The organism is Herbaspirillum sp. YR522 (genome assembly GCF_000282575.1).
GTDB lineage: Bacteria > Pseudomonadota > Gammaproteobacteria > Burkholderiales > Burkholderiaceae_D > Herbaspirillum.
Genome location: NZ_AKJA01000010.1, coordinates 1 through 55995 on the forward strand (window position 1 = coordinate 1; position 55995 = coordinate 55995).

At 66.7% G+C, this 55995-nt stretch carries 49 protein-coding genes and 1 pseudogene (1 of these 50 only partly in view); 27 read left to right on the plus strand and 23 right to left on the minus strand.

The annotated features are described in order from the left end of the window. Nucleotides 1-120 precede the first annotated feature (120 nt). From cls to PMI40_RS00840, 4 genes are all read right to left on the minus strand, one after another. On the minus strand, nt 121-1506 hold the full coding sequence (cls, locus tag PMI40_RS00825; RefSeq protein WP_008111155.1) for a cardiolipin synthase: 1386 nt from the start codon (nt 1504-1506) through the stop codon (nt 121-123). A gap of 199 nt (nt 1507-1705) precedes the next feature. Next, the gene (locus PMI40_RS00830; RefSeq protein WP_008111156.1) at nt 1706-4318 is read right to left on the minus strand and encodes a sulfite reductase flavoprotein subunit alpha; all 2613 of its coding nucleotides are present in this window, start codon (nt 4316-4318) and stop codon (nt 1706-1708) included. A 146-nt stretch (nt 4319-4464) separates the two neighbouring features. Further along, a complete protein-coding gene (locus tag PMI40_RS00835; protein WP_040501489.1) occupies nt 4465-5325 on the minus strand; it encodes an alpha/beta hydrolase in 861 nt (286 codons plus the stop codon). 29 nt (nt 5326-5354) lie between these two features. Continuing rightward, nucleotides 5355-6263: a LysR substrate-binding domain-containing protein gene (locus PMI40_RS00840; RefSeq protein WP_008111160.1), complete on the minus strand. Its 909-nt coding sequence runs from the start codon at nt 6261-6263 to the stop codon at nt 5355-5357. 211 nt (nt 6264-6474) lie between these two features. Between PMI40_RS00840 and PMI40_RS00845 the strand changes: the two genes are divergently transcribed. Genes PMI40_RS00845 through maiA form a run of 4 tightly spaced genes read left to right on the plus strand, consistent with a single transcriptional unit; the run spans nt 6475 to nt 11144 of the window. Continuing rightward, nucleotides 6475-7803, plus strand: a complete 1329-nt coding sequence (locus PMI40_RS00845) for an MFS transporter (RefSeq protein ID WP_008111163.1) — start codon at nt 6475-6477, stop codon at nt 7801-7803. 13 nt (nt 7804-7816) lie between these two features. Further along, nucleotides 7817-9118: a homogentisate 1,2-dioxygenase gene (hmgA, locus tag PMI40_RS00850; protein WP_008111164.1), complete on the plus strand. Its 1302-nt coding sequence runs from the start codon at nt 7817-7819 to the stop codon at nt 9116-9118. Further along, nucleotides 9115-10452 (plus strand): fumarylacetoacetase, encoded by a 1338-nt coding sequence (gene fahA, locus PMI40_RS00855; RefSeq protein WP_008111165.1) that lies wholly within the window; start codon nt 9115-9117, stop codon nt 10450-10452. Before hmgA ends, fahA begins: the two co-directional genes overlap by 4 nt. Before the next feature lie 44 nt (nt 10453-10496). Then, nucleotides 10497-11144: a maleylacetoacetate isomerase gene (maiA, locus tag PMI40_RS00860; protein ID WP_008111166.1), complete on the plus strand. Its 648-nt coding sequence runs from the start codon at nt 10497-10499 to the stop codon at nt 11142-11144. Here maiA and PMI40_RS00865 read toward each other — a convergent pair whose 3' ends face one another. After that, entirely contained in the window at nt 11145-11600 is a 456-nt protein-coding gene (locus PMI40_RS00865; protein ID WP_008111167.1) for a MaoC family dehydratase, read from the minus strand. Nucleotides 11601-11702: 102 nt separating this feature from the next. Here PMI40_RS00865 and PMI40_RS00870 point away from each other — a divergent pair, with 102 nt between their 5' ends. After that, nucleotides 11703-12314 carry a helix-turn-helix domain-containing protein gene (locus PMI40_RS00870; protein WP_008111169.1) on the plus strand — a complete coding sequence of 204 codons (612 nt, stop codon included), beginning with the start codon at nt 11703-11705 and terminating at the stop codon, nt 12312-12314. A 9-nt stretch (nt 12315-12323) separates the two neighbouring features. On the opposite strand, the gene PMI40_RS00875 is transcribed toward PMI40_RS00870, so the two are convergent. Both PMI40_RS00875 and PMI40_RS00880 read right to left on the minus strand, forming a co-directional pair. Then, nucleotides 12324-13145 (minus strand): aldolase/citrate lyase family protein, encoded by an 822-nt coding sequence (locus PMI40_RS00875; protein ID WP_008111171.1) that lies wholly within the window; start codon nt 13143-13145, stop codon nt 12324-12326. A gap of 144 nt (nt 13146-13289) precedes the next feature. Beyond that, on the minus strand, nt 13290-16895 hold the full coding sequence (locus PMI40_RS00880; protein ID WP_008111173.1) for an indolepyruvate ferredoxin oxidoreductase family protein: 3606 nt from the start codon (nt 16893-16895) through the stop codon (nt 13290-13292). A gap of 148 nt (nt 16896-17043) precedes the next feature. Here PMI40_RS00880 and PMI40_RS00885 point away from each other — a divergent pair, with 148 nt between their 5' ends. From PMI40_RS00885 to PMI40_RS00895, 3 genes and pseudogenes are all read left to right on the plus strand, one after another. After that, on the plus strand, nt 17044-17511 hold the full coding sequence (locus PMI40_RS00885) for an Lrp/AsnC family transcriptional regulator (protein WP_008111175.1): 468 nt from the start codon (nt 17044-17046) through the stop codon (nt 17509-17511). A gap of 73 nt (nt 17512-17584) precedes the next feature. After that, nucleotides 17585-18025, plus strand: a pseudogene (locus tag PMI40_RS00890) (LrgB family protein); the annotation flags it as partial. A gap of 213 nt (nt 18026-18238) precedes the next feature. After that, a complete protein-coding gene (locus PMI40_RS00895) occupies nt 18239-19321 on the plus strand; it encodes a sensor histidine kinase KdpD (protein WP_051001732.1) in 1083 nt (360 codons plus the stop codon). On the opposite strand, the gene PMI40_RS00900 is transcribed toward PMI40_RS00895, so the two are convergent. Continuing rightward, a complete protein-coding gene (locus PMI40_RS00900; RefSeq protein WP_008111180.1) occupies nt 19302-20231 on the minus strand; it encodes a cupin-like domain-containing protein in 930 nt (309 codons plus the stop codon). The genes PMI40_RS00895 and PMI40_RS00900 overlap by 20 nt on opposite strands. 3 nt (nt 20232-20234) lie before the next feature. Further along, the gene (locus PMI40_RS00905) at nt 20235-21185 is read right to left on the minus strand and encodes a LysR family transcriptional regulator (protein ID WP_008111182.1); all 951 of its coding nucleotides are present in this window, start codon (nt 21183-21185) and stop codon (nt 20235-20237) included. 126 nt (nt 21186-21311) lie between these two features. Between PMI40_RS00905 and PMI40_RS00910 the strand changes: the two genes are divergently transcribed. After that, nucleotides 21312-22766: an MFS transporter gene (locus tag PMI40_RS00910; RefSeq protein WP_008111184.1), complete on the plus strand. Its 1455-nt coding sequence runs from the start codon at nt 21312-21314 to the stop codon at nt 22764-22766. Nucleotides 22767-22961: 195 nt separating this feature from the next. Here the strand turns inward: PMI40_RS00910 and PMI40_RS00915 are convergent, their stop codons facing one another. Next, nucleotides 22962-23147, minus strand: a complete 186-nt coding sequence (locus PMI40_RS00915) for a hypothetical protein (RefSeq protein ID WP_040501474.1) — start codon at nt 23145-23147, stop codon at nt 22962-22964. Here PMI40_RS00915 and PMI40_RS00920 point away from each other — a divergent pair. The 7 genes from PMI40_RS00920 to PMI40_RS00950 all read left to right on the plus strand — a co-directional run bounded on the left by PMI40_RS00920 (nt 23146) and on the right by PMI40_RS00950 (nt 30974). Beyond that, a complete protein-coding gene (locus PMI40_RS00920) occupies nt 23146-24726 on the plus strand; it encodes a methyl-accepting chemotaxis protein (RefSeq protein WP_008111186.1) in 1581 nt (526 codons plus the stop codon). The genes PMI40_RS00915 and PMI40_RS00920 overlap by 2 nt on opposite strands. Before the next feature lie 28 nt (nt 24727-24754). Next, a complete protein-coding gene (locus PMI40_RS00925; protein WP_369770629.1) occupies nt 24755-25186 on the plus strand; it encodes a VOC family protein in 432 nt (143 codons plus the stop codon). Between the two features lie 115 nt (nt 25187-25301). Then, a complete protein-coding gene (locus PMI40_RS00930) occupies nt 25302-26213 on the plus strand; it encodes a LysR family transcriptional regulator (protein ID WP_008111188.1) in 912 nt (303 codons plus the stop codon). A gap of 208 nt (nt 26214-26421) precedes the next feature. Then, on the plus strand, nt 26422-27957 hold the full coding sequence (locus tag PMI40_RS00935; RefSeq protein ID WP_008111189.1) for an MFS transporter: 1536 nt from the start codon (nt 26422-26424) through the stop codon (nt 27955-27957). A gap of 45 nt (nt 27958-28002) precedes the next feature. After that, a complete protein-coding gene (locus PMI40_RS00940; RefSeq protein ID WP_008111190.1) occupies nt 28003-29049 on the plus strand; it encodes an HlyD family secretion protein in 1047 nt (348 codons plus the stop codon). 3 nt (nt 29050-29052) lie between these two features. Further along, entirely contained in the window at nt 29053-30558 is a 1506-nt protein-coding gene (locus tag PMI40_RS00945; RefSeq protein ID WP_008111192.1) for an efflux transporter outer membrane subunit, read from the plus strand. Continuing rightward, nucleotides 30555-30974 carry a hypothetical protein gene (locus tag PMI40_RS00950; protein WP_008111194.1) on the plus strand — a complete coding sequence of 140 codons (420 nt, stop codon included), beginning with the start codon at nt 30555-30557 and terminating at the stop codon, nt 30972-30974. Before PMI40_RS00945 ends, PMI40_RS00950 begins: the two co-directional genes overlap by 4 nt. 51 nt (nt 30975-31025) lie before the next feature. On the opposite strand, the gene PMI40_RS00955 is transcribed toward PMI40_RS00950, so the two are convergent. The 11 genes from PMI40_RS00955 to PMI40_RS01005 all read right to left on the minus strand — a co-directional run bounded on the left by PMI40_RS00955 (nt 31026) and on the right by PMI40_RS01005 (nt 42029). Next, on the minus strand, nt 31026-31814 hold the full coding sequence (locus PMI40_RS00955; RefSeq protein WP_008111195.1) for an enoyl-CoA hydratase/isomerase family protein: 789 nt from the start codon (nt 31812-31814) through the stop codon (nt 31026-31028). An 18-nt stretch (nt 31815-31832) separates the two neighbouring features. Continuing rightward, complete coding sequence (locus PMI40_RS00960) at nt 31833-32732, minus strand: amidohydrolase (RefSeq protein WP_008111198.1); 900 nt, start codon at nt 32730-32732, stop codon at nt 31833-31835. Beyond that, nucleotides 32729-33361, minus strand: coding sequence for a carboxymuconolactone decarboxylase family protein (locus tag PMI40_RS00965; protein ID WP_008111200.1), 633 nt, complete (start codon nt 33359-33361; stop codon nt 32729-32731). The genes PMI40_RS00960 and PMI40_RS00965 overlap by 4 nt, the downstream gene beginning before the upstream one ends. A 22-nt stretch (nt 33362-33383) precedes the next feature. Next, nucleotides 33384-34604 carry a CaiB/BaiF CoA-transferase family protein gene (locus PMI40_RS00970; protein ID WP_008111202.1) on the minus strand — a complete coding sequence of 407 codons (1221 nt, stop codon included), beginning with the start codon at nt 34602-34604 and terminating at the stop codon, nt 33384-33386. A 52-nt stretch (nt 34605-34656) separates the two neighbouring features. Beyond that, nucleotides 34657-35277: a glutathione S-transferase family protein gene (locus PMI40_RS00975; RefSeq protein WP_008111203.1), complete on the minus strand. Its 621-nt coding sequence runs from the start codon at nt 35275-35277 to the stop codon at nt 34657-34659. 44 nt (nt 35278-35321) lie between these two features. Continuing rightward, on the minus strand, nt 35322-36101 hold the full coding sequence (locus tag PMI40_RS00980; RefSeq protein WP_008111205.1) for a GntR family transcriptional regulator: 780 nt from the start codon (nt 36099-36101) through the stop codon (nt 35322-35324). A 109-nt stretch (nt 36102-36210) separates the two neighbouring features. Beyond that, nucleotides 36211-37014 carry an enoyl-CoA hydratase-related protein gene (locus PMI40_RS00985; RefSeq protein ID WP_008111207.1) on the minus strand — a complete coding sequence of 268 codons (804 nt, stop codon included), beginning with the start codon at nt 37012-37014 and terminating at the stop codon, nt 36211-36213. Next, on the minus strand, nt 37011-38216 hold the full coding sequence (gene pcaF, locus PMI40_RS00990) for a 3-oxoadipyl-CoA thiolase (RefSeq protein WP_008111209.1): 1206 nt from the start codon (nt 38214-38216) through the stop codon (nt 37011-37013). The genes PMI40_RS00985 and pcaF overlap by 4 nt, the downstream gene beginning before the upstream one ends. Further along, nucleotides 38213-39751, minus strand: a complete 1539-nt coding sequence (locus PMI40_RS00995) for a 3-hydroxyacyl-CoA dehydrogenase (RefSeq protein WP_008111211.1) — start codon at nt 39749-39751, stop codon at nt 38213-38215. Before PMI40_RS00995 ends, pcaF begins: the two co-directional genes overlap by 4 nt. Nucleotides 39752-39801: 50 nt before the next feature. Continuing rightward, on the minus strand, nt 39802-41151 hold the full coding sequence (locus PMI40_RS01000; protein WP_008111213.1) for an MFS transporter: 1350 nt from the start codon (nt 41149-41151) through the stop codon (nt 39802-39804). A gap of 236 nt (nt 41152-41387) precedes the next feature. After that, on the minus strand, nt 41388-42029 hold the full coding sequence (locus PMI40_RS01005; RefSeq protein ID WP_008111214.1) for a TetR family transcriptional regulator: 642 nt from the start codon (nt 42027-42029) through the stop codon (nt 41388-41390). Between the two features lie 113 nt (nt 42030-42142). Here PMI40_RS01005 and PMI40_RS01010 point away from each other — a divergent pair, with 113 nt between their 5' ends. The 5 genes from PMI40_RS01010 to PMI40_RS01030 all read left to right on the plus strand — a co-directional run bounded on the left by PMI40_RS01010 (nt 42143) and on the right by PMI40_RS01030 (nt 47388). Further along, a complete protein-coding gene (locus tag PMI40_RS01010; RefSeq protein ID WP_008111216.1) occupies nt 42143-42808 on the plus strand; it encodes an O-methyltransferase in 666 nt (221 codons plus the stop codon). Nucleotides 42809-42835: 27 nt separating this feature from the next. Next, nucleotides 42836-44059 (plus strand): arabinose transporter, encoded by a 1224-nt coding sequence (locus PMI40_RS01015; RefSeq protein WP_008111218.1) that lies wholly within the window; start codon nt 42836-42838, stop codon nt 44057-44059. 244 nt (nt 44060-44303) lie between these two features. Further along, nucleotides 44304-44738, plus strand: a complete 435-nt coding sequence (locus tag PMI40_RS01020) for a MarR family winged helix-turn-helix transcriptional regulator (RefSeq protein WP_008111220.1) — start codon at nt 44304-44306, stop codon at nt 44736-44738. A gap of 76 nt (nt 44739-44814) precedes the next feature. Continuing rightward, nucleotides 44815-46107: an MFS transporter gene (locus PMI40_RS01025; protein ID WP_008111222.1), complete on the plus strand. Its 1293-nt coding sequence runs from the start codon at nt 44815-44817 to the stop codon at nt 46105-46107. A 99-nt stretch (nt 46108-46206) separates the two neighbouring features. Next, nucleotides 46207-47388, plus strand: coding sequence for an MFS transporter (locus PMI40_RS01030; protein ID WP_008111224.1), 1182 nt, complete (start codon nt 46207-46209; stop codon nt 47386-47388). A gap of 60 nt (nt 47389-47448) precedes the next feature. On the opposite strand, the gene dkgB is transcribed toward PMI40_RS01030, so the two are convergent. Next, entirely contained in the window at nt 47449-48258 is an 810-nt protein-coding gene (gene dkgB / locus PMI40_RS01035; protein ID WP_008111226.1) for a 2,5-didehydrogluconate reductase DkgB, read from the minus strand. Between the two features lie 153 nt (nt 48259-48411). Between dkgB and PMI40_RS01040 the strand changes: the two genes are divergently transcribed. The 5 genes from PMI40_RS01040 to PMI40_RS01060 all read left to right on the plus strand — a co-directional run bounded on the left by PMI40_RS01040 (nt 48412) and on the right by PMI40_RS01060 (nt 54759). Continuing rightward, nucleotides 48412-49482, plus strand: a complete 1071-nt coding sequence (locus tag PMI40_RS01040) for a LacI family DNA-binding transcriptional regulator (RefSeq protein ID WP_008111227.1) — start codon at nt 48412-48414, stop codon at nt 49480-49482. Nucleotides 49483-49562: 80 nt separating this feature from the next. Further along, nucleotides 49563-50684, plus strand: a complete 1122-nt coding sequence (locus PMI40_RS01045; RefSeq protein ID WP_008111229.1) for a sterol desaturase family protein — start codon at nt 49563-49565, stop codon at nt 50682-50684. A 146-nt stretch (nt 50685-50830) separates the two neighbouring features. Then, nucleotides 50831-52186 carry a glucarate dehydratase gene (gudD, locus tag PMI40_RS01050; RefSeq protein ID WP_008111231.1) on the plus strand — a complete coding sequence of 452 codons (1356 nt, stop codon included), beginning with the start codon at nt 50831-50833 and terminating at the stop codon, nt 52184-52186. A gap of 126 nt (nt 52187-52312) precedes the next feature. After that, a complete protein-coding gene (locus PMI40_RS01055) occupies nt 52313-53656 on the plus strand; it encodes an MFS transporter (protein ID WP_040501478.1) in 1344 nt (447 codons plus the stop codon). A gap of 179 nt (nt 53657-53835) precedes the next feature. Next, nucleotides 53836-54759, plus strand: a complete 924-nt coding sequence (locus tag PMI40_RS01060; protein ID WP_008111233.1) for a DedA family protein/thiosulfate sulfurtransferase GlpE — start codon at nt 53836-53838, stop codon at nt 54757-54759. Here PMI40_RS01060 and PMI40_RS01065 read toward each other — a convergent pair. Then, the gene (locus PMI40_RS01065; protein WP_008111235.1) at nt 54741-55127 is read right to left on the minus strand and encodes an OsmC family protein; all 387 of its coding nucleotides are present in this window, start codon (nt 55125-55127) and stop codon (nt 54741-54743) included. The genes PMI40_RS01060 and PMI40_RS01065 overlap by 19 nt on opposite strands. A 165-nt stretch (nt 55128-55292) precedes the next feature. Between PMI40_RS01065 and PMI40_RS01070 the strand changes: the two genes are divergently transcribed. Continuing rightward, a protein-coding gene (locus tag PMI40_RS01070; protein WP_008111237.1) for a class II aldolase/adducin family protein crosses the window boundary here: on the plus strand, nt 55293-55995 show its 5' portion. The gene runs 140 nt beyond the window's last position; 703 of the gene's 843 nt are visible here — the first part of the coding sequence; its start codon is at nt 55293-55295; its stop codon lies off the right edge, out of view.

Consider the following 55995-nt stretch of genomic DNA (forward strand, 5'->3'; position numbering starts at 1 on the left):
TCGGCGGCCGCAGCCGCCATCGACACGGCCAGGGCCAGGCACAGGAGTACGGTGTGCCACACCGTGCGCGAAACAGGTTGTCGTGAAAAATCCAAGCAAGCTCCTTTATCTGGTTAGGCGTTATAGCAGCCGCGACCACAGGCTGGCGCCGAATTCCTTGATGCGTTCACCGATGGGGCGGTCTTCCCATTGCTTCAGTGTGATCTCGTGGGAGGCGTCGAGATCCCGGTTGAACAACGTATTCATCTGGCCGCCGAATTGCGGACTGAGGATCACGGCATTGATTTCCTGGTTGTAGACGAAGCTGCGCCAGTCGAGGTTGGTCGAGCCGATGGTCGACCAGACGCCATCGATGACGGCGGTCTTGGCGTGCAGCAGCGCATCCTGGCGCTCGAAGATACGTACCCCCGCGCGCAGCAGCTCATCGTAGAACGAGCGCGACGCATACTGCACCAGCGCCGAGTCGCTCTTGGCCGGCAGCACCAGGCGCACGTCGACACCACGCTTGACTGCGTTCTTGAGCGCATCGCGCAGTTGCGGGTCGGGCACGAAATAGGCATTGGTCAGGTACACCGAGCTCTCGGCATGATTGAGCGCCGAAATGAAGGTGGCATAGATGACGCTGTACGGATCGTCGGGCGAACTGCCGATGGCGCGCACGATTTCACCACCCGCCGCGGCCGCCGGCGGGAAGTAGTTGGTGTCGCCCAGGTCGGGGCCATGCTGCTTGTTCCAGGTATCGATGAACAGCTTCTGGAACTCGAGCGCGATCGGGCCGTCCATGCGCACCTGGGTATCGCGCCAGGGCACATCCTGGCCTTGCTTGTTGACTTGCGGTTTCTTCCTGCGGGTGCTGAACGAACCGCTCGAATAGACGCTGCTGATGTTGATGCCGCCGACGAACGCGGTCTTGCCGTCGACCACCAGCAACTTGCGATGGTCGCGCTGGTTGACTTCCCAATCCTTGCGCGCCTGCGCCGGATTGAGCGGGTTGAATTCGAGTACCCGCACGCCGGCATCGATCATCGGCTGGAAGAACGGCCGCGGGGTGTTGATGGCGCCCACGCTGTCGTAGATCAGGTTGACCTGTACGCCTTTCTTCTGCATGGCGATGAGCAGGTCGGCAAACTGGCGGCCGACCTCGTCATCTTCCATGATGTAGGTTTCCATGTTGATGTGCTGGCGCGCCGACTGGATCGCCTGGATCATCGAGGCATAGGTGGCCGGGCCGTCGATCAGCAACGTGACCTTGTTGCCGGTCACCAGCGGAGCTCCAGTGACGGCGCCTTCGACCGCTACGTGGCGGTCCAGGATGGTGCTGTCGCCGTGCTGCTGCTTGAGGCGATCGAGCACCGCCTTGGATTGCTGCTCCGACAGCACACCGCGTCCACCTTTCATCTGGATCGTGCGCGCCGATTGCGTGTCCATGTCCGGCACGATGGTGGGCAGCGACGTACAGCCGGCCACCAGGGTGCCAGCCATCAGTAGCGACAGTGCGGTGCGCATGCCAATTCGGCGTGTGATTTTTATTGATGCGAACTTGTTCATGGCGGTCTCGAATAGCCCGAAGCGGGTTCGACGAGTATAGGCCGCCGTGCTGTCGCGCTCCAGAGGGCAGGGCGCGGTTTGCGCCGGAATCGGCACCGTCCTACAGGGGAAAGCGATCCCTGCCTACAGCCGGTGTTGCCAGGATGGCAGCTCCACCTCAGTACACGTCGCGACGATAGCGGTGCTGCGCGACCAGGTCATCGACGGTGTCCTGGCCGAGGATCGCGACCAGCGCCTCGTCGACCCCGGCGGCCATGCCGTGCAGGCTGCCGCACACGAAGATCACGGCGCCGTCGGCGATCCATTGACGCACCGCATCGGCCGCCTCGCGCAGCCGGTCCTGCACATACAGTCGCTGTTGCTGGTCGCGCGAGAAGGCCAGGTCCAGTCGTGCCAGGTGGCCAGCGGCCAGCCAGCCCTCGAGTTCGTCGCGGTACAGGAAGTCATGGGCCCGATTGCGCTCGCCCCACAGCAACCAGTTGCGCCCGGCACCGGCGGCGACCCGGGCCCGCAGGTGACCCCGCAGGCCGGCCAGTCCGGAACCGTTGCCGATGAAGATGGCCGGCGTGTCCGGTGATGCGGGGGCGAAGTTGGCATTGTCGGCCAGGCGTACCTGCACCGTGTCGCCGATGTTGGCATGGTGCGTGAGCCAGCCCGACGCCAGGCCCAGCCCGTCGTCGTGGCGTGCCTGGCGCACCAGCAGGTGCAGCGCACCATCCTCGGCGATGGACGCGGCCGAATAGGTGCGCGGCGCCAGCGCCTGCAGGGTGTCGGCCAGTGCCTGGGCGCTGCCGGGCGCAGCCACGGCCGGCAACGCGCTGGTGGCCAGCGTCTCGCGCAGGCTTTGGCGCCGTTGGCCCACGCTGACCAGGCTGTCGCCATCGAGCTGCAGGCGCTGCAACAACAGCGCGATGCGGTCCGGCGCCTGGCGTGGCAGGATCTCGGCCAGCGCCCCCGGTGCCCAGTGCTGCGCCAGCGCGCTGCGCAACTCCAGGTGGAACAGGCCGCCGCCCTGGCTGCCGACATTGAGCTGGCGCCGCTGCGTCAGCGTCCAATGCCGCCACTGGCGATGCGCGACGTCGGCCGCCTGCGGTGCCGCGGTGGCGCTGATCAACTGGTGGTCGGCCAGCAGTTGCTGCCATTGCTGCAACGCATGCGGTTGCATGCGGTCGACTTCGATCATCGGGAACAGGGCGGTGGCGCCGGTGCTTTGCAGCCAGTGATCGAGGGTGTGGCCGAAGCCGCAGAATTTGTCGTAGTGGCTGTCGCCCAGCGCCAGCAGCGCATAGTCGACCTCGGCCAGCGACTGGCCGGCGGCCATGCGCAGGCGGCGCTCGAAGCCGCGCGCGGAGTCGGGCGCATCGCCCTGGCCGAAGGTGCTGACGATGAACAGGATGCGCTGGTGATGGCGCAATTTTTCCGGGGTCAGTCGCGCCAGCGATTGCAGCGTGACCGCCACCCCGGACTGGCGCAACAGCGCCGCCGTCTGCAGCGCCACGCGTTCGGCCTGGCCGGTCTGGGAGGCATAGGCGACCAGGCAAGTGGCCGCGGGAGCAGCCGGGACGGCGGCGACGACGTCGGTAGCGACGCCGACCGGCGAGGCGGGCGGGTCCGGTTGCAGGCTTTCACGTTCGGCGCGCAGGGCCTTCTTCTTGCGCCGGCGGTCCAGGTACAGCATCCAGCCGGTGATGCCGAACAGCGGCATCATCAAGCTGGCAATGGTCATGATGATGCGGCCTGGCAGGCCGAAGTAGGTCCCCATGTGCAGCGGATAGATGGCCGCCAGTGCCTGGCCGCCCCGGCTCTTGTCCGCATAGCGCTCCAGCAGGCGTACCTCGCCGCTCTGGGGCAGGACCGTCATGCGACTGCGGGCGCGTTCATGCGGCGCTTGCGGGTCGAGGTAGATGAACTGCACCGGCTGGGTGGATTTCTCGGGCAGGCGCAACTGGGCGTTGGCGAAGTCGGGCTCGGCGGCGATGAAGGTGTCCCAGGCCAGCGTGAGGTCCAGCCGCGCCTGGTGGGCATCATCGGCCTGTGCGCCTTTGCCGCCCGGAGTGCCGCGTGCATTGGCGCGGGGTTTGGCCTGGGCCTGGCCCTCGCCGGCCAGGGTATTGAGCCCCTGCTTGAACCAGTCCAGGGCCCAGTAGGCGCCGGTGACCGAGAAGATCACGTACATCGCCAGCGCCCAGGTGCCGATCACCGAATGCAGGTTCCACAGCAGCGAGCGCCCGCTCAGGCGAAAGTCCAGCCTGAGCCAGGCCTGCAGCGACAGCGGGCGACGCGGCCAGCGCAGGTACAGGCCCGACAGCGCCAGCGTCAGCAACGACAGCGCCAACGTGCCCAGCACGACCTTGCCGACCTCGGTGGGCAACAGCAGCCAGCGGTGGAAGCGTTCGGTGAGTTCGAAGAATTCCTGCCCGCTCAGCGGCCCGGACAGCGCGCCGGTGTAGGGATCGGCATAGCGCGCCTCGCCGCGCCGCTGGCCCGGGGGCGGGGCGAAGACCACGCGGGCGGCAGTGCCCGGCGCCGACGTAATGGACAGCGAGGCGACCCGCCGTTGCGGCTCGACGCGGCCGATCGCATCCAGCAGTTGCTGCGGCGTGAGCGCCGGTTGCTGGCGCACCGCCACATGCATCACCCCGGGGTTGAGCAGGTCGACGATTTCTTCGCGAAACGAAATCATGGCGCCGGACACGCCGATGGTCATCAGGATGGTGCCGGCGGTGATACCGATGAACCAGTGGATTTGGAACCAGATATTCTTGAGCATGCTGTTGGCGTGGGGTAATGAAAGGCGCGCCAGGCGGGGCGCCGCAGCACAGGGCTGGCGCCATTATAAGTGAGCTCAAATGATAATGATTGGTATTTGTCTTCGGCTTGCCGGCCCGATGGCCCGGTACCTGCAGGCCTGGCCGACTAGCGCGTTCGGGCGCTGGCGCCTGAGCTTTTATCGATCAGGTCCAGCATGGCGCGCGTCAGCGGGCTGGCGGGGTCGGCGGCGACGTCGATGATGCTCAGGTGATGGGCCTGCGGCGCGGCCACCACCCGCACCGCGTGTTCGGACTGGCGCAGGCAGGCCGCGTAGCTGTCCTGCTGGCGATGGAATTCGTCGGATTCAAGCCCGCCCACGCACAGCAGCGCATCCATGCCCGGCGGCAACGGGCGCAGGATGGGGCTGGCCTGGGCGGCGTCGCCCGGCGACAGGTGCAATATCTCGTTGAGGTAGCTCAGGCGTACCGGTTCCAGGTCGTACAGGCCGCTGATGCCGCACACGCCGCGTACCGGGGCCGCGCCCAGCGCGGCGATCAGCGTGGCCAGGTGGGCGCCGGCCGAATGCCCCATCAGCCACACGGCCTGGGCATCGAAGCCCAGGGCGCCGGCCTTGCTGCAGAGCTGGCGCAGGGCAAAGCCGCAATCGGCGGCGATCGACCCCATCCTGACCTCGGGCGCCAGCCGGTAGTTCAGCAGCGCCACGTTGATATCGGCGGCCAGGTAGGGCAAGGCCAGGTGGCTGAACTGGTGCTTGTCCAGCGAGCGCCAGTAGCCGCCGTGGATGAACACCAGCAGTGGCCGGCCATTGTTGGCGGCCGGAAAGAAGTCCCAGGTCTGCAGCGCGTGCTCGCCGTAGGCCACATCGGCCAGGTGCGGATGCCGTGCGCGTGCGGCCTGGCCGGCGGCGGCAAAGCGGTCGAAGAAGGCCTGGAAGTCGGGGATGCCCAGCCGCACGTTGTACTGGCGGTCGAGTTCTTCCTGGGTGTAGTCACGGTAGTTATTCACGTCTTCTCTCCCTGTGCGGCCGCGCTGGTTCATTCGGCGAAATGACTGGCGATGAATCCGCGCAACCACTGGTTTCCTTCGTCCTGATTGTAGCGGCGATGCCAGAATACATTGGTCTGCAGCGAAGGCAATCGCAACGGTGGCTTGACATAGCGCAGGCCGAAGGGTCCTGCCGCGCTCTCGGCCAGCTTGCGCGGCACCGTGACCACCAGGTCGGTGCTGCTGACAATATACGGCACTGCCGTGAAATGCGGCACGCGAAAACGCACATGCGGCAGCACGCCGGCCTTTTCCAGGTTCTGGTTGATGCGGTCGTAGGGGCTTTCCAGCGACGACACCATCAGGTGCCCGGCCGCCAGGAAATCCTTGAGGCTGATCTCGTCGCGGCCATCCAGCGGGTGGCCGAGGCGAAATATGCTCACATAGCCCTGGCGAAACAGTCGCCGCTGGTACAGCGCACCCGAGACATTGTCGAAGGCGCCGATGGCCAGGTCGACCCGGCCCGCCTCCATCTCGTTCTTGAGGTCGATGCTGCTGGCGCGCACGGTGCTGATGCGTATGCCCGGCGCGGTGCGTCCGCAGGCCTCGATCAGCGCCGGCATGAAGTAGACCTCGCCGACATCGGTCATGGCGATGGTGAAGTGGCGCTCGCTGTGCTGCGGCGCAAAGCGGTCCTGCTGGTTCAGGGCGCGCGAGACATGCTGCAGCGCAGTGGCCACCGGTTCGGCCAGTTGCTCGGCCAGCGGGGTGGGCTGCATGCCCTGGGCCGTACGCACGAACAGTTCATCGCCAAAGCTGCGCCGCAGCCGTGCCAGCGCATTGCTCACCGCCGGCTGCGACAGCCCGAGGCGGCGCGCCACCGAAGAGATCTGGCGTTCCTGGAACACCTCCTGGAATACCACCAGCAGGTTGAGGTCGATATCGCGCGGTTCGATCATTATTCATGAAATCAATGAGTCACATTCTTGTATTTATATCGTAAAAGAAAACCGATTGCACTACAGTTGTCAACGCAGACACAACAATGACAAGAAACCTGGCGTTGGCGGTGCCGATTGGTGCGGCCAGGCCAGCCAATGGAGACATGGCGCCCCCCACGGGCGTGCGCCTGCCACGACACAACAAGATCGAGACAAGAGGAGCAACAAGATGCGCCAACAGGCAAGCGGTGCCATGCCGGTGGTCAATGTCGACCAGGTAGTGGAGCAGGGGCGCTTCGGCGCGTTTCAATTCGGCTTGCTGCTGCTGTGCGGCCTGTGCCTGATCATCGATGGCTTCGACGTCCAGGCCATGGGCTACGTGGCACCGGCCATCATCAGCGACTGGGGTGTCAGTCGCGCCAGCCTGGGGCCGGTGTTCGGCGCCGGCCTGTTCGGCATGCTGCTGGGTTCGCTGGTGCTCACGCCGGTGGGCGACCGCGTCGGACGGCGTCCGGTGCTGATCGTATCGACCCTGTTCTTTGCGCTGTGCATGCTGCTTACGCCACTGGTCACCAGCATCGACCAGTTGCTGGCGCTGCGCTTCATCACCGGCTTCGGCCTGGGCAGCATCATGCCCAATGCGATGGCGCTGGTGGGCGAATTCAGTCCGTCGTCTTCACGCGTGACACGCATGATGCTGGTGTCATGCGGCTTTACCGTGGGCGCTGCCGCCGGCGGCTTCGTCAGCGCCGCCCTGATCCCGGCCTATGGCTGGCATGCGGTGTTCTGGGTCGGCGGTGCGGTGCCCTTGCTGCTGGGCCTGGCAATGCTGGCCTGGCTGCCCGAGTCGATCCAGTTCCTGGTGCTGCGCCAGCGCGCCCGGTCGCGGGTGGCGCATTGGCTGGGAAAGCTCGATCCCGCCATCGTGATCGGTCCCGACACCCGCATCGAGGTCAAGGACGCCCGTGCCGACGGCATGCCGGTGGCCGAACTGTTTCGTGGTGGCCGCGCCGGCATCACGCTGTTGTTGTGGCTGATCAGTTTCATGAACCTGATCAACCTGTACTTCCTGTCGAACTGGCTGCCCACGCTGATCCACGACGCCGGCTATTCCACCAGCATGGCGGTGCTGATCGGAACCTCGTTGCAGGTGGGTGGCGTGATCGGCACCTTGACCCTGGGCTGGTTCATCAATCGCCATGGTTTCACGCTGGTGCTGGGCACCTGTTTCGTGACCGCCTGCGTGGCCATCGCCCTGATCGGCAAGGTGGCGGCGGTACCGGCGCTGCTGTTCGTGGCGGTCGTGGTGGCCGGCTTTTGCGTGGTGGGCGGCCAGCCGGCGGTCAACGCGCTGGCCGGCACCTACTATCCGACCACCTTGCGCTCGACCGGCATCGGCTGGGCGCTCGGTATCGGCCGTATCGGTTCGGTAGTGGGACCGGTGATCGGTGGCCAACTGATCGCCATGCAATGGAGTAACTCGTCGTTGTTCATCGCCGCCGCGGTGCCGGCCCTGATCTCGGCCCTGACCGTGGCGCGCTTGCATCGCGTGCGTTGACTTGGAGAGCACCATGAATGTATCGACCGCCTACCTGTCCGGCTTCGGCAACGAATTCGCCACCGAGGCGTTGCCCGGTGCACTGCCGGCGCACCAGAACTCGCCGCAGCGCGCCCCCTATGGCCTGTACGCGGAGCAGATCTCCGGCACCGCCTTCACCGCGCCGCGCAGCCACAACCGTCGCTCATGGCTGTACCGCATCCGTCCGGCGGCCATGCATGGCGAGTTCGTGCAGATCGACAGCGGCCGGCTGGTGGGTCGCTTCGACCAGGTGCCGACACCCCCCAGCCAGCTGCGCTGGGACCCGCTGCCCGTGCCCGAGGCGCCCACCGATTTCGTCGACTCGCTGGTGACCATGGCCGGCAACGGATCGCCCGAGTCGCACAGCGGTTGCGCCATCCACCTGTACGCGGCCAATCGCTCGATGACCGATCGCTTCTTCTACAGTGCCGACGGCGAGCTGCTGATCGTGCCGCAGGCGGGGCGCCTGCAGTTGTTGACCGAACTGGGCGTGATCGAGATCGAACCGCAGGAGATCGCGGTCATTCCGCGCGGTATCCGGTTCCAGGTGCGGCTGCCGGACGGCCAGGCCAGCGGCTATGTCTGCGAGAACTTCGGCGCCCTGTTGCGGCTGCCCGACCTGGGCCCACTGGGGTCCAACGGATTGGCCAATCCGCGCGACTTCCTCACGCCGCGGGCCTGGTACGAGGATCGCGAGGCAGACCTGCAGCTGGTGGCCAAGTTCTGCGGCCAGCTGTGGCAAGCCAGCATCGGCCATTCGCCGCTGGACGTGGTGGCCTGGCATGGCAACTATGCCCCCTACAAGTACGACCTGCGGCATTTCAATACCATCGGCTCGATCAGCTATGACCATCCCGATCCATCGATCTTCCTGGTGTTGCAGTCGCCCAGCGATACCCCGGGAGTGGACACGCTCGATTTCGTGATCTTCCCGCCGCGCTGGCTGGCCGCCGAGCATACCTTCCGGCCGCCCTGGTTCCACCGCAACGTGGCCAGCGAATACATGGGCCTGATCACCGGCCAATACGATGCCAAGGCGGGGGGCTTCGTGCCGGGCGGCGGCAGCCTGCATAATTGCATGAGCGGCCACGGCCCCGATGCGGCGACCTTCGACAAGGCCAGCGGCGCCGACACCAGCAAGCCGACCAAGGTCGATCACACCATGGCCTTCATGTTCGAGACCCGTCATATCCTCCGTCCCACGCGCCACGCACTGGAATCGCCCACGCTGCAGCGCAACTACCAGCAGTGCTGGGCCGGCATCCAGAAGAACTTCACCCCGGAGTCACCATGAGCATCGCACTGAACGAAACCCATGACATCGACCTGCGCAGCTGGGTCGACAGCGCCAATGGCCAGGACCATCCTTTCCCGATCCAGAACCTGCCCTACGGCGTGTTTCGACATGCCGGCAGCGACCAGCCCTGGCGGGTGGGCGTGGCCATCGGCGATGCCATCCTCGACCTGCGCGCGGCACAGGCCGCGGGTGTCTTCTCGGGCTTCGACGAGTCGACGCGCCAGGCTGCGCAGCTGGCTGCCCAGGGCAGCTCGCTCAACCCGCTGATGGCGGCAGCGCCCGCTGCCTGGTCGGCCTTGCGCCTGGCGTTGTCGCGCCTGCTGCGCAGTGACTCGTCGCACCGGCATGAACTGCAAGCTTGCCTGTTGCCGCAGGCGCAGGCCGAGCATGGCTTGCCGGCGGTGATTGGCGACTATACCGATTTCTATACCTCGATCCATCACGCCACCACCATCGGCAAGTTGTTCCGTCCGGACAATCCATTGCTGCCCAACTACAAGTGGGTACCGATCGGCTATCACGGGCGGGCGTCCTCGATCGGCGTGTCGGGCCAGCAGTTGCGCCGTCCGCTGGGCCAGACCAAGGCGGCCGACGCCGACACCCCATCGTTCGGTCCCTGCAAGCGGCTCGACTACGAACTGGAGGTGGGCATCTTCATCGGCGGCGAGAATGCGTTGGGCGAAGCGGTGCCGATGGCGCAGGCCGAGCAGCGCGTGTTCGGCCTGTGCCTGTTGAACGATTGGTCCGCGCGCGATGTGCAGGCCTGGGAATACCAGCCGCTGGGACCGTTCCTGTCCAAGAGCTTCGCCTCGACCATTTCGCCCTGGGTGGTCACGCTCGAAGCACTGGCGCCTTATCGCTGCGGCTGGACCCGCGCCGTCGAGGACCCCCAGCCGCTGGCCTACCTGGACAGTCCCGGCCTGCGCGAGCACGGCGCCATCGACCTGCAGCTGGAAGTGCTGATCCAGACCGCCGCCATGCGCCAGGCGGGGCTGCCGGCGCAGCGTCTTTCGCTGTCCAATTTCCGCGATGCCTACTGGAGCGTGGCGCAACTGGTGGCGCACCATACCGTCAATGGCTGCAACCTGCGAGCGGGTGACCTGTTCGGTTCGGGCACGTTGTCCGGGCCGCAACCGGAACAGGCCGGGTCGCTGCTGGAATTGAGTCGCGGCGGCAAGCAGGCGGTGCAGCTGTCCAATGGCGAGCAGCGCATCTTCGTCGAGGATGGCGACACCATCATCATGCGCGCCGTGGCGCAGCGCCCGGGCCTGCCGCGCATCGGCCTGGGCGAGGTGGCCGGCAGCGTGCTGCCGGCGCGCCAGTGGCGCTGAGATCCCTTACACTGGCACGATACCGCCTCCCAGCAAGGACGACGATGACAACCCTGTACAGCTATTTCCGCAGTTCGGCGTCGTACCGCGTGCGTATTGCGCTCAACCTCAAAGGCCTGGGTTTCGATACCATCCCGGTGCACCTGCTCAACCAGGGCGGCGAACAGTTCCTGCCCCAGTTCGCCGAACTCAACCCGCATTCGCTGGTGCCGGTGCTGGCGCACGAGGGCCGGCACCTGACGCAGTCGCTGGCGATACTCGAATACCTGGAAGAGCGCTTCCCGATGCCATCGCTGCTACCGGGTAATGCGCTGGCCCGTTCGCGCATCCGCGCCCTGGCGCTGGACATCGCCTGCGAGATCCACCCGCTCAACAACCTGCGCGTGCTGCGCTATCTGAAGCATCAGCTGGGAGTGGACGAAGACCAGAAGAATGCCTGGATACAGCATTGGATCAAGCTCGGCTTCAGTGCACTGGAGCTACAGCTGGCCGCGGATGCCACGCGCGGCCATTTCTGCGTGGGCGATACCCCGACCATGGCCGATTGCTGCCTGGTGCCGCAGCTGTTCAACGCGCGCCGCTTCGAGGTCGACATGGCACCTTACCCGACCCTGGTGGCCATCGAAAGCGCCTGTAACGCATTGCCTGCGTTCCAGCTGGCGCACCCGGCGCAGCAGCCGGACGCGGCCTGATCAGGGCACCGGCCGCCGCGGCGCCAGCAGGTTGCCCGTCATCACCAATACCGGTTCGTCGTGCTGGTTGAAGGTGGTGACGCGGTGATGCAGGAAGCCCTGGTGCGGCTTGGACTGCGAGAACTTCACCCCCAGCACCTGCACTTCCATATGCAAGCGATCGCCTGGCCGCGTGGGACGCGGCCAGCGGAACTCATCAAAGCCGGCGCCGATCAGGCCGCCCGAAATGGGCAGCGTCTCGACCAGCATGCGCATGGTCAGCCCCGCCGTATGCCAGCCGCTGGCGGCCAGGCCGCCGAAGAACGACTGCTGCGCGGCAAGCTCATCCAGGTGGAAGGGCTGCGGGTCGAATTGCCCGGCAAATTGCTTGATCGCCTCGCTCGACACCGGCACCCCGCCCGGGTGGCGGAAAACTTGCCCTGGTTCGAAGTCTTCGAGGAACAATGGCTCTGGCATGGCGTCTCCCGGAATGATTGAGCTATACTGCAAACATCGTTGCAAAATGATAGTCAGTAGTGGTTGAAAATGATAGCGGAAAATCGCTGGCAAGGAATCGATATGGAACGCAAGAGTTTCGGCAACATGCAATGTCCGGTGGCGCGTACCCTGGAACGGGTGGGAGAGTGGTGGAGCATCCTGATCCTGCGCGACGCGCTGCAAGGGCTGACCCGCTTCGACCAGTTCCAGAAGAGCCTCGATATCGCGCCCAACATGTTGACCCGGCGCTTGCATACCCTGGTCGATGCGGGCTTGCTCGAACGTCGCCAGTACAGTGACCGGCCGCCCCGGTTCGAATACGTGCTGACCGACCTGGGCCGCGATTTCCGCACCATCATCATTGCCCTCAACGCCTGGGGCAACAAGCATTTCGCCCCCGAAGGACCGAGCGTGATGCTGGTCGATTCGAGCACCGGGCGCCAGGTCGACCTGGCGCTGGTGGATCGCAACAGCGGCCGCGAAATCAATGGCGACGACTTCCGGATCGTCGCTGGCCCCCAGGCCGACGACGGCTTGCGGGAGCGCCTCGATGCAATGGCTCTGCAGCGCGCGGCGGCCAACGAAGAACAGGCAATCCCGGCACCGGCCCGGCGCACCCGGTCCGGCAAGGCGCCGGCCGCCGACGGCCCGGCCAAGAAGGCCCCCGCCACCGGGCGCTCGCGGCGCGCCTGACGCTGTCGCTCAGCAAGTGCGCCAGCGATAGCGGTCCAGCTGGCCGCTCATGGCGCGTCGGCTGATCACCCGGTCGTCCCCCAGCACGAACAGGCGCACATCGTCCTCCAGGGCGGCGTCGAGTTCGGCCGGTGCCTGCGGCTGGGCACAGAACTGCTTGCCGGCCTCGCGCGCGGCCGCGCGTACCGCATCGCCTGCGGCCCGCACCGCCGGGTGCCTGGTCTGCCATGGCAATCGCAGTGCGTGCGACAGGGCGGTGGTGCCTTCCATCAAGATATCGATACCTTCCACGGCGGCGATGCCGGCGGCGCACGCCACGCCCTCGGCGTCCTCGATGGCGGCCACCAGCAACGGCAACTCATCGGCGCCGGCGCTACGTCCCAGGAACGACAGCCAGGCGTGGCAGGCGTGCTCCTGCACCCGCTGCACCTGTGCGGCCTGGCGGCAGTCACGTACCGCAGCGGCGGCCTGGGCCGGGTCGCGCATGCCCGACAGCACCACGCCGCTGATGGCGTGACCCAGCGCCTGTCGCGCCTGTGCGGTGGTGACGACCCTGACCAGCAGTGCAATGCGGGCATGCCGCGCGGCGATCACGATGTCGGCCAGCACGCTGGTGCGACATATTTGTTCGATGTCGACGACCAGGTAGTCATAGCCGGCCGCGCCGATCAACTCGACCGTGGCCGGCGAGGCCGTGGAGCAGGTCAAGCCGAATAGCGGCCCGGTACCCGCAAGGCGCTGGCGCAGCGAGAGCGGCGCCGGCTCCCGGGATGCCGCGAGTGAACGGTGGTGGCGCTCGGCGACGGCACAGAGCAACTTGTTGGCGGGCATGGCGGGCTCCTCGATGCGTGGCGACTCCAGCCATGGCCTGGCCGGTCGTGATTTTCCTGATGATTATTTCTTCATGGAAACAACACGCCGGACTATATCCGCTTAGCTTTCTTGCATGCAATACATCGCCATTATTGGTGAGGATCATGCCGACCGGCGCCGCGGCTGCGCGGCATCGCCCGGGGCCTGGGCAAAGTCGGCCAGTGCCGATTGCCATTGCGCCTCGGCCCCGTCCATCGCCGCCAGCTTGACGTGGCCGTAGCCACGGATGCGCTCCGGCACCTGGGCCAGCTTCAGCGCGGCGGGCTTGTTATGCGCCTCGAGCTGCCGTGCCAGCGTACCTAGCCACTGCAGGTAGCGGTCGCGCCAGGCGCGTTCGCGGCGGCGTTCGTCGGTATGGCCGAAGATATCCAGGGGCGTGCCGCGCAGCGGTTTCAATTTCGCCAACCATGAAAAGCCGGTCATCATCCAGCCGCCGAAGGCGATCTTGGCCGGCACCTCCGAGCCCGGTTTCTTGCGCGCCAGCAGTGGCGGCGCCAGATGAAACTGCAGCTTGTAGTCGCCGTCGAACTGCGCCGCGATCTGGGCCCGGAAGCCAGGGTCCGCATGCAGGCGTGCCACTTCGTATTCGTCCTTGTAGGCCATCAGCTTGAACAGGTTGCGGGCCACTGTCTTGCTCAGCTGGCGTGGCGAGGCGTCGCCTTCGAGCATCACCTCGCGTTGCTCGATGGCAGCCACGGCCTGGGCATAGCGGCGCGCATAGGCCGCGTTCTGGTAACGGGTCAGCCATTCGACCCGCAACGCCACCGTATCGGCCAGGGTCTTGGGCGCGGCGAACTGGATCACCTGGTGCCGTGGCTTGCCCAGCCGCTCCAGCGCCGAGGCATCGGCCGCGGCCAGGCGGCCCAGCGTGAAGGCGCGCTTGTTCATGTCGACCGCCACCGCGTTGAGCTCGATGGCGCGCATCAGCGCCGGCAAGCCCACCGGCACCAGGCCGCATTGCCATGCATAACCCATCAGCAGGATGTTGGCGCCGATCGGGTCGCCCAGGAAGCGGGCGGCGGTATCGTTGGCGTCGATCAGCGAAAGCTGCTCGCGGCCAGCGGACGCTGCCAGCTTTTCGATCAGGCCGGCCTTGTCGATCGAGGCATCCGGATTGCGGGTGAATTCCGCGGTCTGGATCTCGCGCTCGTTGGCGATGATGCGGGTGTGCGCCCGCCGCATCACCGCCAGGCTGTCGGGCATGGCGGCCACCACCAGGTCGCAGGCGAATACGGCGTCGGCCTGCTGCAGGTCGATCCGCACCTGGTTCAGGGCCGCAGGCGAAGAGGCAATGCGCACATGCGACAGCACCGCGCCGCCCTTTTGCGCGAAGCCCATGAAGTCCAGCGTCGAGGCGCCACGGCCTTCCAGGTGCGCGGCCATGCTGATGAGCGCGCCGACGGTCACCACGCCGGTGCCACCGACGCCGGCGACCAGCATCTCGAACGGCTTGGCAAAGCCATAGGGCGCCGGTGTCGGGTAGGGCGCCAGCGCGCGTTCGAGCTCGGCCAGGCCCAGGCTGGCGCTGGCCGGTTTCTTCAGGGTGCCACCCAGTACCGACACGAAGCTCGGGCAAAAGCCCTCGGCGCACGAATAATCCTTGTTGCAGGATGATTGCTCGATCTGCCGCTTGCGCCCCAGCTCGGTTTCCAGCGGCAGGATCGACAGGCAATTGGATTGCACGCCGCAGTCGCCGCATCCTTCGCACACGGCCGCGTTGATCATCATGCGGCGCGGCGGATCGGGAAACACCACCTGGTCAGGCTTGTTCTTCTTGCGGCGCCGGCGCTTCTCGGCCGCGCAGGTCTGGTCGTACACCAGCACCGTCACGCCGGGGATGTCGCGCAGCCTGCGCTGGATCACGTCGAGTTCGCTGCGATGATGCACCTTGACCCCGGGCGGCAGGGCGACGGCGGCGTAGTTCTCGGGCGCATCGGTGACCACCACCACGTGCGCGGCACCTTCGCTGGTGACCTGTTGCACGATCTGCGGCACCGACAGGCTGCCGTCGACTGGTTGCCCGCCGGTCATCGCCACGGCATCGTTGTAGAGGATCTTGTAGGTGATGTTGGCGCGGGCAGCAATGGCCTGGCGGATCGCCAATGAACCCGAATGATAGTAGGTGCCATCGCCGAGGTTCTGGAACACATGCTTTTCGCCCACGAAACGTGAGCTGGCTACCCAGTTCAAGCCTTCGCCGCCCATCTGCGCCAGGTAGCCGGTGTCGCGTTGCATCCAGGTCGCCATGAAGTGGCAACCGATGCCGGCCATGGCGCGGCTGCCGTCGGGCACCCGGGTGGAGGTGTTGTGCGGGCAGCCGGAACAGAAGTAGGGCGTGCGCTTGACCCCGTCGGCGCTGTTGGACAACAGTTCGGCGGCGCAGAAAGCGGGCAGCAGGCGATGCAATTGGAGCGCCGGATACCTGGCGCCCAGCCACTGCACCAGCGCCGGTGCGATGCGCGAGGGCCGCAGCTCGCCCAGCGCCGAGAGCAGGCCGTTTCCATTCACATCGGTCTTGCCGATGATGGCCGGCCGTTGTTGCGGCGGCAGGTTGTAGAACAGGTTCTTGAGTTGTTGTTCGATCACGGCGCCTTTTTCCTCGACCACCAGCAGTTCGTCCAGGCCCGCCGCAAAGTCGGCCAGGCGCGTGCGTTCCAGCGGAAACGTCAGGCCCGGCTTGTACAGGCGCACGCCCAGCTGCTCCAGCCTGGCCAGCGGCAGGCCCAGGCGTTCTAGCGCCTCGAGCAGGTCGAGATAGGCCTTGCCGGCGCTGATGATGCCCAGCCGCGCCGCCGGTGCCGGCACCACCAGCTTGTCGATCGAATTGGCGCGGGCAAAGGCCTGCACTGCGTCGAGCTTGTCGTGGACCCGCTGTTCCAGCGCCAGGCCGGGCAGGTCGGGCCAACGGTTGTGCAAGCCATCGGCGGGCGGCTGGTAGTCGGTGGGGATGGCGAATTGCGGCAGGGGCGGCAATTCGACCACGGCGCCGCCCTCGACCGTCTCCGAGATCGCCTTGAAGCCGGTCCAGGCACCGGAAAAGCGCGACAGCGCCCAGCCATACAGGCCGAATTCCAGGTATTCCTGGATATTGGCGGGATTGACCACCGGCATGCCCCAGGCCATCACCGCCTGTTCGCTCTGGTGCGGCATCGACGACGACACGCAGCCGTGATCGTCGCCCAGGATCGCCAGCACGCCGCCGTGCGGTGACGAGCCATACGCATTGCCGTGCTTGAGGGCGTCGCCGGCACGATCCACGCCCGGGCCCTTGCCGTACCACATGGCAAACACTCCCTGCACCTTGCGGGTCGGGTCGGCCTCTACCTGCTGCGAGCCCAGCACGGCGGTGGCCCCGAGTTCTTCGTTGATCGCCGGCAGGAACTCCACCCCGTGCCGCTGCAGCAGCGATTGCGCCCGCCACAGTTCCTGGTCGACCGCCCCCAGGGGCGAGCCGCGATAGCCGCTGATAAAGCCGCCGGTGGCCAGGCCGGCCGCTTCGTCGACGCGTTTTTGCATGCACAGCAACCGTACCAGCGCCTGGGTGCCGGTCAGGAACACCCGCCCACTGTCGCGGGTCAGGTTGTCCGAAAGCGCGTAGTCGGGGTCTGCCAGGGGCGCTTGTTCCGGCCGCGCCGGTTCGGTCGCTGCAGTCGCTGCGGGGCTCGACGCCAGGGTCGAGCGGAAAGGGGGGATCGTCACCGAGTTCATTATTTTCGTTTCACCAAAAGGGGCCGGGAGGGTGCCTGGGAACACTTGATGGTGAGAAAGGATATGGCCGGCAAGCCCGAAAATTATTTCTATTTGTTCTCCTTCTTTTACTAGAATAGAAAAAACATTTCTAAAACATGGAGACAAAATGAAAAACACACCGCTCGATTCCGCGTCGCACAAAATCCTTGCCGAGCTGCAAATAAACGGCCGCATCTCGTCCAATGAATTGGCCGAGAAGGTCGGCATGTCGGCCAGCCCGTGCTGGCGGCGGCAGAAGGAGCTGGAAGACAACGGCTACATCGTGCGCTATACGGCGCTGGTGGACCGACGCAAGCTGGGTCTGGCGGTATGCTGCCTGGCGCATATCTCGTTGGCGCGCCATGCCGAAGGGGTGGTGGAGAATTTCGAGCAAGCCATGCGGCTGCGCCCGGAAGTGGTGGAGTGCTACGAAACCACCGGCAATGCCGACTACCTGGTCAAGGTGATCGTGCCCGACATGGAGGCCTACCATGACTTCCTGCACAACGTGCTGGTCAAGCTCAATGGCGTGTCGCAGGTCAACACCAGCGTGGCGTTGCGCGAAGTGAAATACGAGACGGCGCTGCCGCTGTAGCGCTGCCGAAGCAGCGACCCGCCGCAGGACCGATGATGCACAGGCTGGATCGTATCAGCGAGGTGTCGGGTCGCGTGCCGCGCTGCCCTTGCTGCTCGGCCTGGCCGCCGGCTCGCTGACGGCCATCGCCAGTGCGGTCGGCGTGGCCTGGTGGCTCGGCGCCTCCAGGGAGATCATCGTCTCGATGGCGCCCAAGTCGGCCACCACGCCGATTGCCACGGCCATCGCCGAGCGGTTTGGCGGCCTGCCATCGCTCACGGCAGTGATGGTGATCTGCACCGGCATACTGGGTGCGGTATCGGCCAAGTTCATCCTCAACGTCCTGCGCATCGACCACCACGCGGTGCGCGGGTTTGCCCTGGGCGTGGCCTCGCACGGGATCGGCACCGCGCGTGCGCTGCAGGTCAGCGCCGAGATGGGCGCCTTCGCCGGGTTCGGCATGGGTCTCAACGGTATCTGCACGGTGGTGCTGGTGCCGGCCCTGTTGCCGCTGTTGCTGCGCTACCAGGGGTGAGTGCAGCCGATGGCGTAATGTCCGCGCCCGCGCCATGACGCCAATGTCGAGCTTTGCGCCGGGCGCCGGCAAGCTTGCCGGCGGTGCCTGGCGATAGTGCGGTAACATCGTGCTCGATCAAGCCCACTGCCGGCACAGCCGGACCGGTCCAACCGCGTCTTCAACAGCGAATCGCCAATGCCCTCATTCCCGTCGCCATCCACCGCAGAAAAGATGCGCGCCCTCTCCGGCCAGGTTTTTTCCGAATGGCAGACGCGTGTGCGCAGCCAGGTCAGCCAGGCCGCGCGCCTGAGCGAACCGATCCTGACCGACTCCCTGCCCACGCTCTACAAGGGCATCTCGGACGCCATCGAGGCCAATTCGCTGTCGGCCTACATCGGGCTGACGCGCTCGGTGGGGGCCGAGCACGGCAACGAGCGCGCCCGCATCACGGCCTACAATGTCGCGGCACTGATCAAGGAGTATCAACTCTTGCGTACGGCCATCATCGATGTGCTCGAGACCCATGAGGTGGTATTGAACACCGCCGAAGGGCGTATCTTCAACGGCATGATCGACCTGTCGATCTCGGAAGCGGCCAACGGCTTTGCGATGGTGCAGGCGGTGTTTCGCGAGCGCTTCGTGGCCACCGTGGCCCACGACTTGCGCAATCCGCTGAGCGCCTGCCTGATCGCCTCCCAGATGATCGGGCGCTCGACCGACCCGGAACATATCCGCGCGCTGGCCGCACGCATCGAATCGAACAGCCTGCGCATGAACCGGATGATCGAGGACCTGCTCGACAACGTCGTGTTCGAGGCCGGCGAGCGACTGCACCTGGAGCTCGAGGAGTTCGACATGCAGGACCTGGTGCAGGATGTGATCGAGCAATCGCGCCAGATCCACGACCACCGCTTTGTCTATCGCGGCGAATCGATCAAGGGCTGCTGGGGCTTCGAGCCGGTCCGGCGCGCGCTGGAGAACCTGATCGGCAACGCCGTCAAGTACGGCGACCCCGAGCGCCCCATCACCATTACCCTGGCCGACGGCCGCGGGCGCGCCCGCTTGACGGTGCATAACGAAGGCCTGGTGATCCCGGTGGGCGACATCGAATCCATCTTCAAGGTGTTCCAGCGGGCCGGCCAGGGCAAGGAACAAGCAGCCATCGGCTGGGGCCTGGGCCTGCCCTACGTGCGCAATGTCGCCGAGAGCCATGGCGGCAGCATCTCGGCCGAAAGCAGTGCCGAAAAGGGCACCAGCTTTGCCATCGACATGCCGGCCGACGCCCGGCCTTTCGTCAGCACCCCGGTGCTCTGATATTGCCCTGGTCGCCGGCGAGCGCCAGCGGCAGGCCCCTGGCCCAGCGATTGGCCGATAACGAAAATGCCAGCGAACGGACCTGGTGATACCAGCCGGCCGGCACATACAGCATTTCTCCCGGCTGCACCACGCATTGCACCCACCACGCCTGGCGCGCCAGCGGAAAGCGCTCGAAGTCGGGGGCCTCGGGGTCGAAGGGCGAACCGTACAGCAGGCCATTGGCTTGCGTGGGATACAGCAGGTCGTGGTGATGGGGCGGCGCCAGCATGATGCGCTTGCATCCCCATACTTGCGCGAAGATGTTGTCGTCATAGTCGCAATGCAGCGGCGTCACCGTGCCCGCCGGGCCAAGCCAGAATCGCGGCGGGCCCATCTTCCTGAAATAATTGGGCCAATGGCAAAGCGCATTGAGGGCGCGCAATTCGAGGTTGCCCACATACGGCGGCAACCCCTCGCGGTGATCGTCCACCAGCGCAAGATAAGTCTCGAGCGACATGTCCTGCATCGCCCGGTCGGGCGCGAAGGCGGTATTGATATAGTCGCCCACCCGGGCGCGTACCGGCACGTCGCCAAAGCGCTGCCGCAACGCATGCGGCGTCAGCGTCGACAGGGGCCACTTGCCGACCAGCCCGGTCATGATGAAGGGCAGGCCCTGGCTGGCGCGCGCCGTAAAGCCCCTGGCATCGAGCGCCGGCAGGCGCGCCACGGCGTTCATGGGCGCCAGCGCGCGGGCGCTACGCTTGATCGCCTCGCGCATGGCGTCGATGGAACTCACCCCCCGTGCCTGCGCGTCGCGCTGTTGCCGCGCCTGCTCCTTCATCTGCGCCTGCTCGGGCGACAGCGGGGCCGCCAGCGGTCGGGGTGGCAGCGACCCGTGGACCGCATTGCCCGATGGTGGCTTGGGCATGCTTCAGTCGCTCCCCGCCGCGGCGCCGTCGTCGGCCACCAGCCGGGTGCAGGCCAATCGCACCTGCTCGCGCAGCCAGCGATGGGCCGGGTCGAGTTCCAGGCGTGGGTGCCACATCTGCGAGATGGTGATCGGCTCGGTCTTGACCGGCAGCTCGAAGGCGTAGGTGGTGTCCGGCCCCAACGGTTGCTTGCCCGGCAGCGGGCGCAGGTAGGACGCCGGCACCAGCGCCACCAGGTCCGAGCAACGCGCCACGGCCAACGCTGCCGGAAAGCTGGGCACGATGGCGACGATCCTGCGCGTCAAGCCCAGCGCTTGCAGCGCGACATCCACCGGGCCATGGCTGCGCCCGCGACGCGAGGTGACCACATGACCGCAGGCGGCATAGCGCGCCGCGCTCACGCTGCGCCAGGCCTCGATCGGATGCCCGCGCCGGACCACGGCCACGAAGCGATCCCGGAACAGGGCCTGCACCCGCACTTCCGGCCCCATCCCGCTCACCACCCCGATTTCCAGGTCGGCGCTGCCGTCGCGCAGGGGCAGCGGGCTTTTCTCGACCTTTGGCGCAAAGCACAGGCGCAGCCCGGGGGCGGCTGCCGTGATGGCCTCGATCAGCGCCGCGCCGAAGGCTTCCACGAAGCCATCGTTGGCGCGAATGGTGAAGGTGCGCTCGAGGCTGGAGATATCGGATGCGGGCGAGGACGGACGCAGCATCGATCTTGCTTCATGCACGACATTGGTGGCACGCTCGCGCAAGGCCTCGGCGCCAGGGGTGAGCACCATGCGCCGTCCGGCGCGCACCAGCAGCGGGTCGCCGGTGAGGGTGCGCAGCCGGGTCAGGGTACGGCTCATGGCCGAGGCACTGAGTCCCAGCCGGCGCGCCGCGCCGGCCACGCTGGCTTCGGCGATCAGGGCGTCGAGCGCAATGAGCAGGTTCAAGTCGGGATCGGACATGGGCCGATCCTAACATGTCGATCGCCCAGATAAGGCGTTTGCTGCACTTATCAACTGCAAGTCATGCGTCTTCCGCCTTGTCCGGGGTCTGGTTATAGTGACGGCAAATAACCACGGGACACCTCAATGGAATTGTTTTCAGACCAGCCCGGCGACGAGGGCTTGCCGGGCGTCGAACGACGCCGGGTCATGATCGCGGTGATGCTGGCGACCACCATGGCGGTGTTCGACGGCACCATCGTCAATGTCGCCCTGCCGCAGATCGGCCAGGCGCTGGCGGCGTCCCCGGGGCAGATCATCTGGGTGGCCAACGCCTATCTGCTGGCCGTGGCGATGACCCTGGCGACCTTCGCTTCGCTGTCGAGCCGGGTCGGTTTCCGGGTTCAGTTCAGCGCCGGCCTGGCGGTATTTACCCTGGCCTCGCTGGGCTGTGCGCTATCGTCGTCGATCTCGATGCTGGTGGCCATGCGGGTGCTGCAGGGCCTGGGCGGGGCGGCAATGCTCAGCATCGCGCCGGCGATCCATCGCACCGTGTTTCCCAATCGCCTGCTGGGCCGCATCCTCGGCCTGAACGCGGTGCTGGTGGCGGCCAGTACCGCCGTCGGCCCGGCCCTGGGCGGCACCTTGCTGGCGGTGCTGGGATGGCAGTGGATCTTTGCCATCAACGTGCCGCTGGGTATCGGTGCGGTGTACTTGTCGATGACCACCGTGCCCGATGCGCGCAAGCCCGCGATGGGGCGCTTCGACACCCTCGGGGCAGTCCTGTCGGCCATTGCGATGGGGGCCCTGATCATGGCCGCCGACGCCTGCGCCGGGCTGGCCGACAGCGGACAGGCGGGCAAGGCGGCGGCGACGGCCGGTGCCTTCGGCGTGGTGGCGCTGGCCGCCGCGGTGGTCTTCGTCTGGGACCAGCGCCGCGCCGCCGAGCCGCTGTTGCCGCTGGCGATGTTTGCGTCGGGGCGCTTCTCGCTGGCCGCGCTGACCTCGCTGGCGTCCTTCGTCGGCCAGGGCATTGCCTTCGTCGCCTTGCCGTTCCTGTTCCAGAATGCCTATGGCTACAGCGCCTTCCAGTCGGCGGCGCTGTTTACGCCCTGGCCGATCGGCATCGTATTGGTGGCATCGAGTGCCGGACGGCTGGCCGACCGTCATTCGCCGGCCGTGTTGTCGACGCTGGGCCTGGCGCTGTTTGCCGTCGGCCTGGCGTTGCTGGCCTGCCTGCCCGACCAGGGCCGGCCATGGGATATCGCCTGGCGCACGCTGGTCTGCGGCATGGGTTTCGGTTTCTTCCAAAGCCCCAACAATCGCGAAATGCTGTCCAACGTGGCGCGCCAGTACAACGGCCATGCCTCGGGCGTGCTGGCCATCATGCGCACCTTCGGGCAGTGCCTGGGAGCGGCGTTGCTGGGCGTGGTGCTGGCCATCTGTACCGCGCGGGCGGCGGCCCATGGCCAGGTGCAGATGAATGCGGCCGAGGACGCCCAGGCCATCCGGCTGGCGCTGTGGGTGGCGGTGGCGGCGATCCTGATGGCTGCGGCGGTGAGCTACCGGCGTATCGGCCAGGCGCGCCCGCCGCTGTCGTAGCGCCGGTCCGGCCGGTCATGCTGCACCCGGCATCCGCGTTGCAGCGGGCGCCGGGTTGGAATCGTGAGAACGGAATAATAGAATTCATCCCGTCCCAGAGGAGCGGTGAAGTGGGAAATGTAATTTTTTATGAATCTGCCAGCCTCGCAATGACATCGCACACCGCGCTAGGTTCGTTGTGGCGGTAACTATTTGTCACATAATCCCGTCATTCAAGAAAATGGTTTTTTTAATAAATTCCTTTTGCAATGACATCATTTCCTTCAACGCCAATGAGCCCGAAACAACGATCTGTTTGGCTCTTTGATCATGGCAGGCACCAGCGACAATGCGCACGGTAGCGCCGTTTAGCGCTCGTACCTTGTCCTGGGGAAATGTCATGAAATGGTTTCGCAATCTTAAAATCGCCAAGAAGCTGCTGGTTTCCTTTGTCTGCGTGCTGGCGCTCATGGCCATCCTCGGCATCTTCTCGATCAAGCAACTCGACCAGGTGAACCGCGCATCGACCGAGATCACCACCGACTGGATGCCCAGCATCCGCACGCTGGCCGAGCTGAAGTTGCTGCTGGCACGGGTGCGCAGTTTCGAGTCGCAGATGGCGATCTACGACGGCGATGCCGAGGCGATGACGGCCCTGGTCAAGCGTTCGCAGGTCGTGCTGGGATTGCTCGGGACAACCCTGAAGGCCTACGAGGCAGAAATTTCCGCCCCGGCCGAAAAAGAAGTCTATCCGGCCGTCAAGAACAGCGTGGCGGAGTTCCTGGTCGAACACGAGAAGATCATGGCCGCGTTCCTGGCCAACAACAACGCCGAGGGGCGCACGCTGTTCCTGGGCCGTTCCAACAAGATCTATCCGGAACTGCTGGCCAACCTGGACAAACTGGTCAAGATCAACGGCGAAGGCAGCGAAGCGGCGACCAAAGGCGCCGACGACACGTTCAAGAGCGGTCGCGTGTGGATCGTCGCGATGCTGGCGGCGGCATTGCTGATCGGCATGGCGCTGGCGCTATATGTGGCGCGTATCATCGCCGCGCCCCTGAGCGCCGCCGTGGCGGTCGCCCAGCGCGTGGCGCAGGGCGACCTGACGGCAGATATCAAGCCTGAAAGCAGCGACGAGACCGGCCAGCTCATGCTGTCGCTCAAGGCCATGAACGACAGCCTCCTGGGCGTGGTCGGCCAGGTGCGCGGCGGCACCGACACCATCGCCACCGCCTCGACCCAGATCGCCAGCGGCAACCTCGACCTGTCCAGCCGCACCGAAGAGCAGGCCAGCTCGCTGGAACAGACCGCCTCGGCGCTGGAAGAGCTGACCTCCACCGTGAAGCAGAACTCCGACAACGCACGCCAGGCCAACCAGCTGGCGGTCAATGCATCGCAGGTGGCCGAGGAGGGCGGCAAGGTGGTTGGCCAGGTAGTGGCCACCATGTCCTCCATCAAGGAGGCGTCAACCCGCATCGTCGAGATCATCAGCGTCATCGATGGCATCGCTTTCCAGACCAATATCCTGGCCCTGAATGCTGCCGTCGAAGCCGCGCGTGCCGGTGAGCAAGGACGGGGGTTCGCGGTGGTGGCCTCGGAAGTGCGCAGCCTGGCGCAACGCTCGGCGTCGGCCGCCAAGGAAATCAAGGTGCTCATCGATGATTCGGTGACCAAGGTGGGCGCGGGCACGACCCTGGTCGAGACCGCCGGTGAAACCATGACCGAGGTAGTGTCGAGCGTGCGGCGGGTGACCGATATCGTGGCCGAGATCTCGGCCGCCAGCCAGGAACAGAGCGTCGGTATCGACGAGATCAATCGCGCCGTGGCGCAGATGGACGAAGTGACCCAGCAGAATGCGGCCCTGGTCGAGGAGGCCGCTGCGGCGGCGCAATCGATGCAGGAGCAGGCGCGCAACCTGTCCGAGGTGGTGAGCGTATTCAAGCTGCACCAGCTGGCCGGGCACAACGTCGCACGCACTTGACGCAGGTGGGGCGGTGGCATGGCGCATAATGATGCGTCGACCCCAACCAACCGCCGCCATGAGCCTGTCGCTGCAACGCATACACCACGTCGCCGTCATCTGTACCGACTACCGGGTCTCGAAGGCCTTCTATGTCGACCTGCTGGGATTGCGGGTGGTGGCAGAAAACCACCGTCCCGAGCGCGACTCCTACAAGCTCGACCTGGCCTTGCCCGATGGCGGGCAGCTCGAGCTGTTTTCCTTCCCTGCGCCACCGCCGCGGCCCTCGCGGCCCGAAGCCGCCGGCCTGCGGCACCTGGCATTCGTGGTCGACGACGTCAATGCCGCCAAGGCATGGCTGCAAGCACAAGGGGTCGCCGTCGAACCGGTACGCATCGATCCCTTCACGCACCAGCGATTCACCTTCTTTGCCGACCCCGATGGCCTGCCGTTGGAATTGGTCGAGCGCCTGCCCGCCTGAGCGACGGCTGCGCCCGGGACGTGCCGGATAGTTGCGTTTTTCGCAATCGTGACTTGCGCCCAGCGTCATCCTCGTGCGCCCACGGGAATGGCCGGGGCTGGCTATACTGGCTGCCATGAGACTGCCCGACCTTAACCTGCTGATCGCCTTCGATATCCTGCTCGAGGAAGGCAGTGCCGCCGCCGCGGCACGCCGCCTGAACATCAGTGCGCCGGCGATGAGCCGGACCCTGTCGCGCATACGGCAGGCCTTCGGCGACCCCATCCTGGTGCGTTCGGGCCGTGGCCTGGCGCCGACGCCGCGTGCGCTGGAATTGCACGAGCAGGTCAGGGCGGTGGTGGAACAGGCGCATGCGGTGTTTACCACCGGACGGCAAGTCGATTTGCTGCGCCTCGAACGCACCTTCAACCTGCGTGCCAACGATGTCTTCATCGGCGCATTCAGCAGCAGGCTGCGCGAGCTGCTGCATCGCCATGCGCCGCGCACGGTATTGCGCTTCGTGCCGGAAAGCGATGTCGACGACCGGGCACTGGAAGAAGGGCGCATCGATCTCTACATCAGCGCCCGCCGGGACTTTGCACCCGATACCAAGGTCCAGCACCTGTTCTACACCGAACTCAAGGGCATGGCGCGCGACGACCACCCGATCTTCGATGCGCCCATCGACGCGGCGCGCTTCATTGCCTACGATCACATCAGCGTGTCGCGACGCGGCCGCACCAGCGGCCCCATCGACGACGCCCTGGCCGCGATCGGACTGGCGCGACGGGTGTCGCTGGTGACCCCGAATTTTCATTCGGCGATCTTCGCCCTGGGCGGTTCCGACCTGGTGCTGCCGTCGATGCCCACCAGCATGATGCACAACGTGCGCGAGCTGGGCATGAAGCTGCGGGTGTTCGACTTGCCGCTGGTGCTGCAACCGGTCGACATCGTCCAGGCCTGGCATCCCCGGCTGGACCACGACAATGCCCATCGCTGGCTGCGGCGCATGCTCAAGCAAGCCTGTTCCGAGGTCACCGGTACCTGAGGTGCACGCCGGCCAGGGCAACGGCACGCGCCAGCTGGGCGACGTCATCCGGTCCTGGCTTCCATTTTGCGGAACCGACGATTAGCCAATCGTCAGTTTTCGCAATGATGGCGTCTTCCTATACTGGGACCATCGTCATTACCGGATCGTGTTCCATGCGCCGCCTCGTTCGTGCTCGTCCCTGTTTCCATTACCCGCGGTGCTCGTCATGATCGCCGCCGCGTCGGGCATCGTGCCGGCGCCACCTGCGGCGTCTGCCGCGCCACCCCGGCCGGCCGCCTTCGGCGTGCGCATTGCGGTGGGGCTGGCCGGGGTGCTGCTGGCGGTACTGGTAGCCGGCCTCAACGAGAATGTCACCAAGATGGCGCTGGCCGATATCCGAGGCGGCATGGGCCTGGGCCGCGACGAAGGCAGCTGGCTGGTCAGCCTGTATGCGGCCGGCTCGGTCAGTGCCATGGCCGTGGCGCCCTGGTGCGCGGCCACCTTCTCGCTACGCCGTTTCACGCTGGCCATGCTGGCCGCCTTCACCTTGCTTGGCGTGGCGTGTCCGCTGGCACCCGACCTGCCGGTGCTGCTGGTGTTGCGCACCTTGCAAGGGGTCGCTGGCGGCGCCCTGCCACCGATGCTGATGACGGTGGCGCTGCGTTTCCTGCCGCCCGGCATCAAGCTGTATGGCTTGGCCAGCTACGCGCTGACGGCCACCTTCGGCCCCAGCCTGGGCATGCCGTTGGCGGCGCTGTGGACCGAATACGCCAGCTGGCGCTGGGTGTTCTGGCAAGTGCTGCCGCCTTCGCTGCTGGCCATGGCCGCGGTGGCCTGGGGCTTGCCGCAAGACCCGTTGCGCCTGGAACGCTTGCGGCAATTCAACTGGCGCGGCTTGTTGCTGGGCCTGCCGGCCATTGCCCTGAGCGTGATCGTGCTGACCCAGGGCGAGCGCTGTGGCTGGTTCGGCTCGTCATCGATCGTCGCCATGACCCTCGCGGCAGTGCTGCTGGCGTTGCTGCTGCTGGTCAATGAATGGTGCCATCCCTTGCCGTTCTTCCGCCTGCAGCTGCTGGCCAACCGTAACCTGGCGTTTTCGCTGGTGATGCTGGGCGGCGTGCTGTTCGTGCTGCTGGCGGTGTCATTCATCCCGGCCGGCTACCTGGCCCAGGTGCACGGCTATCGGCCCTTGCAGACGGCACCCATGATGCTGGTGGTGGCCTTGCCGCAGCTGCTGGCGCTGCCCCTGGTGGCGGCACTGTGCAACCTGCGGCGTGTCGATTGCCGCTGGGTGCTGGCCGCCGGACTGGGCCTGCTGGCGCTGGCGTGCTGGTTGGGAACGCAGATGACGTCGGCCTGGATCGGTGACAATTTCTATCTGCTGCAGATGTTGCAGATATTTGCCCAGCCGATGGCGGTGCTGCCGCTGCTGATGCTGGCGACCAATGGCCTGGCGCCACAGGATGGCCCGTTCGCCTCGGCCTGGTTCAATACCGTCAAGGGCTTCGCTGCGGTGCTGGCCGGTGGCGTGCTGGAGGCATTGCTCACCAGGCGCCGCCACTTCCATTCGACCATGCTGGTCGACCGGCTCGGCAACCTGTGGGGCGGCGATGCGCCGCTGGCCCTGGCCGGCCGGCTGCACCGCGAAGTGGCAGTATTGAGCGCGGTCGATTTGTACCGCGCGATGGCCTGGCTGGCACTGGCGCTGATCGTGCTGATCCCGCTGGCGGCCACCCGTATTCATCCACCACGGGCGACCTGATTGTCTCGTCCCGTACTTCCATCTGATTTTTTTCCGGATCATTTCATGACAGCCATTTCCTTTTCGCGGCGCACGCCCGTGCTGTTCGCCGTGGCCGCCCTGGCCATTTGCGGCTGCGCCTATGGCGCCACGCGCTACCTCTCGTCGGGCCAGGCGCAAAGCACCAACGATGCCTTCGTCAGCGCCGACTATTCCATCGTCTCGCCCAAGGTGTCCGGTTTCATCGCGACCGTGCTGGTGCAGGACAACCAGAACGTCAAGGCCGGCCAGTTGCTGGCCACTATCGACGACCGCGAATATCGCGCCGCGCTGGAGGCGGCCCAGGCCGACGTGGCCCAGGCGCAAGCACAGGCGGTGGGCGGCCAGGCGGCGCTGGTGCGCCAGCAGGCCGCGATCCGCGAAGTGCAGGCGCAGGGCGAGGTGCATCTGGCCGAACTCGACTTCGCACGCGGCGACGTCGCCCGTTATGGGCACCTGGCCGAGCAGGGCGCCGGCACGGTGCAGCATGCGCAGCAGGCCAGGAGCCGGCTCGACGCTGCCGTCGCCCGCCAGGCGCAGGACCATGCCATGCTGGAGTCGACTCGCTTGCAACTGGCGGTGCTGCAGGCGCAAGTCGAGGCCGCGCGGGCTGCGCTGCTGCGCGCGCGCGCCACGCTGCGCCGGGCCGAGCTGGACCTGTCGCATACACGCCTGGTGGCGCCGTTCGACGGCGTCGTCGGGCGCCGTGCGGCAAGGGTCGGCAACCTGGTCAGTCCCGGTGCCGCGCTGTTGGCGGTGGTGCCGCTGCAGCGCACCTATGTGATCGCCAATTTCCAGGAGAACCAGCTCACCCGGCTGCGACCCGGGCAGCCGGCCGACATCCGTGTCGATACCTACCCGGGGCGGCGCTGGCATGGCACGGTCGACAGCATCGCGCCCGCCACGGGCGTGACCTTTGCCGCCGTCGCGCCGGACAACGCGACCGGCAACTTTACCAAGGTGGTGCAGCGCATCCCGGTGCGCATTGCGTTGGAGCAGGCCGCGCCGTCGGTGGACTTGCTACGCGTGGGCATGTCGGTGGAAGTGTCGGTCGATACCGCCAGCAAGGGATAAGCCATGATCGGGTTCATTGATGTGCGGCGAGCGGCGCTCAGGCTTTGCCCGTGGCTGGCCAGCCTGGTCATCGGCGGATGCGCGGTCGGTCCCGACTACGTTGCGCCGACGCCCGCCCTGGCGTCCCGATGGGCGGCGCACGAGGCGACTGCCGGCGCCGTCTTTTCTGCCGATGCGGTGGACGATGCCTGGTGGCAGCGCTTCGGCGACCCGGTGCTGAGCGCGCTGATTGAGCGCATGATCCGCGACAATCTCGACCTGCAGATGGCGTCGAGCCGGCTGCAGCAGAGCCTGGCCGCCAGCGGCGCCACGGCGGCGGCGGGCTGGCCGCAGTTGCGGGCCGAGGGCAGTGCCCTGCGTGCGCGCAACAGCGCCAATGGCTTGCTCGATCCGTCCGGGCATGCCGGCCAGGCGCCCTACAACGTCTGGCAGGGTGCCGTGCAGGCCAGCTGGGAACTGGACTTGTGGGGCCGCCTGGCTCGCGAGCGCGAAGCCGCGGGCGCCCGGGTGGAGATGGCCGGCGAGTCGCGGCACGCGGCGCTGGTGTCGCTATCGGCCACGCTGGCGCAAGACTACATCCGCTTGCGCGGCGCCCAGCACCAGCTGCGCCTGGGACAAGACGACCTGGCGCTGGCGCGGCAGGTCTTGCGCCTGACGCGCGTGCGCCAGGCCGAAGGCGTAGCGACCCGGTTCGAGGTGGAGCAGGCGCGGGCGCAGGTGGCCGAGGTGGAGGCCAGCCTGCCGGCGCTGCAGCAGCGCGCGTGCGAACTGGCCAACGCCATCGGCCTGCTGCTGGCGACGCCACCGCAGGCGCTGTCGCAGATGCTGGAAGCAGTACCGGCGCCGGCGGCAGTACGCATTCCCGACATGCAACAGCCGGTGGCGGTAGGCCTGCCCAGCCAATTGGCGCAACGACGGCCGGATATCCGCCGTGCACAGGCGGCGCTGCATGCGGCAACGGCCGAGATCGGCGTCGCCGAGGGCGATTTCTATCCGCGTATCACCCTCAGTGGCAGCGTAGGCGCGCAGGCCATGCAACTGTCCGACCTGGGGAGCTGGAGTTCGCGCAGCGTTGCCATCGGCCCCGGGGTAAGCCTGCCCTTGTTCGACGGCGCTCGCTTGCGGGCGATGCTGCGCCTGCGCAATGCGCAACAGGTCGAGGCGGCGCTGCAATACCGCAAGACCGTGCTGGGCGCCTGGCATGAAGTGGACGATGCGATGAATGCCTGGCAGGCCGGCGCCGTCGTGCGCGACCGCCTCGGCGAGGCACTGGCCCACAGCCGTGCCGCCTGGGACGACGCGCAGCAGCAATACGCGCAGGGCACCGTCGATTACCTGCATGTGCTCACTGTCGAACAAGGCTTGTTGCGCCACCGGCGCGCTTTCTCGGACAGCCAGGCGGCATCGTCGCTGGCGTTGGTCGACCTCTACCGCGCACTGGGCGGCGGCTGGCAGCAGGCGCTGCCGCCGGTGGCGGTGCAACCCGTTATTGAAAGGACACCAGGATGACATTGAAAAACGACCGCTTCACATTGCACGACACCAGCGGCTTTCCGCTGGTGCGCTTTCACAACGAACGGGCCAGCGCCGGCTATGCGCTGCAATGGCAGCACGAAATGGAGGCGCTGCTGGCGCACGGCGCACCGTTTGTCATCCTGACCGTGGCGCCGCATGGCGAGGAGACCCAGGACGACCGCAAGTCGCGCGGCATCTGGCTCAAGCACCACCGCCAGGCGCTGTCACAGCTGTGCCTAGGCCTGGCCAGCGTGGAGCCGGACGCCGTGAAGCTGGCGGCGCTGCGGCAGATGGCCCAGGGCGCCACGCGTGCCTTCGGCGTGCAGCAGTTCGTGACGGCCACCGAAGCCGAGGCGATCGAGGCGCTATCGCGCGTATTGCGCAGGCATGACGAGGCGGCGCACGACTAGCAACGGGCGCGCCGGCTTTGCTGCCGGCCTGCCGGCGGCAGGCGCGCGATGTCAGCGGCCGGTAAATACCGGTGCGCGTTTTTCCTTGAAGGCCAGTTGCGCCTCGCGCGCGTCGCTGGTCTTGCCGATGGCGGCGGTCATGTCCTGTTCGTAGCGATAGCCGTCGCGCAGGCTCATGTCTTCGATGACGTTCATGGTGTGCTTGCCCATGCGGGTCGACACCGGGCTCTTGGCGGCGATGGTGGTGGCGATTTCCAGCGCGGCGGCCAACAGTTCGTCGGCGGCCACGCAGGCTTCCACGATCCCCAAGCGATACAGCTCCTCGCCGCCGACCCGGTAGCCGGTCAGTGCCATGCGGCGCAGGCGCGAATGCGAGAACAGGCGCATGGCGTGGCGGCAGCCGCCGAGCAGGCCGACATCGACCTCCGGCAGCCCCAGCGACGCCTTCTCGGATGCCACCAGGATATCGGCCGACGCCACCATGGCCAGGCCCGAGCCGAGCGCAGCGCCGTTGATGGCGACCACCACCGGCTTGGCGCATTCTCGGATAGCGTGGAAGCATTCGCGGGTGCGGCGGGAATGCGCCATGAAATCGCCCGCCTGCCTGATATTGTCGGCGCGGCCCTTGAGGTCGGCGCCGGCACAGAACACCTTGCCGGCGCCGGTCAGCACCACCGCGCGGATATCGTCGATCTCCGAGATGGCGTCCAGCGCCATGGTCAATTCATCGTTGAGGGTGCGGGTGAGCGCATTGACCGGCGGACTGTTCAGGGTCAGCGTGGCGACATGGTTGGCGATGGCCACGTCGAGCTGGGTGTAACGCTGCAGTTGATCGAGCATGATGGTCCTGGGTGAAGTTCAGTTGTCGAAGCCGTACAGCGCCTGCGGGTTGTCCACCAGTATCTGCTGGCGCACGGCCGCATCGGGCACCCATTGGTGAAAGCGGTCGAGCAATGCGCCCACATCGGGCGCGCGCTCGCCCATGCGCACGTAGGGCCAGTCCGACCCCCACAGCAGGCGCGCCGGGTTGGCCGCCACCAGGGCATCGTGGAACGGGCGCAGGTCGGCGTAGTCGGGCGCCGCATTGGAGACGCGGCACAGCGACAGCTTGACCCACACCTGCGATTGCCTGAGCGCTTGCAGCACCGCCTGGAAACCCGGATCGTCCAGGCCGCGTTCCACCTTGAGGCAGGCCATGTGATCCAGCACCACGGCCAAGCCGGTGGGGCGCAGTTGCGCCAGCAGGGCCGGGTAGGCGTCGCAGGGCGCCCATAGCTGGGCATGCAGGCCGGTCTTCTTCATGGCCGGCACCAGCGCCAGCAAGTCGTCGACGCCGACGCTGCCCGGGAACCTGTCACCGGCAGGGGTGCGCATCTCGACGAAGCGCAGGCCGCGAATGCCGCCATCGAACAGCTGCTGCAACTGCTGCTCGCTGGTGCCGGCGCGGGCGGCGGCGATGCCGCGCACCTGGCCGCGGCCATTGGCGATGGCGTCCAGGATCGGCCCGGCGTCGGTGCCGTAGGGCGCCGGCTGCACCAGCACGCCGCGTGCGGTGCCGACGGTGCCACGCATCTGCGCATAGAGGGCCGCCGGCGCCAGCGGCGGTGGGTAGCTGGACGCCTCGGCCAGCGGAAACCGCTGGTAGGGACCGAACACGTGGGCATGCGCATCGCAGGCCTGCGCCGGCAGCCTGTGCCTCGGCGCGGCAGGCATGCGCGGCGTTTCGGTCTGCTCGGGGATGAAGCCTGGCGCGGTCATGAGGGCATCTCCACCGAGGACGCCACCAGGCTTGCGGCCGGCAGTTCGGCCAGCACCGGCCGGGCATCGTGCATGTCGATCTCCAGCTGCGGTTCGGGGTGTTCTTCGGGCAGTGGAATCTGATGCACGTTGAGCGTCATTGCCACCATCGTGTAGTAGCCGAGGATGGCGCCGAGCTCGACGATGCCGGCCTCGCCGTAGATGGCCAGGACGCGCTGGTAGGTGTCCTCGTCGACATTGCCGGTCTGCTGCAACTGGCGTGCATATTCGTAGACCGCGGCATCGCCGGCGTCGGCGAAGCGCGGTGCGTCACAGACGCGGATGGCTGCGATGACGTCGTCGGGCAGGCCGCCGGCCTGTGCCGCCAGCGCGTGGATGGCCCATTCCAGCTGGCTGTTCCAGCGCCGCGCGGCCACCAGGATCACCAGCTCGCTATGGCGTGGCGGAATGCTGGTGCCGAAGCGCAGCAGCGCGCCCATCTTCTGCCAGCGGTCGGCCAGCGCCGGATTGTGCAAGGCGGCCTTGAGCGGGCCGACCAGGCGCGCGCGCGGCCCGCTGACGATATCGTCGTAGACCAGGCGCTGTTCGGCGCTCATGGTGTCGGGGGTAGGAAAGGAAATTCTTGGCATGGTGGCTCCGGGGTTGGTGGCGTCAGATCACGCCGGCGCTGTTCCAGGCCGAGATCTGTTGGGCGTCGAAGCCCAGTTCGGCCAGCACTTCGTCGGTATGCTGGCCCAGCAAGGGCGGCGCCTTGTCGAAGCTGAGCGCGGCCTGGGCAAAGCGCATCGGGCTGCGGATCTGTGGCACCGAACCGGCGCTCGGATGGGCGATGTCGAGCAGCATGCCGCGATGCTTGACCTGCTCGTCCTCGAACACCTGCGGGATGGTATTGATCGGGCTGCAGGGAACGCCGGCGGCGTCCAGCAGGTTGGCCCATTGCTGCATGCCGCGCGTCTTCAACACCTCGGTGATCATCGGCAGCAGTTCGGCCTGGTGGCGCACCCGGTTGCCGTTGCTGGCAAAGCGTTCGTCGCTGGTCCACTCGGGATGGCCGATGACCTGGCAGAACTTGGCGAACTGGCCGTCGTTGCCGACCACCAGCACGATGTAGCCATCGGCGCAGGCGAACACGTCCTGCGGCTGGATGTTGGGATGCTTGTTGCCGGCGCGCCTGGGGGTCTTGCCCGAGATCAGGTAGTTCATGCCCTGGTTGGCGATCGAGCCGACCATCACGTCCAGCATGCCGATGTCGATGTAATCGCCCAGGCCGCTCTGGGAACGCCGCGCCAACGCCGCCAGCACCGCCACCGAGGTGTACATGCCGGTCATCAGGTCGACAATGGGCACGCCCACCTTCTGCGGACCGCCGCCGGGCAGGTCGTCGCGCTCGCCGGTCACGCTCATGAGCCCGCCCATGGCCTGGATCATGAAGTCGTAGGCCGCGTTGTCGGCCTTGGGGCCGGTCTGGCCGAAGCCGGTCACCGAGCAGTAGATCAGCCCGGGATTGATCTTCTTGAGGTCGTCATAGGCCAGCCCGAACTTGGCCAGCGTGCCGACCTTGTAGTTCTCCAGCAGGATATCGGACTGCGCCGCCAGTTCGCGGATGATGCGCTGGCCGTCGCTGCTGTTGAGGTCGACCGTGATGGATCGCTTGCCGCGATTGCAGGCCAGGTAGTAGCCGGCCTCGCGGGTTTCGTTGCCGTCCCGGTCCTTCAGGAAGGGCGGACCCCAGCTGCGGGTGTCGTCGCCCACCCCGGGACGCTCGACCTTGATGACGTCGGCGCCGAGGTCGGCCAGGACCTGTCCCGACCAGGGGCCGGCCAGGATACGCGAAAGATCGAGCACTTTGATATGAGAGAGCGGGCCTGCCATAAAGACTCCGGATAAGCGATTCGAATGAAAAAGGGTGGGGTGCGCCGCCGCCTCAGGTGGCGGCGTCGTCCGGTACCGTGGCGATGGCGGACGGCCGGCGGCAGAAACCGTCGTGCCAGTGCGCCAGTTGCGTGCGGCCGTGGCGCCAGTCGAGGTCGGCGAAACGGTAATCGAGATACGACAGCATGCAGCCGATGGTGAGGTGGCCGATGTCGAAGCCGCTGCCGGCCAGCGCCGGTGCCTCGGTTTCGAGCCGGTCCAGCGCGGTGTCGATCTTGAGCTGGAACGAGGCCAGCCAGTCGGGAAGTTGCCGGGCCGCCGTCTTCATGCGCTCCTGGCGCCAGATCAACAGCACCGACAGCATGCCGTCGCCCAGCGCCTGGCGTCGCAACGCGGTCCAGCGAGCCGGCCCCGCGACCGGGAACAGGCGCGGCCCGTCATGCAGCGTATCGAGATACTCGCAGATCACCGGCGAGTCATACAGCGGCTCGCCCGAGTCCAGCACCAGCGCCGGGATCTGCGACAGCGGGTTGTCGGCCATGATCGCCGGGTTGGGCGTGGCGATGGCGGCCACCGAGCGCACGTACTGCACGCACGACTCGAGTCCGGTTTCCTTGAGCAGGATGACCACCTTGCGCACGAATGGCGAACGTGGCGACCAATGTAGCTTCATGCCGTTTCCTCATCTGTCGATGACCGGTAACGGCAGGCATGCCGTTACTTCAGTCTGATGTCGAGGCGAATCACATCGCCCCGGTAAATACCCCGGCCCACGAACACCACGCGGCCGGCCTGGTCCACCGCCGAGCGCGTGACGTACGCGATGGGCGCATTGAGCGCAATCTGCAGCAGCTCGGCGATCTGCGGATCGGCCGAGCCCAGCGTCAACGTCTGGTGCGCTTCGACGATCTCCAGCCCGGGCAGATCGCGCAGGATGCGCATCGAGGTCTTGGTCTCGAACGACTTCTTCGGGATCCTCTTGCATACCTCGGCGTCGATGTAGACGTCGCCCAGGTAGTACGGCTTGCCGTGGCGCCAGTGACGGCGGCGCCAGTGTTCATAGGCCGGCGCCATCACGCCGATGGCAGCATCGACCGGCGCTGGCGTGAGGCGTTGCCGCGCCGTGAGCACCTCGATGCTGGCGCCTTCCGGCGCCAGCAGTTGGCCCGACCAGTCGGTGGCCACTTCGCACCAGAATTGCTCCTGGGGCTTGCCGATGACGAAGGTGCCCTTGGCGCGATAGCGCGCGATCAGCTTCTCGTGCTCCAGCAGGTCCAGCGCCTGGCGCACCGTGGCGCGTGCCACCTGGCAATCCTCGGCCAGCTCGTCGACCGTCGGGATCTGCTCGCCCACGGCCCATTGGCCCGACTCGACGCGGTTGCGAAACAGGCTCGCCAGTTGCACGTAGCGCGGCACCGCGCTGCGGCTGAAGTCGATCACGGCCTTGCGCGGATCGGACAGCTCGGGGGCGGACGGGCGGACGGTTTGGTTTTTCATCAAAGGCTTTCAGGTGGCGCGCCTTGCGGATCGATCCCGCCATGGCAGTCGGCTCATTATCGCCGAATCAACTGATAGTTCAAGCTTTTGACTTAAGCGACCCGGGCCGTCAACATCCGCCAAACACCGGCTTCCTTTTTTGCAGGAAGGCCTGCATGCCTTCCTTCTGGTCCTGCGTATCGAACAGCATCTGGAAGGCGCGGCGCTCCAATGCCAGCGCCGTCTCCAGCGGTACGTCCTGCCCCTGCTGCATGACCTCGCGGATGGCGCGCACCGCCAGCGGCGGCATGCCGGCGATGGTCGCGGCCAGGGCGCGGGCGGCGTCCAGTGCGCGGCCGTCCTCGACCACGTCCGACACCATGCCCATGGCCAAGGCCTGCTGCGCGCTGACCGGCTCCCCGGTCAGGATCAGCTTCATGGCCTGGTACTTGCCGATGGTGCGCACCAGGCGCTGGGTACCGCCGGCTCCGGGCATGATGCCGACCCGGATCTCGGGCTGGCCAAACCGGGCGCTGGCACCGGCCACGATCAGGTCGCAGCACAGCGCCAGTTCGCAACCGCCGCCCAGCGCATAGCCTTCGACGGCGGCCACCAGCACCTTGTCCGAGGCGCGCAATGCATGGAAGACACGGTCGGTGGCCTGCAGCGTGTGCGAGGTGGGCGTCATGTCCAGCATCTCGCCGATATCGGTGCCGGCGACAAAATACGACCCGGCGCCGGTCAGGATGATGACCCGCAGGTCGGCCTCGCCGGCGAGCGACTGCAGCATGTCGGCCAACAGGTTCTTGACCCGCAGGTTGAGCGCATTGCGGCGCTCGGGACGGTCGATGGTAATGATGGCGATGGCCGGTTGCGGCCGCTCGCACCTCACCGGCGCCCGGCCGCCGTCGCCGGCGTTGTCGATGTCGCTCATACCCGCTCCATCAGCAGTGCAATGCCCTGGCCCACGCCGATGCACATGGTGCATAGCGCATAGCGGCCCTGGCGCAGTTCCAGTTCGCGCAGCGCCGACATCACCAGTCGTGCGCCGCTCATGCCCAGCGGATGTCCCAGGGCGATCGCGCCGCCGTTTGGATTGACGTGTTCGGCGTCGTCCGGCAGGCCCAGCTGGCGCAGCACGGCGATGCCCTGCGAGGCGAAGGCTTCGTTCAGTTCGATGACGTCGAGGTCGGCCACGCCCAGCTTGTGCCGGGCCAGCAGCTTCTGCGTGGCCGGCACCGGTCCCATGCCCATGACGCGCGGCGCCACCCCGGCGCTGGCCATCCCCAGCACGCGTGCGCGCGGCGTCAGGCCCAGGCGCTGCGCCTTGGCCGCCGACGCCACCAGCATCGCCGCGGCGCCATCGTTGATGCCCGATGCATTGCCGGCGGTGACGCTGCCACCGGCCCGGAAAGCCGGTTTGAGCCTGGCCAATTGGTCCAGGCTGGTGTCGCCGCGCGGATGTTCGTCGGTGTCGAACAGCACCGCCTGGCGCCCCTGGCGCACCTGTATCCCGGCGATTTCCTGCGCCAGCCGGCCGCTGGCCTGTGCCCGCGCGGCCCGTTGCTGGCTGCGCCAGGCAAAGGCGTCCTGGTCGGCGCGCGAGATGCCATGGTCGGTGGCGACGTTCTCGGCGGTCTCGCCCAGCGATTCGGTGCCGTACAGCTCGCTCATGCGGGCATTGATCATGCGCCAGCCGATGGTGGTGTCGGCCATCAGCGCTTCGCGGCTGAAGGCCTTTTCGGCCTTGGCCACCACGAACGGCGCGCGGCTCATGCTCTCGACGCCACCGGCCAGGTAAAACTCGCCGTCGCCGGCGCGGATGGCGCGTACCGCGGTGCCGACCGCATCCATGCCGGAGCCGCACAGCCGGTTGACGGTGGAGCCACCGACCTGCAGCGGCAGTTGCGCCAACAGTGCCGCCATGCGCGCCACATTGCGGTTGTCCTCGCCGGCCTGGTTGGCGCAACCGAGGATGACGTCGTCCAGCTGGCCCCAGTCCAGCCCCGGATTGCGTTGCATCAGCGCCAGGATCGGCGCCGCCGCCAGGTCGTCGGCGCGGGTGCCGGACAGCGCGCCGCCGTAGCGGCCGATGGGGGTGCGTACGGCATCGCAGATGAAGGCATCGATGGTCATGGGTGGCGCTCTCCAGTAAAGAATGTGCGGTTCGACAGCGCCATGCGCGCCAGCAGCGGCGAAACCCGATAGCGGTCTTCACCGTAGCCCTGGCCCAGATGGCGGATCACGCGGCCGATATGGGCGATGCCGACCCGGTCGGCCCAGGCCAGCGGTCCAAGCGGGTAATTGACGCCGTTGACCATCGCCAGGTCGACATCGGCGGCCACGGCAATGCCCTGCTGCACGGCATCGGCCCCTTCATTGGCCAGCATGGCCACGGTACGCATGACGACCAGGCCGGGACAGTCGTCCAGCACCACCACCTGCTTGCCGAGGCGACGGAAAAAGGCGATCGCCGTCTGCAGGCTGGCCGGTGGCGCCTGGTCGGCGCGGGCGACGGCGATGGCGCCGGCGCTGCGGTAATCGAGTGCCAGGTCGAACAGCACCTGTACGCCGTCGGCGGCATGTCGCTCGGTGGCGCTGCGGCCATCGGTCAAGGCCAGCGTGACGCCATCCACATGCAGCACGCCGGCGCCATCGGTGACACGCACTGCCAGTCCGGCGTGGTGGGCCAGGTCGATCAACGCGGCGGCCACGCCGAGTTCGCCTTCGGCCGCCACGTCGCGCACCTGTGGCGGTGGTGGCAGGTGGTCGGCGGGCGTGGCAACGGCCGGCGTCGTGGGCGCGACGGCGTCATGATGGTAGAAGCCACGCCCGCTCTTGCGGCCCAGCCAGCCGGCGTCGACCAGCTCCTTCTGCAGCAGGGAAGGCTTGTAGCGCGGGTCCTGGTAGAGCGCGTCGTAGACCGATCTGGTGACGGCATAGTTGATGTCGTGGCCGATCAGGTCCATCAATTCGAAGGCGCCCATGCGAAACCCGCCGGCCTGGCGCAGCACTTTGTCGAGCGTGGCGACGTCGGCCGCGCCCTCGGCCAGCAGGCGCAACGCCTCGCCGTAGAAGGGGCGAGCGATGCGATTGACGATGAAGCCGGGCGTGGAGCTGCAATGCACGGGGATCTTGTTCCAGGCGCGGGCGGTGTCGAAGACCGTCTCGAGCGCCTGCCGGTCGCTGGCCTTGCCGCGCACCACCTCGACCAGGGGCAGGACCGGCGCGGGATTGAAGAAATGCATGCCGACCACCTGCTGCGGTCGTTGCAGGCCGGCGGCGATGGCCGTGATCGAGAGCGACGATGTATTGGAGGCGATGATCGCGCCCGGCTGCAACAGCGACTCGACTTGCGACAGCACCTCGATCTTGACGTCCAGGCGCTCGACGATGGCTTCGATCACCAACGCCGCCGGCGCCAGGTCCTGCAGTGTGCCGCCATGCAGGCGCGCGAGGCGCTCGTCATGCTGTTGCCGGCTGATCCTGCCCTTCTCGAGCAGCCTGCCATAGCTGGCCCTGATCGACGCCAGTGCGTGCGCCAGTGCCGCCGGTGCGGCATCATGCAGCACCACCGGATGGCCGGCATTGAGGGCGACCTGGGCGATGCCGCTGCCCATGGCGCCGGCGCCGATGACGCCGATCGTTTGTTGCGGATGCAGTGCGCTCATGAAAAAGCCTTGCAGGGGATAAGCGGGTTGGACGAAGGCATCGGGCCGACTCAGGCTGCGCGTTTGGGCGGCTTGACGCCGATGAGCAGGGTCACTGCCCCCAGCAGCATCCAGGCGCCGAAGTAGTACTGGCCGGTGGAGAGGCTGCCGGTGGTGCTGGACAGCCAGCCCACCAGCATCGGGCTGAACACGCTGCCGATGCCGGCCAGGGTGCTGAGCAGGGCGATGCCGGCGGCCAGCGCCGTGCCCGACAGGAACTGCGCCGGGATGATCCAGAACGGGCCGGTCAGGCTGAAGGTGCCGGCGGTGACCAGGGTCAGCATCAGCAGCGACAGCGGAATACTGCCCTGCACCGAGGGCAGCGCGATCCAGCCGATGCCGGCGATGACGGACGGGATCGCCACGTGCCAGCGACGTTCGCCGGTACGGTCGGAGTGGCGCGCATTGAGATACTGGAGCACGATGGCGGCGGCAAAGGGGATCGCCGACAGCATGCCGATCATCGAGATGCTCTCGACGCCGGCCTTCCTGATGATGGTCGGCAGCCAGAAGAAGATGCCGCCGGTACCCACCAGCACGGCCACGCCCATGCCCGCCAGCCAGTAGAGCTGCGGGTTGACCAGCGCGTCGCGCAACGAGTGGCCGCCGCTGCGCGGCTTGCCGGCCTGGTCGGCATCCATGTCCGCCTGCACCAGCGCGCGTTGCTCGGGCGAGAGCCACCGGCTTTGGCCGGGTTTGTCATCCAGGTAGAGGTAGGCTGCCACGCCCAGCGCACAGGCCGGCAAGCCCTCGACGATGAACAGCCATTGCCAGCCGCGCATGCCGGCCACGCCGTCGAAGACATGCATCAGCCAGCCGGACAAGGGGCCGCCGATCAGCCCGGCCAGCGGGATGGATGCGGTAAACAGGGCGGTGAAACGGGCCCGGCGCGACAGCGGCACCCAGTAGGTCAGGTACAGCAGCATGCCGGGGAACAGGCCGGCCTCGGCCGCGCCCAGCAAAAAGCGCATGGCATAGAAATAGGTCTGGCTCTGCATGAACGCCAGCGCCGTGCAGAACAGGCCCCACAACACCATGATGCGCAACAGGGTCTTGCGGGCGCCGATCTTCTGCAGCCACAGGTTGCTCGGTACCTCGAACAGGATGTAGCCCACATAGAAGATACCGGCGCCGATACCGTAGATGGCATCGTCAAAGCCCAGGTCCGCCAGGAAATGCAGCTTGGCGAAACCGACGTTGGAGCGATCGATGAACGACACCACGTACACCAGCATCAGCAACGGCATGATGCGCCACAGGATCTTGCCATAGGTGGCCTCGGCCAACGCAGCCTGGTGTGGCACACCCGATTGGCCGGCGCTGCGGGCGCGGTCGGGGGAAAGGGAATCGGCGTTGCTCATCGGGTCTCCACGTTCGTTGTTGTTGTCTGAACGATGCTGCGCAAGGCATGCGCCGCCGGCCTGGCAGGACAGTGCATGCAACCAATAAGATCAAAAGGTCATACTTATGACCTAAGTGGGCAGCATACCCAGCAAGCTTCACGCTGTCAATCGCCACCGATGCTGTCGATGCGCCGATGCCGTCGGCGGTCGGCGCCGCCGCGGGGCGCTTGCGACGCCGGCACGCGCGGCGGCCGTCAGCGCGTCGGTTTTTTCTTCTGCAACTTGAGGTAGGCGCCGAACATGTCGGCCATGGCGTCGCCATAGCGGCGGATGTCCTCGGCGCTGCGCTGGCTGCGCGACAGGTGTTCGCCGACCGTGCCCAGGGTGGTCATGACCAGTTCGCCCGCCAGGTCGCGGGTGGCAGCGTCGACAGAGGGCAGAAGCTCGGCCATGAAGTTGCGCATCACTGCCTCCCAACCCTGGTCGACCTGCCGGGCTTCCAGCGCATCCCGGTATAACGGCGCGGCGTCGTCCAGGGCCATGCGCACCTGGGCTTCGTCGAATTCGGTCTGGATGAACGCATGTACCAGCTTACGCAACCGGTCCAGTGGTGCGCTGCCGGTGTCTTGCAGGATGTCGCACAGCATCTGCGTGGTCTGTTGCCATTCGTCGGCTTGCAGCCGGAACAGGATGGCGGCCTTGTTGGGAAAGTACTGGTACACCGAGCCCACGCTGACCCCGGCCTTTTCGGCCACCCTGGCGGTCGTGAAGCGCGGTGCGCCTTCCTTGACCAAAACCTGAACAGCCGCTTGCAGGATGGCGGCGACGAGGTCGGTCGAACGTGCTTGCTGGGGCGCTTTGCGCAGTGAAATCTGGGGGCGGCGACGATTGGTCATGGGCGGCGATGAATGCGAATAGTCAATGTGACGGATTCGTCAGATACTGAATGTGACGAATTGATCGTATTTTACCCCGGCGCTGCGAAGCGCCCCTTTTCTATTGGATCGACATGAACACACTCGCCACACCCGAAGTCGCCGCCACGCTGCAACGCCTGTTTTCCGAGGCCGCCGTGATATCGCCCGAGAGCAGTCTCTTCCTGTCCCGACTCGACGATGCCGAGCGGGCACGGCTCATGCGCAGCAAGACCGACTATGCCAGCTTCTATCACCAACTGCGGCATTTGCCGCTGGCCGTCTCCAGGCAGACCGGCGAACTGCTGTACATGCTGGCACGCGCCGGCGGTGCCCGTTCGATCATCGAATTCGGCACTTCCTTCGGGGTGTCGGCGCTGTACCTGGCATCGGCCTTGCGCGATAACGGCGGCGGCCGCCTCATCAGCACCGAATTCGAGGCTTCCAAGATCGGGCGAGCGCGTGAGGCGCTGCACGAGGCCAAATTGCTGGACATCGTCGAGCTGCGTGAAGGCGATGCCTTGCAGACCCTGGCCGGCGACCTGCCGGACGAGATCGACCTGCTGTTCCTGGATGGCGCCAAGGGCCTGTATCCGGAAGTGTTGCAGCTGGTGCAAGGGCGACTGCGGCCGGGCGCCATGGTGGTCGCCGATGACGCCGCCACCAACCCGGACTATCAGCAGTACATGCGCCAGGCCGGCAACGGCTATCGGTCCATCCCGCTGGGCGACGGTCTCGAGCTGTCGCTGCGCCTGGGCTGACAACGAAGGCTCGATCAAAGGATTTCCATGACTACCATGAACCATCAACAAGACAATAATGCGCCCGCGGCGGCGCCCACGGTGAACGTGTTCCTCAAGCTGGCACCGATCACGCTGGCGGTGTTCATCGCCTTCATGACCATCGGCATCCAGCTGCCGGTACTGCCCCTGCACCTGCATGCGGCGCTGGGCATGAGCACCACCGTGGTGGGGCTGGTGGTGGGCGCCCAGTTCGTGGCCGCGCTGCTGTCGCGCGCCTGGGCCGGCAACTTCGCCGACCTGCGCGGCGCCAAGCGGGCGCTGCAAGTCGGCGCCCTGAATGCCTCGGCCTCGGGATTGCTGTACCTGGTGTCACTGTCGTTGACCGACACGCCCGCGGCCAGCGTGGCGCTGTTGCTGGCCGGGCGCGTGCTGCTGGCGCTGGGCGAGAGCCTGATCGTCACCGGCACCATGGGTTGGGGCATCGGCCTGGTGGGACCGCACAATGGCGGCAAGGTCATGGCCTGGCTCGGCATGGCCATGTTCGCCGCCTACGCCCTGGGGGCGCCGGCCGGAATCGCGCTCGAGCACCAGTGGGGCTTCGCCGGCATTGCCGCGGCATCGGTGCTGATCCCGCTGGGCGCGCTGGCGGTGGTGGCGGGCGTGCGTGCGGTGCCGCCGACGGCAACCCGGCGCACCCCGTTCTACAAGGTGCTGGGTGCGGTGTGGCGGCCGGGTGTCGGCCTGGCCTTGTCCAGCGTCGGCTTTGGCGTGATCACCGGCTTCATCGCCCTGCTGTTCGCCGCCCACCAATGGGGCAGCGCATCGCTGGCGTTCTCGGCCTTCGGCGCGGCCTTCATCGTCGCGCGCCTCTTGTTCGGCCATCTTCCCGACCGCCTGGGCGGGGCGCGCGTGGCGCTGGTGTGCGTGGTGATCGAGGCGATCGGTCAGTGGCTGATCTGGGATGCGCATAGCGCATCGAGCGCCTACTGGGGGGCTGCCTTGACCGGCTTCGGCTATTCGCTGGCCTTCCCGGGCTTCGGCGTGGAGGCAATGCGACGCGCGCCGGCGCAGGCGCGCGGGCTGGCCATGGGCGCGTATGTCGCCTTCCTCGATATCGCGCTGGGGGTTGCCAGCCCGCTGGCCGGCTGGCTGGCCACTTCCCAGGGCGTGGCATCGGTCTACCTGGGCGGCGCGGTCGCAGCGGCGTTGTCGTTCCTGGTGGCGCTGCTGCTGATGCTGCGCGCGCCCGGCACGGCCGGGCATGGCTAGCCGTCCCGGGTGCCAGCCTGGCGCAAACGGTCGCGCCATCGACCGGCTGTCGATGGCGGCATCCCGGACAGCAGCAGGCGTGGGAAGGTGAACAGATCGCAGGCACCAGTAGCGTGGTGGCGCGCTGCGCAGTCCAGGGGCCTGGCGCGCAGTGCGGGCCGGCATCGGGCAAGCTACTTGACTGGCGCCGGAGCGGGGCATATTATGCATACACATCGTTGCATATGCATATATAAGCCGACCCATGAGCAAAGACCTTTGCACCTGTTCGCCGCTGCGTCGCCTGACCCGTCGCATCACGATCATCTATGACCATCACCTGGCGGCCGACGCCTTGACCATCACGCAGTACTCGCTGATCAGTCGCATCGGCCGTGTGCCGGTGGCCAATCCCGAGCTGGCGGTGGTCATGGGCATGGACCGCAGCACCTTGTCGCGGGCGCTCAAGCCCCTGATCGCGGCCGGCTGGATCGAGACCTTCGACCCGCCTGCCGAGGCCCATCTCGACAAGCGTTCGTTCGTGCTGCAACTGACGGCCGCTGGTCGGGCCAAGCTGGACCAGGCGCGCCCGAACTGGCAACGCGCGCAAGACGAGATCGATCGATTGCTGGGGCCGGAATTGTCGGATCGCCTGGACCAGGCGGTGAGCGACTCCTACCAGCGGCTGCAACCGGAATGAATACCGGCTATCCGCGATCGCGCCTGGCTACATCCATCACAACGCCTTTCCCGCCAAACCTCCACTTTTCGCTCCCATGAACAAGCTCACTCAATCGCTCGCCAATACCGTGGCGGCCCGGTTCCACTACGCGTGGATCGTGGTCGGCGTGATCTTCCTGGTCCTGCTTTGCTCGGCCGGCATCCGTGCCACGCCTTCGGTCATGATCCTGCCGCTGGAGCAGGAATTCGGCTGGAGCCGCTCCACCATTTCCATGGTGATCTCGGTCAACATCGCGCTGTACGGCCTGATCGGCCCGTTCTCGGCGGCCGCCATGCAACGCTTCGGCATACGGAGCGTGGTGCTGGCGGCGCTGGCCTTATTGGCCTTGGGCACGGCCTTGAGTACGTTGATGCAGATGCCGTGGCACATGTTGCTGTCGTGGGGGCTGCTGGTGGGCGTGGGCACCGGGGTGGCCGCCAATACGCTGGGCGCCACCATCGTGGGACGCTGGTTCGAGAAGCGGCGCGGCCTGGCCATGGGCCTCTTGACCGCCAGCGCCGCCACCGGCCAGATGGTGTTCCTGCCGCTGATGGCGGCGATGGTGGGGGCCTACGGCTGGCGCTCGGTGGCGATCCTGGTGTCGGTGGTGGCGCTGCTGGCCATTCCGCTGGTGTGGCTGCTGCTGCCGGAAAGTCCCTCGGCCATCGGCACCACCATGCTGGGCCAGGCCGACGATCATCAGGAACCGACGCCGACCCGCAAGAATCCGTTGGCGATTGCCTTCGGCGCACTGCGCACCTCGGCCCGCATGCCAGACTTCTGGCTGCTGTTCTTGAGCTTCTTCGTTTGCGGCCTGTCCACCAACGGCTACATCGGCACCCAGTTCATCGCCATGTGCAACGACTATGGCATCAATGAAGTCGGCGGCGCGTCGATCCTGGCCGCGATGGGCCTGCTGGACCTGGTCGGCACCACGCTGTCGGGCTGGCTGTCGGATCGCTACAATCCGCGCGTGCTGCTGTTCTGGTATTACGGCCTGCGCGGCATCGCCCTGATCTTCCTGCCGTATGCCTTCGGCCTGCAGTACTACGGCCTGGCCATCTTCGCCGTCTTCTATGGCCTGGACTGGATCGCGACCGTGCCGCCCACGGTACGCCTGGCCAACGACGTCTTCGGTCGCGCAGCCGCTCCGATCGTGTTCGGCTGGATCGTCGCCGGTCACCAGCTGGGCGCGGCCACCGCCACCACCGTGGCTGGCTATCTGCGGGCCACGCTGGGCAACTACACCTTGTCGTCGATCCTGATGGGCGTGGCCTGCCTGGTGGGCGCCGTGCTGGTGTTGCGCATCAAGGGCCAGCAGGCCATGCCGCATCCCGCCACGGCCTGAGCCCATCGCATGGGTCGATGGCCGGCATAAGCACGGCGCATGAAGCGTCGTGCCAAAGCTGGCTATACTGCCCGGCGACCCAACAGCGGGGAGCCGCGCATGAGCACCAGCACCGATACGCCTCCGATGAGCTCACCCGGCGCGCGCCCGTTGCTGCCGCTGGTGGGGATCATCTTCTGCGAGTTCCTGTCGATCGGCATTCCGCTGCCGGCGCTGCCGTTGCATGTCAATGGCGGGCTCGGGTACAGCGCCCTGGTGGTGGGCTGGGTGGTCGGCATCCAGTCGTTCTCGACGATTCTTTCACGTCAATTCTCCGGTTCCTATTGTGATCGCCACGGCCCCCGGCGCGCGGTATGCGTCGGCTTGCCGCTGGCCGCCGCGGCCGGGCTGCTGTACCTGGCCTCGACCTGGATCGCCGATCCGGGCGCGAGCCTGGCGGTGTTGATCCTCGGCCGCCTGCTGATGGGACCAGCCGAGAGCCTGTATCTCACCGGCGCCATGACCTGGGGTATCGGACGCCTGGGGGTGGCCGGTACCGGGCGCGTGATGGCCTGGCAGGGCATGGCGATGTTCGCCGCGCTGGGCCTGGGCGGGCTGGTGGGCGTGGGCCTGCAGGAACGCTTCGGGTTTGCCGGCGTGGCCGGCGTCACCATCGCGCTGCCGCTGCTGGGCTGGGCCGTTGCCGCCGCGCTCGAGCCGCTGGCGGTCGTGCGGGGGCACGGCGATGGATTGCCGTTCGCAGCGGTGCTGCGCCTGATCGGGCGCTTCGGCATGGCCGCGGCCTTGAGCACGATGCCTTTCGCCATCCTTACCAGTTTCCTGGTGCTGCTCTACAGGCATCACGACTGGAGCGGGGCGGGGCAGGCCATCTTCGGCTTCTCGGCCGGCTTCATCGCGGTGCGGCTGCTGTTTGCCCATCTGCCCGAGCGCCTGGGCGCGCACCGGGTTGCGGTGGCGTCGGTGGCCATCGAACTGTGCGGCCAATTGTTGCTCTGGTCGGCGCCGCATCCGACGCTGGCGCTGGTGGGCACGGTCGTGACCGGGATCGGATTCTCGCTGGTGTTTCCATCGATGGGCTTGCAGGCCATGGCCCGCGTGCCGGCCCATTCGCGTGGACTGGCGATCGCCGGTTTCATGGCCTGCGTGGATGTGGCCGCAGGACTGACCGGGCCGGTGGTGGGCATGGTCATCGGGTGGGCCGGCTATCCGAGCGCGTTTTTCAGTGGGGCGCTGGCCTGCGTGGCGGCATTGATGGTGATGACGCGCCCGCGCCGGGGCTGACGGCCGGGCAGTGTCGATGCACCCGGGCACGGCCCCGGCGATGCGGGACCGTGGCTTGGGTCAATCCCAGGTCGGCGCGAAGTCCGGATTGGCCAGGCGCTCGCCACGGTCCAATGCAGCGATGGCTTTCATCTCGGCGTCGCTCAGCTTGATCCCGGTGGCCTGCAGGTTGCTCTCCAGGTTGGCCCGGCGGGTCGACGAGGGGATCACCGCAAAGCCTTGCTGCAGCGACCAGGCCAGTGCCACCTGTGCCGCCGACACGCCATGCCTGGCGGCGATCTCGGCCAGCGTGGCGTCCTGCATCACCTTGCCGTAGGCCAGCGGCATGTAGGCCGTGAGGTGGATGTCGTGCGCACGGGCGAACTCGACCACCTTGCGGTTCTGCAGGAAAGGATGGATCTCGACCTGGTTGGTGGCGATCTCGTGCGCGCCCACGGTGGCGATGGCGGCCTGCAGGTGGGCGATAGTAAAGTTGGAGACCCCGATCAGGCGCGTCAGGCCCTGCTGCTTGGCCTCGGCCAGCGCCGCCATGTAGTCGGCCACGGGCAAGGCGTCATCCGGTGACGGCCAGTGGATCAGCGTCAGGTCGACCTGGTCCACGCGCAGCTTGTGCAGGCTTTCCTTGAGGCTGTCGACCAGGCGCTCGCGCGCCAGGTTCTCGGTCCAGATCTTGGTGGTGATGAACAACTGCTCGCGTGCCACGCCGGCGGCGGCCACGGCCTGGCCGACCTCGGCTTCGTTGCCATAGATCTGGGCCGTGTCGATGTGGCGGTAGCCCAGCGCCAGGCCGGCGGTGACCGAGTCGATCACCTGCTGGTCCTTGAGCCGGAAGGTGCCCAGGCCGAATGGAGGTATCTTGTTGGTAGTCATGCATATCCTTTCTTGGGTAACGAACGCCAGTATCACGCAGCGGGCGCTGGTCAGAAACCGGTCTGGTCACAAAACATTATTGAGGCGCGGTCAACAGTGCAAACGCAGGTTGTCGCTTTGGTAACGCTAACAGCCCGATGCTAGAATGCGCGCATGGTCGACACCGCTTTTCCTCCTTCCGTTCCAGCCGATGCCGAGCCGCGCCGCCGGGGTAGCCGCAAGAGCGCCGGCGGCATCACGCTGCGCGATGTGGCGCAATTGGCCGGCGTGGCGCCGATCACTGCCTCGCGCGCGCTCAATACGCCGCAGGCGGTGTCGCCCAGGGTGTTGCAGAAGGTGCGCGAAGCGGTCGAGCGCACCGGCTACGTGCCGAACCTGCTGGCCGGCGGCTTGGCGTCCAGCAAGAGCCGGTTGGTGGCGGTGGTGGTGCCCACGGTGATCGGCCCGGTATTCCAGGGCATCGTGCATACGCTCACCGAAACCCTGGCGGCGGCCGGTTACCAGGTCATGCTGGGCCAGAGCGGCTACGAGAATTCGCGCGAGGACGCCTTGCTGGAGGCGATCATCGGGCGCCGGCCCGATGGCGTGGTGCTGACCGGCATCATGCGTTCGCCCGAGGCCCGCAAGCGCCTGCTGGCCAGCGGCATTCCGGTGGTCGAGACCTGGGACCTGACACCCAACCCGATCGACATGCTGGTCGGGTTCTCGCATGAAGAGATCGGTCGCGAAGTGGCGCGCTACCTGCATCGCCTCGGCCGCAAGCGGGTGGCGGTGGTGGGCGGGCGCGACGAGCGCAGCCAACGCCGCATGAATGCCTTCGCCGAGCAGGCCGTGGCGCTGGGCATGGGGGCCGGCGACGGCGTGCCGATGCATGGCGTGGTCGCCCCGACCACGCTGGGCCAGGGCCGCGCCGGGCTGGTCGAACTGTTGCAGCGCCAGCCGGCCATCGATGCCGTCTTCTGCAGTTCCGACCTGCTGGCGCTGGGCGTGATGATCGAGGCCCAGGCGCGCGGCATGGCCATTCCGCGACAACTGGCGCTGGTCGGCTTCGGCGACCTCGATTTCGCCCGCGACCTGCAGCCGCAACTGACTACCGTGCGCATCGACGGCACCGCCATCGGCCAGCGCGCGGCGCGTTTCATCATCGACCGCGCCAACGGCGTCGAGATCGCCCAGCCGGTGCTCGATGTCGGCTTTTCCATCATTAGCCGCCACAGCGCGTAGGTTGCCCGCCACTTCCGGCAGCAAGCATTGCTGCGGCGCGGCATAATGGCGGATTGCCTCATCTTGCGCTGCGTGTCTCCATGGAAAAGATCATTGTCTACATCATCCCGGTGTTCCTCGTGCTCATCGGCGTGGAGTTCGCCTACGGCTATCTGCGCCGTCGCAACACCTATCGCCTGGCCGATGCGCTCAGCAGCCTGAGCCAGGGCGTCATCGGGCAACTGGTCGGCCTGGTCACGCAGCTGTTCCAGATCGGCCTGTACAGCATGGTCTATCGCGCCGTGGCGATCTTCCCGGCGGCGCGCTTCTGGCAGGGGGCGCTGGGCTGGCTGGCGGCAATCGTGCTGTTCGACTTCTTCGATTACTGGCTGCACCGCATGGGCCACGAGAATTCGCTGATGTGGGCGGCGCACGCGGTGCACCATCAAAGCCAGGATTTCAACCTGAGCACCGCCTTGCGCCAGGAGAGCACGGTAGTGCTGATCGGCTGGCTGTTCTACCTGCCCATGGCGGTGCTGGGCGTGCCACCCGAGCAATTCGCCATCGCCGGCCTGGTGGTGCTGGTCTACCAGTTCTGGATCCATACCGAACACATCGGCAAGCTGGGCTGGTTCGACCGGGTGTTCTCGTCTCCCTCCAACCATCGGGTCCACCACGCCGTCAACGACCAGTACCTGGACAAGAACTACGGCGGCATGCTGATCATCTGGGACCGGCTGTTCGGCACCTTCGCCGAGGAGCGCGAGCCCTGCGTGTATGGCACCCGCACCCCGCTCAACAGCTGGGACCCGTTGTGGGCGATCTCCAGCGGCTACTGGCAACTGGCGCACAGTGCCGCGGCGATGCCACGCTGGCAGGATCGCCTGAGGATCTGGTTCAAGCCGCCCGGCTGGCTGCCGCCCGGCATGCCCGCCAGCGGGCCGGCGTTCGACCTCGATGCCGCGCGCCAGCGCTACGAGATTGGCCTGCCGCGCTGGGCCAATGCACTGGCCATCGGCCAGTTTGCGCTGTTGCTGGGGGCCGCCGCGGCGCTGTTATGGGTCGCCGACGACGCATCCTACCTGCATCTGCTGGCTGCCAGCGCCGCCTGCCTGGTGGCGTTCTGGGCGCTGGGCGCGTTCCTGCAGCGGCGCCTCGGCGCCTTGGCCATGCTGGGCATCGACCTGGCGGCGGTGGCGGCTGCCTGGCTCGCCCTGAGCTGATTGCCCCCGCTCGACATGCCTTGCGGCAAGCGTTGACATTCAAAATTGGTACCGCTACCATTCAAACGACCTGATTTGGTACCGCTACCAAATCAACATACCAGCAACCGTGTCGATCTCGCCGTGCGCGGCCAAAGGAGTCAGCATTGAGCACCAGCCCATTGGCGGTCGCAGGCCGCGGCGCCCCCATCGTGGTCGACATGCGGGTGATCCCGGTGGCCGGCCACGACAGCATGCTGTTGAACCTGTCCGGCGCCCACGGCCCCTACTTCACCCGCAATATCGTGATCCTCACCGACAGCGCCGGCCATACCGGCGTGGGCGAGGTGCCGGGCGGCGAGGCCATCCGCCAGACGCTGGAGGACGCTCGCAGCCTGGTGGTAGGGCAGTCGACGGGCAACTGGCAGGCGATCCTCAATCGCGCCCGCGGCGCCTTTGCCGAGCGCGACAGCGGCGGACGTGGCCTGCAGACCTTCGACTTGCGCATCGCCGTGCATGCCGTGACCGCGCTGGAGGCGGCGCTGCTGGACCTGCTGGGCCAGTTCCTGGCGGTGCCGGTGGCCGCGCTCCTGGGCCAGGGGCAGCAACGCGACGAGGTCGAGATGCTGGGCTACCTGTTCTATGTGGGCGATCGTCGCCAGACCGACCTGCCGTACCAGTCGGGCGCCGACGCCGAGGACGACTGGCAGCGCCTGCGCCATGAGGCAGCCCTGACGCCGCAGGCCATCGTGCGCCTGGCCGAGGCGGCCTACCAGCGTTACGGCTTCAACGATTTCAAGCTCAAGGGGGGCGTCATGCGGGGCGAGGAAGAGATCGCTGCCGTCACCGCCCTGGCCGAGCGGTTTCCGCAGGCGCGCATCACGCTGGACCCCAACGGCGGCTGGCTGCTCAAGGATGCCATCAGGCTGTGCCGCGACCAGCATCATGTGCTGGCCTATGCCGAAGACCCGTGCGGCGCCGAGGACGGCTACTCCGGCCGCGAGGTGATGGCTGAGTTCCGCCGCGCCACCGGCTTGCAGACCGCCACCAACATGGTGGCCACCGACTGGCGCCAGATGGGCCATGCGATCTCGCTGCAATCGGTCGATATCCCGTTGGCCGACCCCCACTTCTGGACCATGCAGGGTTCGGTGCGGGTGGCGCAGATGTGCCACGAATGGGGCCTGACCTGGGGTTCCCATTCCAATAATCACTTCGATATCTCGCTGGCGATGTTCACCCATGTGGCAGCCGCCGCGCCGGGACGCATCACCGCCATCGACACGCACTGGATCTGGCAGGACGGCCAGCGCCTGACGCAGGCGCCGCTGCAGATCGTGGGCGGGCGGGTCAGGGTACCCACCGCGCCGGGCCTGGGCGTGCAGCTCGACATGGCGCAGGTGGAAGCGGCGCACCAGCTGTATCGCAACATGGGACTGGGCGCGCGCGACGATGCGGTGGCGATGCAATACCTGATCCCGGGCTGGACATTCGATCACAAGAGGCCTTGCCTGGTGCGCTGACTTCGCGTTCGGCGCCACCAGGCGGCCCTCACCCACAAGAGCGTCCACAGGCGCCGGTTCGCACTCTTTCCAGTCAACAGAAGCATCGAGTCCTTCAGAGGAGACACGCTCGTGAGCCATCCATCCATGCCGGCCGGCGCTGCCGAACCGGCCAATCTCGTCCTTACCGGTGCGGTGGCCAAGATCAAGTGGCGCATCCTGCCGCTGTTCGTGGTGATGTTCATCGTCAACTATATCGACCGCGTCAACATCGGCTTCGTGCGCACCCACCTGGCAGCCGATTTGGGTATCGGGGCGGCCGCCTTCGGCCTGGGCGCGGGCCTGTTCTTTGTCGGCTATGCGCTGTTCGAGGTGCCATCCAACATGTTGCTGCAGCGCTACGGCGCCAAGGCATGGCTGACCCGGATCATGTTTACCTGGGGCCTGGTGGCGGCGCTGATGGCCTTCGTGCATAGCGAGACCAGCTTCTACTTCATGCGCTTGCTGCTGGGCGTGGCCGAGGCCGGGTTCTTCCCGGGCGTGGTGTATTACTTTACGCAATGGTTGCCCAACCACGAGCGCGGACGTGCGATGGCGGTGTTCCTGTCGGGCTCGGCGATTGCCTCCATCCTGTCGGGGCCGGTCACCGGGGCCTTGCTGATGGTGGAGGGTAGCGGCCTGCATGGCTGGCAATGGATGTTCCTCATCGAGGGTGGTGTCTCGATGGCCCTGTGCGTGGTGGTGTGGGTGATGCTCGATTCGACGCCGCGCGATGCCAGGTGGCTGCAGCCGGACGAACGCGACGCGGTGGCGGCGGTGATCGCCGCCGAGCAGCAGGAGCGCGCCGCCAGTCGCGGGCCGCAGGTTTCGGTGCTGGGCCTGCTGCGCGACCCGCAGATAGTGCTGTTCTGCTTCATCTACTTCGCCATCCAGCTGACCATCTACGGCGCCACCTTCTGGCTGCCGACCATCATCAAGAAGATGGGCCAGTTCAACGACTTCCAGGTCGGCCTGTTCAATTCGATTCCCTGGATCGTGTCGATCCTGGCCATGTACTGTTTCGCGGTGCTGGCCGGGCGTTTCAGGAACCAGCAGGCATGGGTCGCGCTGACGCTGGTGATCTCGGCCATCGGCATGTGCATCTCGGCCTTCAGCGGGCCGGTGGTGGGGTTTGTCGCGGTGTGCTTTGCGGGGATCGGTTTCAAGGCCGCGTCGTCGTTGTTCTGGCCGATTCCGCAAGGCTATCTCGATGCCCGCATCGCCGCGGCGGTGCTGGCGCTGATCAACTCCCTGGGCAACCTGGGCGGCTTCTTCGCCCCGGCCACGTTCGGCTACCTGGAGCAGAAGACCGGTTCGATCCAGGGCGGCCTGTATGCGCTGTCGGGCGCATCGCTGGTGGCGGCGATGCTGGTCTTCCTGGCGCGCACCAGGCCGCAGGCCGAGGTCGGCGCGGCGCCCGGGCAGGGCGCGGGCGCCAAGCGCACCGTCTGACGCACGCCAGGTCGCCGGGGCATGACGCCGGCGGCCTAGATGGATTTCTCCCGGGGACCGCTCCTCGTTTGCGCTCCCTGTCGGGGGCGCTTTTCTTTTTGGGCGTACCACCCCATCTGGCCAAGCAGGGCGCGCAGCGCAAATCTATAATGATCGCGCCGCCACTTGCCAATTGCGCCATGGAAACCCTGTATCACCTCATCGAGCAATACGGATTGCTGCTGGTCTTCGTCAACGTGCTGGTCGAGCAGCTCGGCGCGCCAGTGCCTGCCTATCCGACCCTGATCATCACCGGTGCCATGGCGCAGGGGGGCCGGTATCCCGCCGCCCTGCTGCTGGTGGTGGCCGTGGTGGCCGCCTTGATCGCCGACTTCACCTGGTACCTGGCCGGCCGTCGCTATGGACGGCGCGTGATGGCGCAACTGTGCCGTATTTCGCTCTCGCCCGACTCCTGCGTGCGCCAGACCGAGTCGATCTACCTGCGCTGGGGCGCGCGCTCGCTGCTGGTGGCCAAGTTCATTCCGGGTTTCGCCTCGATCGCCAGCGCGCTGGCGGGCACCATGGGTACGCGCCGCTCCAGTTTCCTGCTGTATGACGCCGTCGGCAGCGCCTTGTGGGCGGGCCTGGGCATCTTCCTCGGTTCGCTCTTCTCCAGCGCAGTCGATGACCTGCTCGACGTGCTGGGGCAACTGGGACATTACGGCATGATGCTGGTGGCAGTGGCGCTGGCGATCTTCGTGGCCAACAAGTGGTGGCAGCGGCGGCGCTTTCGCAGGTCGCTGGAGATGGCACGCATCACCGTCGACGAATTGAGCAACCTGCTCGACCAGGGCATGGCCCCTACCATCATCGACGTGCGTTCGCCATTGTCGCAGCAGGGCGGGCGCATACCGGGCGCGCTCACCATCTCCAACCAGGAGATCCAGACCTTCGCCTTCGATGGTCCGGTCGAGGGCGAGGTGGTGGTCTATTGCGCCTGTCCCAACGAGGCCTCGGCGGCCATGGTGGCGCGCCAGTTGATGCGGCGCGGCTATACCAAGGTGCGGCCGCTGACCGGCGGCATCGATGCCTGGGTGGCGGCCGGCTACGCGATCGACGTCTGAATCGCGGTGCCCTGGCGAACCGTCTTAGTGACCGGGGTCTTCTCGCAGATCTCGGCCAGCCGGGTCAGTTGCTCCGGGCTCAGGGGGTTGCCGAAGCTGATCGTGCGGCTGATGTTCTCGAGCCCGGCCTCGTCGCGTCCGAAATGGGCATCGACATCGATGCTGCCCAGGTCCCAGCCCTTGCGGTCGGCATACATGCGCAAGGTCAGCGAAGTGCAGGAAGCCAAGGCCGCCAGCAGCAGTTCGTAGGGCGCCGGGCCGGTATCCTGGCCGCCGTTGCTGGCCGGCTCGTCTGAGTTGAGTTGGTGGCTGCGTGCCTTGATCTGCTGGGCGTAGCCGGCGCTATTGTGCAGTGTGACGTGGGCCATGCAAGTTCTCCAAACGGGTTCATGTCGGTCAATGGCCGATTGTGGCACATCGGCGCCGTGCCGGTCGATTAGGCCATCGGCGCGCATAGGTGCTATGCCGCCGCAGCGCTTAATCGCACGCGCATGGCTTCCTATAATCGGTGTTCGATAACCCAGGAGACCGCCATGCTGATGAATGCCACGCAATCCACGCCCGCTGCGGGCACCCGTAACAAATCGGTGTATCAACCGACGCAGGAAGGACTGATCTTTCCGCAGGAACCGGTCTTCGAGACCGTCGCCGCCGAGCGCCAGCACCGCAAGCAACGCCTGGCGGCGGCTTGCCGCCTGTTTGCCAAGCACGGTTTTTCGTTCGGCTTCGGCGGCCACCTGACGGTGCGCGACCCGGAACATCCGGAGCTGTTCTGGACCAACCCCATGGCGGTGCCGTTCTCGATGGTCAAGACCTCGATGCTGGTGCTGGTGGATCACCAGGGGCGCGTGGTCGAAGGCAAGTACGCCATCAACCAGGCCGGCTATGTACTGCATTCGGCCATCCACGAACAGAATCCCGACATCATCGCCTCGTGCCACGCCCACACCGTGCACGGTGGCGCCTGGGCCGCCTTCGGACGTCCGCTGTCGCCGGTGACCCAGGACGCCTGCATGTTCTATGGCGACCATGCGGTGCTGGGCGAAGGTGCCGGCAAGGTCCCGGTGTCGGCCGAGTCGGGCAACCCGGTGGCCCTGGCGTTTGCCCGCAACAAGGCCATCATCCACCAGAACCACGGGCTGCTGGTGGCCAGCCGCCACAGTATCGACGATGCCTGCTGGCACTTCATCGTGCTCGACCATTGCTGCCGCATGCAACTGATGATGGAGGCGGCCA

What these genes read in the sequence shown, in the direction of transcription:
- PMI40_RS00925 (WP_369770629.1), top strand. Translation starts at nt 24,755, where the DNA reads ATGATGCGTCGACCCCAACCAACCGCCGCCATGAGCCTGTCGCTGCAA.
- PMI40_RS00845 (WP_008111163.1), top strand. Translation starts at nt 6,475, where the DNA reads ATGCGCCAACAGGCAAGCGGTGCCATGCCGGTGGTCAATGTCGACCAG.
- PMI40_RS00940 (WP_008111190.1), top strand. Translation starts at nt 28,003, where the DNA reads ATGACAGCCATTTCCTTTTCGCGGCGCACGCCCGTGCTGTTCGCCGTG.
- maiA (WP_008111166.1), top strand. Translation starts at nt 10,497, where the DNA reads ATGACAACCCTGTACAGCTATTTCCGCAGTTCGGCGTCGTACCGCGTG.
- PMI40_RS01040 (WP_008111227.1), top strand. Translation starts at nt 48,412, where the DNA reads ATGGTCGACACCGCTTTTCCTCCTTCCGTTCCAGCCGATGCCGAGCCG.
- PMI40_RS00910 (WP_008111184.1), top strand. Translation starts at nt 21,312, where the DNA reads ATGGAATTGTTTTCAGACCAGCCCGGCGACGAGGGCTTGCCGGGCGTC.
- PMI40_RS00955 (WP_008111195.1), bottom strand. Translation starts at nt 31,814, where the DNA reads ATGCTCGATCAACTGCAGCGTTACACCCAGCTCGACGTGGCCATCGCC.
- PMI40_RS00975 (WP_008111203.1), bottom strand. Translation starts at nt 35,277, where the DNA reads ATGAAGCTACATTGGTCGCCACGTTCGCCATTCGTGCGCAAGGTGGTC.
- PMI40_RS00830 (WP_008111156.1), bottom strand. Translation starts at nt 4,318, where the DNA reads ATGCTCAAGAATATCTGGTTCCAAATCCACTGGTTCATCGGTATCACC.
- cls (WP_008111155.1), bottom strand. Translation starts at nt 1,506, where the DNA reads ATGCGCACCGCACTGTCGCTACTGATGGCTGGCACCCTGGTGGCCGGC.
- PMI40_RS00935 (WP_008111189.1), top strand. Translation starts at nt 26,422, where the DNA reads ATGATCGCCGCCGCGTCGGGCATCGTGCCGGCGCCACCTGCGGCGTCT.
- PMI40_RS01025 (WP_008111222.1), top strand. Translation starts at nt 44,815, where the DNA reads ATGAACAAGCTCACTCAATCGCTCGCCAATACCGTGGCGGCCCGGTTC.
- PMI40_RS00915 (WP_040501474.1), bottom strand. Translation starts at nt 23,147, where the DNA reads ATGACATTTCCCCAGGACAAGGTACGAGCGCTAAACGGCGCTACCGTG.
- PMI40_RS01060 (WP_008111233.1), top strand. Translation starts at nt 53,836, where the DNA reads ATGGAAACCCTGTATCACCTCATCGAGCAATACGGATTGCTGCTGGTC.
- PMI40_RS00980 (WP_008111205.1), bottom strand. Translation starts at nt 36,101, where the DNA reads ATGAAAAACCAAACCGTCCGCCCGTCCGCCCCCGAGCTGTCCGATCCG.
- pcaF (WP_008111209.1), bottom strand. Translation starts at nt 38,216, where the DNA reads ATGACCATCGATGCCTTCATCTGCGATGCCGTACGCACCCCCATCGGC.
- PMI40_RS00840 (WP_008111160.1), bottom strand. Translation starts at nt 6,263, where the DNA reads ATGATCGAACCGCGCGATATCGACCTCAACCTGCTGGTGGTATTCCAG.
- PMI40_RS00880 (WP_008111173.1), bottom strand. Translation starts at nt 16,895, where the DNA reads ATGAACTCGGTGACGATCCCCCCTTTCCGCTCGACCCTGGCGTCGAGC.
- PMI40_RS00885 (WP_008111175.1), top strand. Translation starts at nt 17,044, where the DNA reads ATGAAAAACACACCGCTCGATTCCGCGTCGCACAAAATCCTTGCCGAG.
- PMI40_RS01010 (WP_008111216.1), top strand. Translation starts at nt 42,143, where the DNA reads ATGAACACACTCGCCACACCCGAAGTCGCCGCCACGCTGCAACGCCTG.
- PMI40_RS00920 (WP_008111186.1), top strand. Translation starts at nt 23,146, where the DNA reads ATGAAATGGTTTCGCAATCTTAAAATCGCCAAGAAGCTGCTGGTTTCC.
- PMI40_RS00870 (WP_008111169.1), top strand. Translation starts at nt 11,703, where the DNA reads ATGGAACGCAAGAGTTTCGGCAACATGCAATGTCCGGTGGCGCGTACC.
- PMI40_RS00930 (WP_008111188.1), top strand. Translation starts at nt 25,302, where the DNA reads ATGAGACTGCCCGACCTTAACCTGCTGATCGCCTTCGATATCCTGCTC.
- PMI40_RS00905 (WP_008111182.1), bottom strand. Translation starts at nt 21,185, where the DNA reads ATGTCCGATCCCGACTTGAACCTGCTCATTGCGCTCGACGCCCTGATC.
- PMI40_RS01065 (WP_008111235.1), bottom strand. Translation starts at nt 55,127, where the DNA reads ATGGCCCACGTCACACTGCACAATAGCGCCGGCTACGCCCAGCAGATC.
- PMI40_RS01020 (WP_008111220.1), top strand. Translation starts at nt 44,304, where the DNA reads ATGAGCAAAGACCTTTGCACCTGTTCGCCGCTGCGTCGCCTGACCCGT.
- PMI40_RS01055 (WP_040501478.1), top strand. Translation starts at nt 52,313, where the DNA reads ATGCCGGCCGGCGCTGCCGAACCGGCCAATCTCGTCCTTACCGGTGCG.
- PMI40_RS00865 (WP_008111167.1), bottom strand. Translation starts at nt 11,600, where the DNA reads ATGCCAGAGCCATTGTTCCTCGAAGACTTCGAACCAGGGCAAGTTTTC.
- fahA (WP_008111165.1), top strand. Translation starts at nt 9,115, where the DNA reads ATGAGCATCGCACTGAACGAAACCCATGACATCGACCTGCGCAGCTGG.
- PMI40_RS01030 (WP_008111224.1), top strand. Translation starts at nt 46,207, where the DNA reads ATGAGCACCAGCACCGATACGCCTCCGATGAGCTCACCCGGCGCGCGC.
- PMI40_RS01005 (WP_008111214.1), bottom strand. Translation starts at nt 42,029, where the DNA reads ATGACCAATCGTCGCCGCCCCCAGATTTCACTGCGCAAAGCGCCCCAG.
- dkgB (WP_008111226.1), bottom strand. Translation starts at nt 48,258, where the DNA reads ATGACTACCAACAAGATACCTCCATTCGGCCTGGGCACCTTCCGGCTC.
- PMI40_RS00950 (WP_008111194.1), top strand. Translation starts at nt 30,555, where the DNA reads ATGACATTGAAAAACGACCGCTTCACATTGCACGACACCAGCGGCTTT.
- hmgA (WP_008111164.1), top strand. Translation starts at nt 7,817, where the DNA reads ATGAATGTATCGACCGCCTACCTGTCCGGCTTCGGCAACGAATTCGCC.
- PMI40_RS00985 (WP_008111207.1), bottom strand. Translation starts at nt 37,014, where the DNA reads ATGAGCGACATCGACAACGCCGGCGACGGCGGCCGGGCGCCGGTGAGG.
- PMI40_RS00875 (WP_008111171.1), bottom strand. Translation starts at nt 13,145, where the DNA reads ATGCCCGCCAACAAGTTGCTCTGTGCCGTCGCCGAGCGCCACCACCGT.
- PMI40_RS00960 (WP_008111198.1), bottom strand. Translation starts at nt 32,732, where the DNA reads ATGACCGCGCCAGGCTTCATCCCCGAGCAGACCGAAACGCCGCGCATG.
- PMI40_RS00945 (WP_008111192.1), top strand. Translation starts at nt 29,053, where the DNA reads ATGATCGGGTTCATTGATGTGCGGCGAGCGGCGCTCAGGCTTTGCCCG.
- PMI40_RS00900 (WP_008111180.1), bottom strand. Translation starts at nt 20,231, where the DNA reads ATGCCCAAGCCACCATCGGGCAATGCGGTCCACGGGTCGCTGCCACCC.
- PMI40_RS01015 (WP_008111218.1), top strand. Translation starts at nt 42,836, where the DNA reads ATGACTACCATGAACCATCAACAAGACAATAATGCGCCCGCGGCGGCG.
- PMI40_RS00995 (WP_008111211.1), bottom strand. Translation starts at nt 39,751, where the DNA reads ATGAGCGCACTGCATCCGCAACAAACGATCGGCGTCATCGGCGCCGGC.
- PMI40_RS00965 (WP_008111200.1), bottom strand. Translation starts at nt 33,361, where the DNA reads ATGCCAAGAATTTCCTTTCCTACCCCCGACACCATGAGCGCCGAACAG.
- PMI40_RS01045 (WP_008111229.1), top strand. Translation starts at nt 49,563, where the DNA reads ATGGAAAAGATCATTGTCTACATCATCCCGGTGTTCCTCGTGCTCATC.
- PMI40_RS01000 (WP_008111213.1), bottom strand. Translation starts at nt 41,151, where the DNA reads ATGAGCAACGCCGATTCCCTTTCCCCCGACCGCGCCCGCAGCGCCGGC.
- PMI40_RS00970 (WP_008111202.1), bottom strand. Translation starts at nt 34,604, where the DNA reads ATGGCAGGCCCGCTCTCTCATATCAAAGTGCTCGATCTTTCGCGTATC.
- PMI40_RS00895 (WP_051001732.1), top strand. Translation starts at nt 18,239, where the DNA reads ATGCGCGCCCTCTCCGGCCAGGTTTTTTCCGAATGGCAGACGCGTGTG.